Annotated in this window: 49 protein-coding genes and 1 pseudogene (2 of these 50 only partly in view); 26 read left to right on the top strand and 24 right to left on the bottom strand. The window is 69.9% G+C overall.

All coding sequences use genetic code 11. The annotated features are described in order from the left end of the window. Nucleotides 1-274 carry the 3' portion of an NAD(P)-dependent alcohol dehydrogenase gene (locus tag ACFSJG_RS16580; protein WP_378486320.1) on the top strand. The gene continues 842 nt to the left of window position 1, outside the view, so 274 of the gene's 1,116 nt are visible here — the last part of the coding sequence; its start codon lies off the left edge, out of view; its stop codon occupies nucleotides 272-274. Between the two features lie 2 nt (nucleotides 275-276). Continuing rightward, on the top strand, nucleotides 277-738 hold the full coding sequence (locus ACFSJG_RS16575) for a DUF4334 domain-containing protein (protein ID WP_378486319.1): 462 nt from the start codon (nucleotides 277-279) through the stop codon (nucleotides 736-738). Nucleotides 739-831: 93 nt separating this feature from the next. Here ACFSJG_RS16575 and ku read toward each other — a convergent pair whose 3' ends face one another. Continuing rightward, nucleotides 832-1,641: a non-homologous end joining protein Ku gene (gene ku, locus ACFSJG_RS16570; RefSeq protein ID WP_378486318.1), complete on the bottom strand. Its 810-nt coding sequence runs from the start codon at nucleotides 1,639-1,641 to the stop codon at nucleotides 832-834. 58 nt (nucleotides 1,642-1,699) lie between these two features. On the opposite strand from ku, the pseudogene ligD reads away from it, so the two are divergent. Next, a pseudogene (gene ligD, locus ACFSJG_RS16565) lies at nucleotides 1,700-3,562 on the top strand (non-homologous end-joining DNA ligase); the annotation flags it as partial. Between the two features lie 158 nt (nucleotides 3,563-3,720). Then, nucleotides 3,721-4,530, top strand: a complete 810-nt coding sequence (locus ACFSJG_RS16560) for a metal-dependent hydrolase (RefSeq protein WP_378486316.1) — start codon at nucleotides 3,721-3,723, stop codon at nucleotides 4,528-4,530. On the opposite strand, the gene ACFSJG_RS16555 is transcribed toward ACFSJG_RS16560, so the two are convergent. Beyond that, on the bottom strand, nucleotides 4,493-5,545 hold the full coding sequence (locus ACFSJG_RS16555; RefSeq protein ID WP_378486315.1) for a TIGR03617 family F420-dependent LLM class oxidoreductase: 1,053 nt from the start codon (nucleotides 5,543-5,545) through the stop codon (nucleotides 4,493-4,495). The genes ACFSJG_RS16560 and ACFSJG_RS16555 overlap by 38 nt on opposite strands. Beyond that, nucleotides 5,542-6,690 carry a lycopene cyclase family protein gene (locus ACFSJG_RS16550; RefSeq protein WP_378486459.1) on the bottom strand — a complete coding sequence of 383 codons (1,149 nt, stop codon included), beginning with the start codon at nucleotides 6,688-6,690 and terminating at the stop codon, nucleotides 5,542-5,544. Before ACFSJG_RS16550 ends, ACFSJG_RS16555 begins: the two co-directional genes overlap by 4 nt. A gap of 97 nt (nucleotides 6,691-6,787) precedes the next feature. Between ACFSJG_RS16550 and ACFSJG_RS16545 the strand changes: the two genes are divergently transcribed. The 3 genes from ACFSJG_RS16545 to ACFSJG_RS16535 all read left to right on the top strand — a co-directional run bounded on the left by ACFSJG_RS16545 (nucleotide 6,788) and on the right by ACFSJG_RS16535 (nucleotide 9,125). Further along, a complete protein-coding gene (locus ACFSJG_RS16545; protein ID WP_378486314.1) occupies nucleotides 6,788-7,165 on the top strand; it encodes a DUF1622 domain-containing protein in 378 nt (125 codons plus the stop codon). A 6-nt stretch (nucleotides 7,166-7,171) separates the two neighbouring features. After that, the gene (locus ACFSJG_RS16540; protein ID WP_378486313.1) at nucleotides 7,172-8,803 is read left to right on the top strand and encodes an ABC-F family ATP-binding cassette domain-containing protein; all 1,632 of its coding nucleotides are present in this window, start codon (nucleotides 7,172-7,174) and stop codon (nucleotides 8,801-8,803) included. Between the two features lie 94 nt (nucleotides 8,804-8,897). Next, complete coding sequence (locus ACFSJG_RS16535; RefSeq protein ID WP_378486312.1) at nucleotides 8,898-9,125, top strand: helix-turn-helix domain-containing protein; 228 nt, start codon at nucleotides 8,898-8,900, stop codon at nucleotides 9,123-9,125. Here the strand turns inward: ACFSJG_RS16535 and ACFSJG_RS16530 are convergent, their stop codons facing one another. From ACFSJG_RS16530 to acnA, 3 genes are all read right to left on the bottom strand, one after another. Continuing rightward, entirely contained in the window at nucleotides 9,126-10,721 is a 1,596-nt protein-coding gene (locus ACFSJG_RS16530) for a GMC oxidoreductase (protein WP_378486311.1), read from the bottom strand. A gap of 138 nt (nucleotides 10,722-10,859) precedes the next feature. Then, entirely contained in the window at nucleotides 10,860-11,435 is a 576-nt protein-coding gene (locus ACFSJG_RS16525) for a TetR/AcrR family transcriptional regulator (protein ID WP_378486310.1), read from the bottom strand. Nucleotides 11,436-11,711: 276 nt separating this feature from the next. Then, nucleotides 11,712-14,534, bottom strand: coding sequence for an aconitate hydratase AcnA (gene acnA, locus ACFSJG_RS16520; protein WP_378486309.1), 2,823 nt, complete (start codon nucleotides 14,532-14,534; stop codon nucleotides 11,712-11,714). A 333-nt stretch (nucleotides 14,535-14,867) separates the two neighbouring features. Here acnA and ACFSJG_RS16515 point away from each other — a divergent pair, with 333 nt between their 5' ends. The 9 genes from ACFSJG_RS16515 to ACFSJG_RS16475 all read left to right on the top strand — a co-directional run bounded on the left by ACFSJG_RS16515 (nucleotide 14,868) and on the right by ACFSJG_RS16475 (nucleotide 23,534). Then, complete coding sequence (locus tag ACFSJG_RS16515; protein WP_378486308.1) at nucleotides 14,868-15,386, top strand: Rv1476 family membrane protein; 519 nt, start codon at nucleotides 14,868-14,870, stop codon at nucleotides 15,384-15,386. A 307-nt stretch (nucleotides 15,387-15,693) separates the two neighbouring features. Continuing rightward, entirely contained in the window at nucleotides 15,694-17,226 is a 1,533-nt protein-coding gene (locus ACFSJG_RS16510; RefSeq protein WP_378486307.1) for an NlpC/P60 family protein, read from the top strand. Between the two features lie 117 nt (nucleotides 17,227-17,343). Further along, entirely contained in the window at nucleotides 17,344-18,411 is a 1,068-nt protein-coding gene (locus ACFSJG_RS16505) for a chaperone MoxR1 (protein WP_378486458.1), read from the top strand. Nucleotides 18,412-18,491: 80 nt separating this feature from the next. After that, nucleotides 18,492-19,427, top strand: coding sequence for a DUF58 domain-containing protein (locus ACFSJG_RS16500; RefSeq protein ID WP_378486457.1), 936 nt, complete (start codon nucleotides 18,492-18,494; stop codon nucleotides 19,425-19,427). Next, complete coding sequence (locus ACFSJG_RS16495; RefSeq protein ID WP_378486306.1) at nucleotides 19,424-20,404, top strand: VWA domain-containing protein; 981 nt, start codon at nucleotides 19,424-19,426, stop codon at nucleotides 20,402-20,404. The genes ACFSJG_RS16500 and ACFSJG_RS16495 overlap by 4 nt, the downstream gene beginning before the upstream one ends. Nucleotides 20,405-20,466: 62 nt before the next feature. After that, on the top strand, nucleotides 20,467-21,189 hold the full coding sequence (gene fabG1 / locus ACFSJG_RS16490) for a 3-oxoacyl-ACP reductase FabG1 (protein ID WP_378486305.1): 723 nt from the start codon (nucleotides 20,467-20,469) through the stop codon (nucleotides 21,187-21,189). 54 nt (nucleotides 21,190-21,243) lie between these two features. After that, nucleotides 21,244-22,077 (top strand): NADH-dependent enoyl-ACP reductase InhA, encoded by an 834-nt coding sequence (inhA, locus tag ACFSJG_RS16485; protein WP_378486304.1) that lies wholly within the window; start codon nucleotides 21,244-21,246, stop codon nucleotides 22,075-22,077. Between the two features lie 4 nt (nucleotides 22,078-22,081). Beyond that, complete coding sequence (locus ACFSJG_RS16480; RefSeq protein ID WP_378486303.1) at nucleotides 22,082-23,134, top strand: ferrochelatase; 1,053 nt, start codon at nucleotides 22,082-22,084, stop codon at nucleotides 23,132-23,134. 91 nt (nucleotides 23,135-23,225) lie between these two features. Further along, nucleotides 23,226-23,534: a hypothetical protein gene (locus ACFSJG_RS16475; protein WP_378486302.1), complete on the top strand. Its 309-nt coding sequence runs from the start codon at nucleotides 23,226-23,228 to the stop codon at nucleotides 23,532-23,534. A gap of 18 nt (nucleotides 23,535-23,552) precedes the next feature. On the opposite strand, the gene ACFSJG_RS16470 is transcribed toward ACFSJG_RS16475, so the two are convergent. Further along, nucleotides 23,553-24,878 carry a type I glutamate--ammonia ligase gene (locus tag ACFSJG_RS16470; RefSeq protein WP_378486301.1) on the bottom strand — a complete coding sequence of 442 codons (1,326 nt, stop codon included), beginning with the start codon at nucleotides 24,876-24,878 and terminating at the stop codon, nucleotides 23,553-23,555. 73 nt (nucleotides 24,879-24,951) lie between these two features. Continuing rightward, on the bottom strand, nucleotides 24,952-25,506 hold the full coding sequence (locus ACFSJG_RS16465) for a TetR/AcrR family transcriptional regulator (protein ID WP_378486300.1): 555 nt from the start codon (nucleotides 25,504-25,506) through the stop codon (nucleotides 24,952-24,954). Nucleotides 25,507-25,577: 71 nt separating this feature from the next. On the opposite strand from ACFSJG_RS16465, the gene ACFSJG_RS16460 reads away from it, so the two are divergent. Together ACFSJG_RS16460 and ACFSJG_RS16455 are read left to right on the top strand one after the other, a co-directional pair. Next, a complete protein-coding gene (locus ACFSJG_RS16460) occupies nucleotides 25,578-27,026 on the top strand; it encodes a carotenoid oxygenase family protein (protein ID WP_378486299.1) in 1,449 nt (482 codons plus the stop codon). Nucleotides 27,027-27,124: 98 nt separating this feature from the next. Further along, nucleotides 27,125-27,583, top strand: coding sequence for an SRPBCC family protein (locus ACFSJG_RS16455; protein WP_378486298.1), 459 nt, complete (start codon nucleotides 27,125-27,127; stop codon nucleotides 27,581-27,583). Between the two features lie 36 nt (nucleotides 27,584-27,619). On the opposite strand, the gene ACFSJG_RS16450 is transcribed toward ACFSJG_RS16455, so the two are convergent. Continuing rightward, a complete protein-coding gene (locus ACFSJG_RS16450) occupies nucleotides 27,620-28,432 on the bottom strand; it encodes a hypothetical protein (RefSeq protein ID WP_378486297.1) in 813 nt (270 codons plus the stop codon). 52 nt (nucleotides 28,433-28,484) lie between these two features. On the opposite strand from ACFSJG_RS16450, the gene ACFSJG_RS16445 reads away from it, so the two are divergent. The 4 genes from ACFSJG_RS16445 (at nucleotide 28,485) to ACFSJG_RS16430 (ending at nucleotide 31,849) form a co-directional block, all read left to right on the top strand. Next, nucleotides 28,485-29,309 (top strand): DUF3097 domain-containing protein, encoded by an 825-nt coding sequence (locus ACFSJG_RS16445; RefSeq protein ID WP_378486296.1) that lies wholly within the window; start codon nucleotides 28,485-28,487, stop codon nucleotides 29,307-29,309. Nucleotides 29,310-29,374: 65 nt separating this feature from the next. After that, nucleotides 29,375-29,806, top strand: coding sequence for an NfeD family protein (locus ACFSJG_RS16440; RefSeq protein ID WP_050064250.1), 432 nt, complete (start codon nucleotides 29,375-29,377; stop codon nucleotides 29,804-29,806). 21 nt (nucleotides 29,807-29,827) lie between these two features. Further along, nucleotides 29,828-31,015, top strand: coding sequence for an SPFH domain-containing protein (locus tag ACFSJG_RS16435; protein ID WP_378486295.1), 1,188 nt, complete (start codon nucleotides 29,828-29,830; stop codon nucleotides 31,013-31,015). A 21-nt stretch (nucleotides 31,016-31,036) separates the two neighbouring features. Next, nucleotides 31,037-31,849 carry an HAD family hydrolase gene (locus tag ACFSJG_RS16430; protein WP_378486294.1) on the top strand — a complete coding sequence of 271 codons (813 nt, stop codon included), beginning with the start codon at nucleotides 31,037-31,039 and terminating at the stop codon, nucleotides 31,847-31,849. A 1-nt stretch (nucleotide 31,850) separates the two neighbouring features. Here ACFSJG_RS16430 and otsB read toward each other — a convergent pair whose 3' ends face one another. From otsB to ACFSJG_RS16405, 5 genes are all read right to left on the bottom strand, one after another. Further along, nucleotides 31,851-35,549: a trehalose-phosphatase gene (otsB, locus tag ACFSJG_RS16425; protein ID WP_378486293.1), complete on the bottom strand. Its 3,699-nt coding sequence runs from the start codon at nucleotides 35,547-35,549 to the stop codon at nucleotides 31,851-31,853. A gap of 157 nt (nucleotides 35,550-35,706) precedes the next feature. After that, a complete protein-coding gene (locus ACFSJG_RS16420) occupies nucleotides 35,707-36,216 on the bottom strand; it encodes a hypothetical protein (RefSeq protein WP_378486292.1) in 510 nt (169 codons plus the stop codon). Next, a complete protein-coding gene (locus tag ACFSJG_RS16415) occupies nucleotides 36,213-36,779 on the bottom strand; it encodes a hypothetical protein (RefSeq protein ID WP_378486291.1) in 567 nt (188 codons plus the stop codon). Before ACFSJG_RS16415 ends, ACFSJG_RS16420 begins: the two co-directional genes overlap by 4 nt. A 38-nt stretch (nucleotides 36,780-36,817) precedes the next feature. Further along, entirely contained in the window at nucleotides 36,818-37,573 is a 756-nt protein-coding gene (locus ACFSJG_RS16410; protein ID WP_378486290.1) for a TVP38/TMEM64 family protein, read from the bottom strand. Then, nucleotides 37,567-38,364 carry a PaaI family thioesterase gene (locus tag ACFSJG_RS16405; protein WP_378486289.1) on the bottom strand — a complete coding sequence of 266 codons (798 nt, stop codon included), beginning with the start codon at nucleotides 38,362-38,364 and terminating at the stop codon, nucleotides 37,567-37,569. The genes ACFSJG_RS16410 and ACFSJG_RS16405 overlap by 7 nt, the downstream gene beginning before the upstream one ends. Nucleotides 38,365-38,480: 116 nt before the next feature. Here ACFSJG_RS16405 and mutA point away from each other — a divergent pair, with 116 nt between their 5' ends. The 3 genes from mutA to meaB are packed head-to-tail and all read left to right on the top strand — an operon-like array spanning nucleotide 38,481 to nucleotide 43,592. After that, nucleotides 38,481-40,361, top strand: coding sequence for a methylmalonyl-CoA mutase small subunit (gene mutA, locus ACFSJG_RS16400; RefSeq protein ID WP_378486456.1), 1,881 nt, complete (start codon nucleotides 38,481-38,483; stop codon nucleotides 40,359-40,361). Next, nucleotides 40,358-42,610: a methylmalonyl-CoA mutase gene (gene scpA, locus ACFSJG_RS16395; RefSeq protein ID WP_378486288.1), complete on the top strand. Its 2,253-nt coding sequence runs from the start codon at nucleotides 40,358-40,360 to the stop codon at nucleotides 42,608-42,610. Before mutA ends, scpA begins: the two co-directional genes overlap by 4 nt. A 10-nt stretch (nucleotides 42,611-42,620) precedes the next feature. Further along, nucleotides 42,621-43,592 carry a methylmalonyl Co-A mutase-associated GTPase MeaB gene (meaB, locus tag ACFSJG_RS16390; RefSeq protein WP_378486455.1) on the top strand — a complete coding sequence of 324 codons (972 nt, stop codon included), beginning with the start codon at nucleotides 42,621-42,623 and terminating at the stop codon, nucleotides 43,590-43,592. A 52-nt stretch (nucleotides 43,593-43,644) separates the two neighbouring features. Here the strand turns inward: meaB and ACFSJG_RS16385 are convergent, their stop codons facing one another. The 7 genes from ACFSJG_RS16385 to ACFSJG_RS16355 form a co-directional block, all read right to left on the bottom strand. Then, a complete protein-coding gene (locus ACFSJG_RS16385) occupies nucleotides 43,645-44,418 on the bottom strand; it encodes a BPL-N domain-containing protein (protein WP_378486287.1) in 774 nt (257 codons plus the stop codon). Then, nucleotides 44,415-45,656, bottom strand: a complete 1,242-nt coding sequence (locus tag ACFSJG_RS16380) for a heparan-alpha-glucosaminide N-acetyltransferase domain-containing protein (protein ID WP_378486286.1) — start codon at nucleotides 45,654-45,656, stop codon at nucleotides 44,415-44,417. Before ACFSJG_RS16380 ends, ACFSJG_RS16385 begins: the two co-directional genes overlap by 4 nt. After that, nucleotides 45,653-46,330 carry a BPL-N domain-containing protein gene (locus tag ACFSJG_RS16375; protein WP_378486285.1) on the bottom strand — a complete coding sequence of 226 codons (678 nt, stop codon included), beginning with the start codon at nucleotides 46,328-46,330 and terminating at the stop codon, nucleotides 45,653-45,655. Before ACFSJG_RS16375 ends, ACFSJG_RS16380 begins: the two co-directional genes overlap by 4 nt. Further along, entirely contained in the window at nucleotides 46,327-50,337 is a 4,011-nt protein-coding gene (locus ACFSJG_RS16370) for a Pls/PosA family non-ribosomal peptide synthetase (protein ID WP_378486284.1), read from the bottom strand. Before ACFSJG_RS16370 ends, ACFSJG_RS16375 begins: the two co-directional genes overlap by 4 nt. A 274-nt stretch (nucleotides 50,338-50,611) precedes the next feature. Beyond that, complete coding sequence (locus tag ACFSJG_RS16365; RefSeq protein ID WP_378486283.1) at nucleotides 50,612-51,340, bottom strand: BPL-N domain-containing protein; 729 nt, start codon at nucleotides 51,338-51,340, stop codon at nucleotides 50,612-50,614. Between the two features lie 95 nt (nucleotides 51,341-51,435). Continuing rightward, the gene (locus ACFSJG_RS16360) at nucleotides 51,436-52,461 is read right to left on the bottom strand and encodes a nucleoside hydrolase (RefSeq protein WP_378486282.1); all 1,026 of its coding nucleotides are present in this window, start codon (nucleotides 52,459-52,461) and stop codon (nucleotides 51,436-51,438) included. Between the two features lie 28 nt (nucleotides 52,462-52,489). Beyond that, nucleotides 52,490-53,824 (bottom strand): CoA transferase, encoded by a 1,335-nt coding sequence (locus ACFSJG_RS16355; protein ID WP_378486281.1) that lies wholly within the window; start codon nucleotides 53,822-53,824, stop codon nucleotides 52,490-52,492. 34 nt (nucleotides 53,825-53,858) lie between these two features. Between ACFSJG_RS16355 and ACFSJG_RS16350 the strand changes: the two genes are divergently transcribed. Next, nucleotides 53,859-54,557: a lysoplasmalogenase family protein gene (locus ACFSJG_RS16350; RefSeq protein WP_378486280.1), complete on the top strand. Its 699-nt coding sequence runs from the start codon at nucleotides 53,859-53,861 to the stop codon at nucleotides 54,555-54,557. Here ACFSJG_RS16350 and ACFSJG_RS16345 read toward each other — a convergent pair. The 3 genes from ACFSJG_RS16345 to ACFSJG_RS16335 form a co-directional block, all read right to left on the bottom strand. Then, entirely contained in the window at nucleotides 54,538-55,776 is a 1,239-nt protein-coding gene (locus tag ACFSJG_RS16345; protein ID WP_378486279.1) for a saccharopine dehydrogenase family protein, read from the bottom strand. The genes ACFSJG_RS16350 and ACFSJG_RS16345 overlap by 20 nt on opposite strands. A gap of 11 nt (nucleotides 55,777-55,787) precedes the next feature. Continuing rightward, nucleotides 55,788-57,308 carry a glutamate-cysteine ligase family protein gene (locus ACFSJG_RS16340; RefSeq protein WP_378486278.1) on the bottom strand — a complete coding sequence of 507 codons (1,521 nt, stop codon included), beginning with the start codon at nucleotides 57,306-57,308 and terminating at the stop codon, nucleotides 55,788-55,790. A gap of 77 nt (nucleotides 57,309-57,385) precedes the next feature. Beyond that, on the bottom strand, nucleotides 57,386-57,671 hold the final stretch of the coding sequence (locus ACFSJG_RS16335) for an SDR family NAD(P)-dependent oxidoreductase (RefSeq protein WP_378486277.1). It continues 1,181 nt past the right edge of the window; 286 of the gene's 1,467 nt are visible here — the last part of the coding sequence; its start codon lies off the right edge, out of view; it ends in the stop codon at nucleotides 57,386-57,388.

The following is a 57,671-nucleotide window of genomic DNA, read 5'->3' as shown; positions in this document are numbered from 1 at the left end:
CTGCGCCACCCTGGGCCTGCGGGGTCAGAAGAACCCCGTGACCCTCGACCAGTCCGCACTGCTGATGGGTCGCACGGTGACCGGAGTCATCGAGGGTGATGCCGATCCGCGGCAGTTCGTGCCGGAACTCGTCGAACTGTGGCGCGCAGGCCGGTTCCCGTTCGACAAGCTCGTCACCACGTTCGCGTTCGACGATCTCGACAAGGCACTCGAGGCCACCCGCTCCGGCGCCGTGGTCAAGCCGGTGCTGACGTTCACAACCACGGAAGGATGATCATGACCACTCGTGACCAGGTGGAGAAGCTGCTCGCCGCGGAGAAGGTCGACCCGCGCGACCTCGACGAGCTGTGGGCTCGGCTCGACGTCGTGAACATCGACGAGCTGAGCGGCCAGTGGCGTGGACGCGGCTTCGACACGGGCCACCGCACCAACCCGCTGCTCGCGGCGTCGCGCTGGTACGGCAAGACCTTCACCTCGCGCTTCTCGGTGCAGCCGCTGGTGTGCCGGGGTGAGGACGGCGAACTGTTCTCCGACGTCAAGACCGGAAAGGGTGAGGCCAGCCTCTGGATGGTCGAGTTCCGCGGGGAGTCCACCGCGACGATGGTCTACGACGGCATGCCCGTCTTCGACCACTTCAAGCGCGTCGACGAGACGATGCTCGTGGGTGTCATGAACGGCAAGGGCGTCCTCGACGACGGCGAGCACTACTGGTTCGTGCTGGAGCTCGACGAGGTCTAGCGCCTACGGGCCACGCGGTCGGGCCGGGAATCGGATTCACCCAGTTCGGGATGGGCAGATCCCGGCCCTGTCGCGATTCGCAGGACCCTGCTGTCAGCCGGTCGCCTTCTTCCCGCCGTCGGCCTTCTTGGCCTCGTCGACACTGCGTTGCAGGGCCGCGACCAGGTCGACGACCTCGGCGTCGGCCTCGTGACCGCCACCGGACGGGAGGGTGACCTTCTCGCCGCCGTTCGCGATCGTCTCGTCGAGGAGCTTCTGCAGCTGGATCTGGTAGTCGTCGGTGTACGACGCGGGATCGAAGTCCTCGGACATCGAGTCCACCAGCATCGTCGCCATCGTCAGTTCCTTCTTCGACGGCGACGACTCCTCGTCGAGGGACCCGAAGTCGGCGGTGCGGACCTCGTCCGGCCAGAGGAGGGTCTGGACGACCAGCACGCCGTCGCGCACGCGCAGCGCGGCGAGCCGGGTCCGTTGCCGGAGGGTGAAGTGCACCAGGGCGGTGCGTTCGCTGTCGTCGAGGGTGGACGCGAGCAGCTGATACGCCTTCGGTGACGCCGAGTCCGGTTCGAGGAAGTAGCTCTTCTCGAACAGGATCGGGTCGATCTGGTCGGAGGGTACGAACTGCAGGACCGGGATCTCGTGTTTCTCGGCAGCGGGAAGCTTCTCGAAGTCCTCGTCGGTCAGCACGACCTGCGCGCCGTCGTCGGAGATGTACGCCCTGTCGATGTCGGCGTACTGCACCACCTGGCCGCATTCGCTGCACACACGGCTGTACTTGATGCGTCCACCGTCCTTGCCGTGGACCTGGTGGAACCGGATGTCGTGGTCCTCGGTCGCCGAGTACACCTTGACCGGGACGTTCACGAGCCCGAACGCGATGGAACCTTTCCATATCGAGCGCATCTCCCCACTATGGTCCATAGTGTGGGATCAGGCCAGGTGGGAGAGAACCGGTGGGCTGATGGCAACGACGCACAACACTGCGGTCCGGGTGGGGGGGCGGCTGCTGTCGCTGACCAACCTGGACAAGGTGCTGTACCCGGAAACGGGGACGACTAAGGCCGAGGTGCTGCAGTACGTCACCGAGGTCGGGCCGTGGCTGCTGCCCCTGTTGCAGGGGCGCGCCCTGACCAGGAAGCGGTGGCCGAACGGCACGGCCGCGGAACCGTTCTTCCAGAAGAACACGGAGTCGGCCACACCGGACTGGATTCCCAGGCACACACTCACGCAACGGTCGCGGACCGTCGACTACCCGGAGGTCACGGAACTCGCGGCGCTGGTGTACTTCGCGCAGTCGGGGGCGCTCGAGTTCCACGTGCCGCAGTGGCGCTTCGACCCGGACGGCCGGCCCGGCGACCCGGATCGCCTGGTGATCGACCTCGACCCCGGACCCGGTGTCGGTCTCGACGAGTGTGCGGACGTCGCGCTGCGGGTCCGCGATCGGCTCGCGGAACGTGGGCTGGACGCGCTGCCGGTGTCGAGCGGCAGCAAGGGGATCCACCTGTACGCCGGCCTCGACCCCGGATGGACCTCGCACCGGTGCTCCGAGGTCGCGAAGGCGATCGCCGAGGAACTGGAACGGGAGACGCCCACGTCGGTGACGTCCACGATGACCCGTGCCCTGCGCGCGGGAAAGGTGTTCGTGGACTGGAGTCAGAACTCGGCGTCGAAGACCACCGTCTCGCCGCTGTCGTTGCGCGGGACGCCCGCACCCATGGTCGCGGCGCCGCGGACCTGGGACGAACTCGCGCAGCCCGGGTTGCGGCAACTCGACTTCAGCGAGGTGCGCGACCGACTGCGAGCCGGGACCGCGCCGCCGGTGGTGCCGCGTCCGTCGCACACGAGTCGGGGCGCGGTGCGGCAGCGTACGGTCGGCCGGCGCGCCGGGCCCGGCCCGATGCTGGCGACCGCGACGACACCCGACGAGTTCGCCCGGCGGGCCGACCCGCAGGTGTGGGTCCTCGAGCGCAAGTTCGACGGCATCCGTGCCCGCGTCGACTTCGGTGCCACCGACGAGGTGCGGCTGACCAGTCGCAACGGCCTCGACATCGGGGTCGGCTATCCGGAGTTGACGGTGCTGCCCACCGGTCTGCACGGGCACACCGGCGTCCTCGACGGCGAGATCGTCGCCTTCGGGGACGACGGCGCGCCCAGCTTCGGTCGTCTCCAACAGCGGATGGGCCGATCGCGCGCGCCGTCCGCGGCCGAGCGCCGCGCGAATCCGGTCGCACTGCTGCTGTTCGACGTGCTCGAGTTGGACGGTGTGTCGTTGCGGGACAAGCCGTTACGAGACCGACGGCGGGTGCTCGACGCGATCCCCGTCGACGCGGACGGTACCTGGACGGTGCCCGCGCTGCTGCCCGGCGACCTGGAGTCGGCCCTGGAGCAGAGCCGACACGAACGGATGGAGGGCCTGGTCGCGAAGCGGTGGGACAGCACCTACCGCCCGGGCCGGTCCTCGGAATGGCTGAAGATCAAGCACTTCCGGACCGGCGAGGTGGTCGTCGGAGGCTGGCAACCGGGAGAGGGTGGGCGCGCAGGCGGCATCGGCTCGGTCCTCGTCGGCGTGCCGGAGCCGGCGGGTTCGCTGCGCTACCTCGGCAAGGTCGGCAGTGGACTGTCCGAATCCGCGGTCGCGGGTCTCGCCGAGCGTCTCGAGGCGGTCTCGGAGTCCCCGTTCGGGGGGACGGTCCCGGACGGGGAAGCGAGGGCGGCGCACTGGGTGCGTCCGGAGGTGGTCGCCGAGGTGAGGTTCTCCGAGGTGACGGAGGACGGACGGTTGCGGCACCCGGTGTGGCGCGGGGTGCGTCCGGACAAGGACCCCGCCGACGTCCGGCCGTCGGAGTGGCCCGAATCCTGACGGGCCGAACACCGTGTGTACGCCCGTCCGGCGTGTCGGTGGCGGTTGGTACAGTCGGCGCACAATGCGCGGCTCGTCTCGGGCAGTGCTCTGATCCTCACTGTCCGAAAGGGTTTCGCCACATGGTGATGGGTGCCACCCATGCTGTATCCGGTGCGGTTGCCGGGCTGATCGCGGCGCAGGTGCTGCCGCCCGAATGGGGTGGTCCCACCTCCACCGCCGAGGTGTTCACCTTCGCCGGAGTCTGCGCGGGGGCGGCTCTGCTGCCGGATCTGGACACCACCCAGTCGACGGTGGCCCGCTCCTTCGGGCCGCTCAGCTGGGTTCTCGCGAAGGTCGTCGACGAGGTGTCGCTCTGGTACTACCGGCTCACGCGGGGCAAGCGCGATCCGAAACGCAATGGTGGACACCGAACCCTCACCCACACGGCGCTGTTCGCCGTCGCGATCAGTGTCGGGGTGTCGGCGCTGGTGACGGCGTTCGGCCGCGGCGCCGTGATCGGAACCCTGTTCCTCACGCTCGGACTGGCACTACGCGGTCTGGCGGGCGGCTGGGCCAAGCGCAGCGGGTGGATCGCCGTCACCCTGGTCGCTGGCGTCCTGGCGGCGCTGACGTGGACGTGGTACCCGGACGAAATCGGTTCGCGGGCACTGGGAGTCGCGGTCGGACTCGGATGTGCCGTGCACTGCCTTGGTGATGCGATCACCAAGGAGGGGGTTCCGTTCCTGGCGCCGTTCGTGCCGTGGCGCCGGCAGCGGTGGTGGGAGCTGCAGCTGCCGTCCTGGCTGTCGATCCGGGCCGGCGGGACGTTCGAGCGCGCCTTCCTCGGGCCCGCACTGACCCTGGTCGCGGGTGCGCTCGCGTTCTGGTCGCTCGACGGTGTCCCCGAGGCCGTCAACGACGCGCTGGTGCAGTTCGGGGCGCTGAGCTGACGGTGCCGGATGCCGGGGCGTCGAGCGCTGTCACGAGGTCGCGCACGTGCGCGAGATCGACGTCGTAGCCCGGGAAGTAGCAGCAGACGCGGTCGGCATGGGCTCCGAAGCGGCGCAGGATCTCTGCGGCGCAGTCCTCGGGGGTGCCGCGCACCGCCAGCGTCTCGAGCATCGTGTCGTCGACCAGCGCGATCATCTCGCCGATCGCGCCGCGCTTGGACAGCGCGTTCAGCTGCTCTTGCAGAGGTGCCCACCCCTCCACCTCGAGCACCGGCCGGTAGGCGGGGGTCGAACCGTAGAACGCGAGAAGCGCCCGGACACCGGCCCCGGCTGATGCCAACTCGGCGTCGGTGCGGCCGGTCGCGACGATCACCTGCGGGACGATCTCCAACTCGCCGCATTCCCGGCGGGCGAGTCCCGCCTCGACGGCGGGCAACGTGCGCTCGTGGAAGTGTCGCTCGCTGTGGAAGGGCATGACGAGCAGCCCGTCCGCGACCTCGGCCGCGGTCCGCGTCATCACCGGGCCCAGCGCGCCGAGCAGGATCGGCGGCAGTCCGTGCGGATTGGGACCGGGAACGAACGTCGGCGGCATCAGGGTGTGGGTGTGGAACTCGCCCCGGTAGTCGAGCCTGGTTCCGTCCTGCCAGGCATCGAGGATCGCCCGGACCGCGAGGACGGTGTCGCGCATCCGTGCGGCCGGCCGTGACCACTCGGACGAGTACCGCTTCTCGATGTGCGGACGGATCTGGGACCCGAGCCCGAGCCGGAACCGGCCGCCGCTCATCGACTGCAGGTCCCACGCGGAATGGGCGAGGTGCATCGGGCTGCGCGGCAACGCGATCGCGACGTTCGTCGCCAGGTCGACGTCGACGACCGGTGCGGCCGCGACGAGGGGGAAGAACACGTCGTGTGGGCCTTCGAAGGTGAACAGTCCGGCGACGCCGGTGTCGGCGAGTTCGACGGCGCGCCGCGCGGCGTCGGCGGGTGCTGCGTCGAGCTGGATCTCGACCTTCATCGGCGTGTGCTCCTTCGCTGACCGGGCCGCGGCAGGGCGGCGCCGACCAGTGTGCGCCGGACCGGTGACGGCGCGTGGCGAAACAGCGTCCACATCGCCGCCGCCGTGGCCCGCGGATCGTCGCGGCGTGACAGGTACGCGCGCTGCACGTCGGGGGGCAGCGCGAAGAACCCGTCGAAGAACCCGGCGACGTGCTCGGGGGGCAGTGCGAGCAGGGCCCGGAGCCCGACCACACGCAGGGACCGCACCACGCGCGCGGTGCGCGGCCACAATGCCTTTTCCGGATCGGTCCCCGCGACGAGGGCCGCCACGACGTCGTCGACCGCCGCGAGGGACGCCGCGACGCTGTAGCCCGTGCCCGGATGCATCAGGCCCCCGCGCGCACCGAACCCGAACACCCCGCCGCCCGGGGTCGGTGCCTCGACGGGAAACCGGACCCGTTCCACACCTGCGTCGTCGGGAACGACGACTCCCCGACCGCGCAGGCGCGTCAGCAGCCGCTCGCGCAACGCGGACAGGGGGAGAGCCGGCCTGCCGACCAGGCAGGTTTCCTCCAACAGGACCACGCCGGGACGGACCGGAACCGCGTAGAGGAACGAGGGCGGCTCGCCGGTGCCGGTGCCGTTGTCGCGCCGCCAGTCCATGAACAGCGCGGCCGCGTCGCCGAGCGCGGGCGCCGCGATCGCGTCCGGCACGACGAGTCCGTACGCCGTCTGTTCGGCAGCGCCGGACCCGGGCCGCGGACCGCGCGCATCGACGACCCGGCCGGCGCGCAGCGTCGTGCCGTCGTCCAGGACGACCTCGCGTCGCCCGAGACGACGTGCCTTTCCGGTGACGACGCGGGCGGCGCCGGTGCCGAGCGCGGACCGGAGCGCGGGATTGTCGAAGACGACGTAGTCGCGGTCCACGACGTGCTCACGGACGGCGACCACCCGAGGCGCCGTGATCGTGGCCGCCACCCCGGCCGTGCTCAGCCAGGCCGGCAGCTCGTCCGACCATGCTGCGTAGGTCGGTGTCCACGTCCGGTCCGGTGCCGGGTCCACCGCGACGACGTCGAGTCCCGCGGCAGCGGCGCGATGCGTCAGCGCCCGCCCCGCCGGGCCGAGTCCCACCACGATCAGGTCCGCCGTGCCGTCGTCGCCCACGAGCGCCCACGGTAGTCGCGGGCTCTGCCTGCGCGCCGGACCGGCGTCGAACTGCGACGATGGTGCCACCAGAACCGGATGCAGGGGGTTGCCGCCAATGCACGTGGAATCCGTCATCTCCGCGGTCGGGTCGGCCGTCGACGTCGTCGGTGTGGCGGTCATCGTGATCGGGGCGGCCGTCGCGAGCTGGATCGCGCTCTCGGCGATCAGGTCCGGGGCCGGCGCACCGGTCTACACGCGATACCGGCGAAATCTGGGCCGCTCGATCCTGCTCGGTCTGGAGTTCCTCGTCGCTGCGGACATCATCAAGACGGTCGCCGTCACGCCCACTTTCGAGTCGGTCGGTGTGCTCGCGCTGATCGTGCTGATCCGGACGTTCCTGAGCTGGTCGCTTCAGCTCGAGATCAGCGGGCGCTGGCCCTGGCAGGGGAGCGCGCACCCTGGCGAAGCGGCCTCCGAAAGTCCGGTAAGCTGAACCGTCGTGATTACCGCCACCGACCTCGAAGTTCGTGCCGGTGTGCGAACCCTCCTCTCCGCTCCCGGATCCGCCCTGCGTGTGCAGGCAGGCGACCGTATCGGACTCGTCGGTCGCAACGGCGCGGGCAAGACGACGACCCTCCGCATTCTGGCGGGTGAGGGCGAGCCGTACGCAGGTTCCGTCGTCCGCAGCGGTGAGCTCGGTTACCTTCCGCAGGATCCGAAGGAGGGCAACCTCGACGTCCTCGCGAAGGACCGGGTGCTCTCCGCCCGTGGCCTCGACGAGATCCTCCGCAGCATGGAGAAGCAGCAGACGATCATGGCTGAGGCCGTGGACGATGCCGCTCGCGACAAGGCGGTCCGCAAGTACGGGTCCCTCGAGGACCGATTCGGAGCGCTCGGCGGCTACGAGGCCGAGTCGGAGGCCGCGCGGATCTGCAGCAGCCTCGGGCTCCCGGACCGGGTGCTCGCGCAGCCGCTGCGGACGCTCTCCGGTGGTCAGCGTCGCCGCGTGGAACTGGCCCGGATCCTGTTCGCGGCCTCCGACTCGTCCGGCGGCAAGTCGACGACCACCCTGCTGCTCGACGAGCCGACCAACCACCTCGACGCCGACTCGATCACCTGGCTGCGTGGGTTCCTGCAGAACCACGAGGGCGGCCTCATCGTCATCAGTCACGACGTGGACCTGCTCAACGACGTGGTCAACAAGGTGTGGTTCCTCGACGCGGTGCGCGGCGAGGCCGACATCTACAACATGGGCTGGAAGAAGTACCTCGACGCCCGTGCGACCGACGAGCAGCGGCGGCGCCGCGAGCGCGCGAACGCGGAGAAGAAGGCGTCCGCGCTGCGTCAGCAGGCCGCGAAGCTCGGGGCGAAGGCCACGAAGGCGACGGCCGCACAGAACATGGCCAAGCGCGCCGACAAGCTGATCGCCGAACTCGACGACGTGCGCGTCGCCGACAAGGTCGCGCACATCCGCTTCCCCGAGCCGGCGCCCTGCGGCAAGACTCCGCTGATGGCGAAGGACCTGACGAAGGTGTACGGATCTCTGGAGATCTTCACCGGCGTCGATCTCGCGATCGACCGGGGTAGTCGCGTCGTGATCCTCGGTCTCAACGGTGCCGGCAAGACGACGCTGCTGAGACTGCTCGCGGGGGCCGAGAAGCCGGACCTCGGCGAGTTGATCCCCGGTCACGGTCTCAAGACCGGCTACTTCGCGCAGGAGCACGACACCCTCGACGACGAGGCCAGTGTGTGGGAGAACATCCGGCACGCCGCGCCCGACGCGGGGGAGCAGGATCTGCGGGGCCTGCTCGGCGCGTTCATGTTCACGGGCCCCCAGCTCGACCAGCCGGCGGGCACCCTGTCCGGCGGTGAGAAGACGCGTCTCGCACTGGCCGGTCTGGTGTCCTCGGCGGCGAACGTGCTGCTGCTCGACGAGCCGACCAACAACCTCGACCCGATTTCCCGGGAGCAGGTGCTGGAGGCGCTGCGCAGCTACACCGGCGCCGTCGTCCTGGTCACGCACGATCCGGGTGCGGCCGAGGCCCTCAACCCGGAGCGGGTCATCCTGCTTCCGGACGGGACCGAGGACCACTGGTCGCAGGACTACCTGGATCTCATCTCGCTGGCCTGACGCGCAGCGCGCCGCACCCGGCGGGGCGATCTGTACTAGCCTGGTTCCGTCTAGTGACGTGCATCACAGTCGGCGTTACCGAGGGGGCCTGGTGATGGCAGAGCTGAAGCCGGTGAGCAAGGGCACGCGGATCTCGGGCGGCGCGCGGGACGCGCTGCAGACCGAGATCCGCGCCCGGTACGTCGGTGGCGCCAGCATCCGGTCCCTCGCCGACGCCACCGGCCGTTCCTACGGCTTCATTCGAACCCTGCTCACCGAATCCGGTGTGGAGCTGCGGGGGCGCGGCGGCCCGAACCGCCGCCGCGCCGTCCACGGGCCGTGATCAGCGCCGCGCCACGAAGCGCGCCATCGTGCGCTCGGCGAGCGCGGTGATGGTGAGCGAGGGGTTCACCAGGCCCACCGCGCCGGGCGCGAACGCGCCGTCCACGACGTACAGGTTGTCGTAGCCGAGCACCGCGCCGTCCATCGTCGCCGCCTGGTTCATCACGACGCCGCCGAGGCCGTGATACGTGCTCGCGGAGCCGAATCCGACTGCCCGGGAGTAGATCGGGATGCCACTCGCGAGGCGGCCGTGGCGGACCTCGGCCTGCTGACGGAAGTGCTCGGCGAACGCCGCGCCGCGGCGGTCGAGGTCGTTGCCCTCGGGGAACGGGTAGTTGATGACCGCGTTGCCGGTGGCGTGGTCGAAGTCGACCGTGCCTCGCTCGTCCGAGTGCACCTGGATGAGGTTCGTGGTCGCGAGCTTGCCGAGCGGCGAGGGCAGAGGCGTCGAGTGGTACACGATCGACACCGGCCCGCCGGGAAGGTCGTCCTCGTAGAGGCGCCCGAACCCGGGGCCGCCCTGGACGTCGCCGTAGTCGTCGGACAGCGCGGTGCGGGCGGTGAGGAAGTCGCCGTTGGCTCCGAAGCCCTCGCCGATGCGCGGCGAGAGGTTGGGCAGCGTGCCCTTCGCGCGGGCCTCGACCAGCATCCGTGTGGTGTGGAACGACCCTGCCGCCATGAACAGGTAGTCGGCCTCGGCGGTGACGATCCGGACGGTGTTGTGCTGGTCGTCGATCACGCGGGCGGACACCACGAAGCCGGGCCGGCGGTCGCGGGGCCGGATCTCGAAGACCTCGTGCATCGCATTGATCGTGACGTTTCCGGTGCGTTCCGCGGCGGGCAGGTAGTTCCGGTCCACGGAGTTCTTCGCGCCACTGTTGACGCCGAATCCCAACTCGCCGTTGATGATCGAGGCAGGTGCCCGGCCGTCGAGCTCGGCGCGCACGATGTCCCAGTCGATCGCGTAGTCGAAGGAGACCAGTTCCTTGCCGTATCGCCGGACGGTGTCCTGCCATGCTCGGGTGCCGACGTAGCGAGGGTGAGCCATGATGTCCGCCGGAAGGGGCGAGGCACCGAGCATCGCCTTCGCGCGCGGGTAGTAGGTCGCGGCGAGTTCGTCGTAGCCGGCGCCGCCGGGGAAGACGTGTTCGAAGTCCTGCTTGCGTGGGACAGGGGTGAACGATCCGAAGGCGAGCGAGCCGCCGCCCACGCCGACGCCGTACACGGAGTCGATTCCGTTGCCCTTCACGCGGTCGAGGATGCCGGGGTACCGGTTCACCGGGATTCCGACCGTCGCGGTCGCGCCGACGGTGTCGCTGAACCAGGCGGCACGGCCGTCGGGCTTCATCAGCGTCGCAAAGGTGTTGCCGTCCGGCTGGATCGGCCAGTGGCGACCGCGTTCGAACACGGTGGTCGCGATGCCCGCCTCGCCGAGGCGCAGCGCGGCCACGGCGCCGCCGAAGCCGGTGCCGATGACGATGGCGGTTTCCTGGCTCGCCTGCGCCCCCGCGATGCCCGGCCGGGCGAGGGCTGCGCTGCCGAGGGCGCCCAGAGCGCCCGCGCCGACTGCTGCCCGCAGCAGTGTCCGCCTCGACATCGGGGTGGCAGGTGTAGTTGAAGATGTGATCACGGTCGCGAACCCTAGCCCATAGGATTTAGGCTAGGTTTACCTACGATTGTGATTCATCTCATTCATTCGCACATCGAACGAACGGCGGAATCGAGTGTCGATGTGCTACTCGGCCGAATGCTGAGCTCGCACCGACTCCTCCACGAGATCCAGTACCGCGGAAAGGTTCTCGCCGCCGTGGCCCGAGGCGATCCGCGCGATCAGGCCGTCCAGCACGAGGTCCAGGTAGCCCACCAGGACATCGGTCGGCAGGTCGTCGCGAAGCCGCCCGGCTTCCTTCTGGCGCTCCAGACGGGCGACGGTGGCCTCGGTCAGCTCGGCTCCCCGTCTGCTCCATTCCCTCGCGAACGCCGGGTCCGTGCGCAGCCGCCGTGAGATCTCGACACGCGTTGCCAGCCAGTCGAACTGGTCCGGCTGCGCGAGCATGTCGCGCATCACCTGGACGAGACCCTGCTCGGCGGCGACGTCCGCCATCCGCGTCGCATCCTCCTGGGCGAGTGCGAGGAACAGTCCGTCCTTGTCCTTGAAGTGGTGGAAGATCGCGCCGCGGGACAACGCAGTCGCGTCCTCGAGCCTGCGAACCGTCGCACCCTCGTAGCCGAACTCGGCGAAACAGCGGCGGGCCCCGTCGAGAATCTGCCGCCGGCGGGCAACCAGATGGTCCTCACTGACCTTCGGCACAGGCAACCTCCTTGTCGTCCTGCGTGTCTGTGTGGCCGCGGCCTCCTGCGTCGGCCGTTGCCACACGGACACGCGTCCTCCGCGTCGGGTGCTTGTGCGCGTTTTCGGCCTTCGCGACGTACCTCGCCGATGCACAAAGCGCGCACGACCACATCCGATCGAAGCTGCCGGAACTGCACGAGTGGTCGTGCGCGCTTTGTGCGCCTTGGTGCCGAAAACGCGCACAAGTGGGCACGTGGCTGCGAACGCCGAAGGCGCGCGCAGCCACGTGGCCGCCTAGCCCCGGATCATGTTGCGGAGCACGTACTGCAGGATGCCGCCGTTGCGGTAGTAGTCGGCCTCGCCGGGGGTGTCGATGCGGACGACCGCGTCGAACTCGACCTTGGTGCCGTCTTCCTTGGTCGCGGTGACCTTGACCGTCTTCGGGGTGACACCCTCGTTGAGCTTCTCGATGCCCGCGATGTCGAAAACCTCGGTGCCGGTCAGGCCCAGGGACTTCGCCGACTCGCCGGCCGGGAACTGCAGCGGGATGACGCCCATGCCGATGAGGTTCGAGCGGTGGATGCGCTCGAAGGACTCGACGATGACGGCCTTGACGCCGAGCAGGCTGGTGCCCTTGGCGGCCCAGTCACGCGACGAGCCGGAGCCGTACTCCTTGCCGCCCAGGACGACCAGCGGAATGCCGGCGGCCTGGTAGTTGACCGAGGCGTCGTAGATGAACGACTGCGGTGCGCCCTCGAGGGTGAAGTCGCGGGTGTAGCCACCCGAGACGCCGTCCAGGAGCTGGTTCTGCAGACGGATGTTCGCGAACGTGCCGCGGATCATCACCTCGTGGTTACCGCGACGCGAACCCAGGGAGTTGTAGTCCTTGCGCTCGACGCCGTGCGCGTCCAGGTACTGCGCGGCCGGGGTGCCGGGCTTGATCGGACCGGCCGGGCTGATGTGGTCGGTGGTGACCGAGTCGCCGAGCAGTGCGAGAACGCGTGCGCCGCTGATGTCGGTGACCGGGGTGGTCTCCATCGTCATGCCGTCGAAGTACGGAGCCTTGCGGACGTAGGTGGAGTTCTCGTCCCACGCGAAGGTGTCGCCCTCGGGGGTGTCGAGGCCCTGCCAGCGGTGGTCACCCTTGAAGACGTCGGCGTAGGACTTGCGGAACATGTCCTGGTTGATCGCCGACTTGATGGTGTCGTCGATCTCCTGCGCGGACGGCCAGATGTCCTTGAGGAAGACGTCGTTGCCGTCCTGGTCCTGACCCAGGGCGTCGGTCTCGAAGTCGAAGTCCATCGTGCCGGCGATCGCGTACGCGATGACCAGCGGCGGGGACGCCAGGTAGTTCATCTTCACGTCGGGGGAGATGCGGCCCTCGAAGTTGCGGTTGCCGGAGAGCACCGCGGTGACCGAGAGGTCGTTCTCGTTGACGGCCTTGGAGATCTCCTCCGGCAGCGGACCGGTGTTGCCGATGCAGGTGGTGCAGCCGAAACCGCCGAGGTAGAAGCCGAGCTTCTCGAGGTACGGCCACAGGCCGGCCTTCTCGTAGTAGTCGTTGACGACCTGCGAGCCGGGAGCCATGTTGGTCTTCACCCACGGCTTGCTGGTCAGGCCCTTCTCGACCGCGTTGCGGGCGAGCAGGCCGGCGCCGAGCATGACCGACGGGTTCGAGGTGTTGGTGCAGGAGGTGATGCCCGCGACCGCGACGGCGCCGTGGTCGAGGATGAACTCGCCGCGGGTCTCGGAGACGACCTTCACCGGCTTGGACGGACGGCCCGCGGCACCGTTGGCTGCGGACTCGACGCGGACGGCGTCGTCCTCGGCGAAGGACAGCACGGCGGGATCGGAAGCCGGGAAGGACTCCTCGACGGCCTCGTCGAGCTTGGTGTGCTCGACCGGGAGGTTCTCCTCGACGTAGTTGTGGATGTCCTTGCGGAACGCGACCTTCGACTCCGACAGCAGGATGCGGTCCTGCGGGCGCTTCGGGCCGGCGATCGACGGCACGACGGTGCCGAGGTCCAGCTCGAGGTACTCGGAGTAGGCGGGCTCCTTGGCCGGGTCGTGCCACATGCCCTGCTCCTTGGCGTACGCCTCGACGAGCGCGAGCTGCTCGTCGCTGCGGCCGGTCAGGCGCAGGTAGTTCACGGTCTCCTCGTCGATCGGGAAGATCGCGGCGGTGGAACCGAACTCGGGGCTCATGTTGCCGAGGGTGGCGCGGTTCGCGAGGGGGACCTCGGAGACGCCGGCGCCGTAGAACTCGACGAACTTGCCGACCACGCCGTGCTTGCGCAGCATGTCGGTCACGGTGAGCACGACGTCGGTCGCGGTGACGCCCGGCTTGATCTCACCGGTCAGCTTGAAGCCGACGACGCGCGGGATGAGCATGGAGACCGGCTGGCCGAGCATCGCGGCCTCGGCCTCGATGCCGCCGACGCCCCAGCCGAGCACGCCCAGGCCGTTGACCATCGTGGTGTGCGAGTCGGTGCCGACGCAGGTGTCGGGGTACGCCTGGCCCTTGCGGACCATGACGGTCGGGGCGAGGTACTCGATGTTGACCTGGTGGACGATGCCCATGCCCGGCGGGACGACCTTGAAGTCGTCGAACGCGCCCTGGCCCCAGCGGAGGAACTGGTAACGCTCGCCGTTGCGCTCGTACTCGAGGTCGACGTTGCGCTCGAGGGCGTCGGCCTGGCCGAAGACGTCGAGGATGACGGAGTGGTCGATGACCATGTCGGCGGGGGAGAGCGGGTTGACCTTGTTCGGGTCGCCGCCGAGGGTGGTGACGGCCTCACGCATGGTGGCGAGGTCGACGACACAGGGGACACCCGTGAAGTCCTGCATGATCACGCGGGCGGGCGTGAACTGGATCTCGGTGTCGGGCTCGGCGCTCGGATCCCAGTTGGCGATGGCGCGGATGTGGTCCGCGGTGATGTTGGCGCCGTCCTCGGTGCGCAGCAGGTTCTCTGCCAGCACCTTCAGCGCGTAGGGCAACTTCTCGGTGCCGGGGACCGCGTTGAGGCGGAAGATCTCGTAGGAGTTCTCACCGACCTCGAGGGTTCCCTTGGCGCCGAACGAATCAATACTGGTGCTCACGGCAGCTCCACTCGTCATTGAGGTTCGCCGTCGACGGGGCTGTGCCGACGGCAAGCGAGGCTCGTCGCGGCGACATGGAGCCGTTCGATCGACTCGAGTCGCATCCGACCGGGCGGTCGCGCCGAAGTACCTCGCAACAACTCTAACAGTACGCTTGTCCTGTTGAAACTCGCGGGCGGGGTCCACCCCGAGTCCCACGTCGTGATCCTCGTCCGCGCCGTCGCTGTCCGCAACGTGGGACGCCCCGCGCCGGACTGCGTCGCTCTGGCCGATTCCCCGGCAACAGTCCCGTAATGTGCGTGGCGGTCCCGCGGCGATCGCCGCACCCGCTCTCGACGCTCCGGAAGAAAGATGCCTGTCTCCCACACCATCGCGTTCCTCCCGGCTCCCGCCGACATTCCGGCCGGCGTCGACATCGACACCGTCGTCGCCGACGTCCAGGACGACGGGGTCTCGGCGCCCGCCGACGACGTCGCCGGGCTGCAGGCCGTGGTCGCCCGAGCGGAGACCGAGGGGATCACGCTCCGGATCGTGGTGCTCGAGGAGAACCCGGGGCGCGATTCGCAGTTGCGCGACATCGCGACCGACGTGGGCACACAGGAGGGTGGGACCGTCCTGGTTCTCAGTCCCAGCTGGGTGGGCACCTACAGCGACTCGCTGCCCCGCGTCGCCGTCGAGGACGCTCAGGATCATGCGTACACCGGTGACGCGGTCGATTCCGCGAACCAGTTCCTCGACGCGGTGATCGAGCCCGACGCGCCGTACGGTCTGATCACCGCCGGAATCGTGCTGGTGGTCGGTGCCGCCGCCGCGGTCGTGTGGAGCCTGCGGTCCCGACGCTCGGCCGACGTGGGTCCCGCGCAGGACTGAGCTCACCGCCGAACGGCCGGCGTACCGAAAACTCAAGCCGGAAAATATCTTTCACCTCCCGCGAGTCGTCCCCAGTACAGGTGGGGTGCGTGCTGTGTAATTACGCGTGTGTCGTTTGTGACTGGAGTTTCGCTAGTTCGCGAAGTGTCGTACGGTGCCAGTGGCACTCTTGGGGAAGAAGTGTCGCTGTGGGCAAGGTCGCCACGGAAGTGGCGTCTGTCCACTGGAGTCCACGGGTGAACGCACCCGGGACGTCCTCGGGCGTGCACGCCTTCCCCGGGCGGTGGCGCGACCGAGGGAGACGATCGTGAAACGAAGGGCACCAAGCGGGTCCCGCGGATTCACACGGACGCGGCTTCGCCGCGCGCGGTCCGTACTGGGACTGGGTATCGCCGTGACCCTGCTCGTCGGAGCCCCCGGACTCGTCGGTGCAGTCCCGCCGCCCCCGCCCAACCCGAGCGACGGCCAACTCCAGCAGGCCGACGCCGACGTGGCGGACCGGATCGGTCAGGTCGGTTCCCTCATCAACGAGGTGGCGAACGCGAACCAGCAGCTGCGCGCGCTCGACGACGCCGTCGCGGTCAAACGTGAAGCGGTGAACAAGGCGCTCGTCGACCTCCAGTCGGCACGGGACGTCGCGGTCGCCGCCGCCGACGCCGTCGCCGGAACGCTCCAGGCGCTGCACGACGCGGGGGCACAGATCGAGGCCGCGCAGGTCCGGTTCGACGAGTACGCCGCCAGCACCTACCGGCAGGGCACGGGAGTCTCGGCGCTGTCGTCGTTCATCGGCTCCCAGGGCCCGGACGACGTCCTCGACCGCGCGCAGGTGATCCGGGTGCTCGCGGCGAACAAGAACGCGGTACTCGACGCGTTGCAACGCGCCCGCACCGCCGAGGCGAACAAGAACTCCGCGGCCCGCGAGGCCAAGCAGCAGGCCGACGAGGCCGCCTCGGCAGCCGAGGCGCGCAAGGCCGACGCGGAGAACGCCATCGCGGAGGCACGCGCCGCGCTCGCCGACCAGCAGGCGAAGAAGGCGGCCGTCGAAGCCGAGAAGTCCGCCGCCGAATCCCAACTGGCGACGGCCCGCGAGAACGTCGCGGGTCTGCAGAACCAGCGGCAGGCGTTCGAAACCTGGGACACCCAGCGCGCAGCGGAAGAGCAGGCCGCTGCGGCCGCCGCCGCGGCGGCCCGGGAAGCCGCGGCGGAAGCGGCCGCCCGCGTCGCAGCCGACCAGGCGGCCCGAACCCGGGCGGAGGCGCTGGCCGAGGGCAGGCGAAGCCACGTCCAGGTCGAGGACGACGACGCCACCGACGTCGAGTCCGAGGTCGCCGAGACCGAGGACGCCGACGGCGCCGCGCCGACGACCACCCCGAAGCCGAAACCGAGGTCGACGAAGCCCAAGCCGTCGGTCACGGGTAGCGCCGCCGTCGAAACGGTCATCGACCGCGCGATGTCACAGCTCGGCGTCCCCTACGCGTGGGGTGGCGGCGACGAGACCGGCCCCACGCTGGGTATCCGCGACGGGGGCGTCGCCGACAGCTACGGAGATTTCAACAAGATCGGGTTCGACTGCTCGGGCCTGATGATCTATGCATTCGCCGGCATCGGGATCTCGTTGCCGCACTACACCGGATACCAGTACACCGCGGGCGAACAGGTTCCGAGTTCGCAGATGAAACGCGGCGACATGGTGTTCTACGGGCCCAATGCCAGCCAGCACGTCGGGCTGTACCTTGGCAACGGGGAGATGATCGAAGCTCCGCAGTCGGGATCGGTGGTCAAGGTCTCGCCGCTGCGCTGGGACGGCATGACCCCGTACGTGGTCCGGTTGGTGTCCTGATCCGCTCCGTCGAGGGGTCGGGGGAGTGAAAGTGGTGGATTGTTGGTGACCTCACAGGACGCGGGCCGTGATCTCGCAGCCGCGGCGACGACCGACGGCACGGCGAAGGCGGACACGGTGTCCACGACCGCGGCAGACGTCCAGTCCGAAGCGCAACTGCTGGAGAAGGTGATCTTCGAGGTCAAACGAGTCATCGTCGGTCAGGACCGGCTCGTCGAACGCATCCTCGTCGGCCTCCTCGCCAAGGGCCACGTCCTGCTCGAAGGTGTCCCGGGCGTCGCGAAGACGCTCGCCGTCGAAACCTTCGCGACAGTGGTCGGCGGCAGCTTCTCCCGTGTGCAGTTCACCCCGGACCTGGTGCCCACCGACCTCGTCGGAACCCGGATCTACCGCCAGGGCCGCGAGGAGTTCGACACCGAACTCGGTCCCGTCGTCGCGAACTTCCTGCTCGCCGACGAGATCAACCGCGCCCCGGCGAAGGTGCAGTCGGCGCTCCTCGAGGTGATGGCCGAGCGACACGTGACCATCGGCGGGAAGACCTTCCCGATGCCCGAACCGTTCCTCGTCATGGCAACCCAGAACCCGATCGAGAACGAGGGTGTGTACCCGCTGCCCGAGGCGCAGCGTGACCGATTCCTGTTCAAGGTTCTCGTCGACTACCCGTCCGTCGAGGAGGAGCGGGAGATCGTCTACCGCATGGGCGTCGCGGCGCCCGAACCTCGCCGGGTCCTCGGTCCCGACGACCTGATCCGGCTGCAGAAGACGGCGTCCGGTGTGTTCGTGCACCACGCACTCGTCGACTACGTGGTTCGCGTGATCGCCGCAACGCGCACCCCCGAGCAGTTCGGCCTGACCGACGTCGCCGGGTGGATCTCGTACGGCGCGTCGCCGCGTGCGACCCTCGGCATCATCTCCGCGTCGAGGGCACTGGCCATGCTGCGCGGTCGGGACTACGTGGTCCCGCAGGACGTCCTCGACGTCATCCCCGACGTCCTGCGGCACCGGCTCGTCCTGTCCTACGACGCGCTCGCCGACGAGGTCAGCCCCGACGACGTGATCACCCGGGTGCTGCAGACTGTCGGCCTCCCACAGGTCGCGGCGCAGCCCGTCGCGCCGGTTCCCGCTGCCCCGGCGCCGACAGCCGTGCCGGGACCGTCCGCACCCGTCGGAGGCGCACAGCGGTGACGGTGCCCGGCTCGCCGCAGGACCAGTCGAGCGGCTCGCCGCAGGGTCGTTCGAGCGGCTCGCCGCAGGGTCACTCGCCGCTGCCCTCCCTGCGGTCGGGGCAGCTGCGCGACCCCGAACTGTCGGCGGCGTTGCGGACCCTGGAACTGACGGTTCGGCGGCGCCTCGACGGTGTCCTCCACGGTGAGCATCTCGGTCTGATCCCCGGCCCCGGCACCGAACCCGGTGACGCCCGCATGTATCAGCCGGGCGACGACGTCCGGCAGATGGACTGGTCGGTCACCGCCCGGACCACCCACCCTCACGTCCGGCAGTCCGTTGCCGACCGGGAGCTGGAGACCTGGCTGGTCGTCGACCTGTCGGCGAGTCTCGACTTCGGTACGACAGGCGCCGAGAAGCGGGATCTCGCCGTCGCCGCCGCGGCCGCGGTCACCCACCTGACGAGCGGTGGCGGCAACCGGATCGGCGCCATCGTCACCACCGGCCACCGGGTGGTGCGGATCCCTGCGCGCGGTGGGCAGCTCCACGCCCGGGCCATGCTCCGGACCATCGCCACCACGCCGCACGCGCCCGACGGCGTGCGCGGCGACCTCAAGGGTGCGATCGAGTCGCTGCGCAGGCCGCAGCGCCGGCGTGGTCTCGCAGTGGTGATCAGCGACTTCCTCGGGCCACTCGACTGGGAGCGGTCACTGCGCGCGGTGTCCGGTCGGCACGACCTGCTCGGGGTCGAGGTGCTCGATCCGCGTGATCTGGAGCTGCCGGACCTCGGCGACGTCGTCCTGCACGACCCGGAGACCGGGCGTACCCGTGAGTTCTCGACGACCCCGCGACTGCGGGCCGACTTCGCAGCGGCCGCGCAGGAGCACCGTCTCGACGTCGAGCAGGCGCTGCGCCGATGCGGCGCGCCGGTACTGGGCCTGCGCACCGATCGGGACTGGATCGCCGACGTCGTTCGCTTCGTCGCGGCGCGGCGGCACAGCTATGGTTCCCGGGTGAATCGAGCGGCGCGCCAGTGAGCCTGAACCAGTTCGCATCGCCCTGGTGGCTGGCGTTCCTCCTCGTCGTCGCGGCACTCGCCGCGGCATACGTCGTCGCACAGCGGCGCCGCCAGCGCAACATGCTGCGCTTCTCGAATCTGGAGCTGCTGGAGAAGGTGGCGCCCGCGCGGCCCGGCCGGCTGCGGCACCTGCCGACCGCGCTCGTCCTCGTCGGACTGACGCTGCTCACCGTCGCGCTCGCCGGCCCGACCTCCGACCAGAAGGTGCCACGCAACCGGGCGACCGTGATGCTGGTGATCGACGTCTCGTTGTCGATGAAATCCACCGACGTCGCCCCGACCCGGCTCGCTGCTGCCCAGGAGGCCGCGAAACAGTTCGCCGACGGCCTGACACCCGGCATCAACCTCGGGCTGGTCGCCTTCGCGGGTACCGCCTCGGTGCTGGTCTCGCCGACCGTCAACCGCGAGGAGACGAAGGCCGCGATCGACCACCTCACCCTGGCCGAACGCACCGCGACCGGAGAGGCGATCTTCACGTCGCTGCAGTCGATCGAGACGCTCGGCGCGGTGCTCGGCGGCGGCGACCAGGTCCCTCCCGCTCGGATCGTGCTGCTCTCCGACGGCAAGCAGACCGTGCCCGACAGCCCCGACGACGAACGGGGCGGGTACACGGCAGCGCGTGAGGCGAAGGAGCGCGGCGTCCCGATCTCCACGATCTCGTTCGGCACCTCGTACGGCACAGTCGACATCGGCGACGAACGGATCGCCGTCCCCGTCGACGACCCGTCGCTGCGGGAGATCGCGAACCTGTCCGGAGGGTCGTTCTTCACCGCGTCGAGCCTCGAGGAGCTCAACAAGGTGTACGACACCCTCGAGGAGCAGATCGGCTTCGAGATCACCCGTGGTGACGCGAGTCGAACCTGGCTCGTTCTCGGTGTGCTGTTCACCGCCGCCGGCCTCGCCGCCGCGCTGGTTATGCGCCAACGGCTGCCGTGACGTCGGGGCGCCTGACAGAATGTGCTGCCGGCTGACTCTCCCACAACAGATAGGTTGATCGAATGTCGAACGCGTCCACCCCGTCCCGCTCCGTACTCGTGACGGGAGGCAACCGGGGCATCGGTCTCGCGGTCGCCCAGCGTCTCGCGGCGGACGGTCACAAGGTGGCGGTCACCCACCGGGGGTCCGGTGCGCCGGACGGGCTGTTCGCCGTCCAGTGCGACGTCACCGACGCCGATTCCGTGGACCGTGCGTTCAGTGAGGTCGAGGCCCACCAGGGTCCGGTCGAGGTGCTCGTCGCGAACGCGGGCATCACCGACGACACCCTCCTGATGCGCATGACCGAGGACCAGTTCACGAACGTCATCGACGCCAACCTGACCGGCGCCTTCCGCTGCGCCAAGCGGGCCAACCGGGCCATGCTGCGCGGCAAGTGGGGCCGGATGATCTTCCTCGGTTCCGTCGTCGGCATGGCCGGGCAGGCCGGCCAGATCAACTACGCGTCCTCCAAGGCCGGTGTCATCGGTCTCGCCCGCTCCGTCACCCGTGAACTCGGCTCGCGCAACATCACCGCGAACGTCGTCGCCCCCGGCTTCATCGAGACCGACATGACCGCGGACCTCTCGGACGACCTGCGCGAGACCGCGAAGAAGTTCATCCCGCTGCAGCGCCTCGGCAAGGCCGAGGATGTGGCCGCGGTGGTCTCCTTCCTCGCCTCCGAGGACTCGGCCTACGTGTCCGGTGCCGTCATCCCCGTCGACGGCGGCATGGGCATGGGTCACTGACCTCCGCCGAACCTTCTCGTACAGAACGACTTTCACCTCAAGAGGAGCACAACCATGGGCGGACTGCTCGAAGGCAAGACAATTCTCGTGACCGGCATCATCACAGATGCCTCCATCGCGTTCCACACCGCGAAGGTCGCTCAGGAGCAGGGCGCGAAGGTGATCATCACCGGCATCCCGGAGCGGTTGCGCCTGATCGACCGGATCGCCCAGCGCCTGCCGCAGCCGGTTCCGCCCGCGATCCCGCTCGACGTCACCGACGAGGAGTACCTCGGAGTGCTCGCCGACAAGGTTCGTGAGCTGGCACCCGACGGGCTCGACGGTGTCGTCCACTCGATCGCGTTCGCACCCAAGACCCTGATGGGCCCGGACGCCGTGCCCTTCCTGGAGGGTCCCGGACCGGACGTCTCGAAGGCGTTCGAGATCTCCGCGTGGAGCTACGCGTCCCTAGCCCGCGCCGTGCTGCCCGTCATGAACGAGGGTGGCTCGATCGTCGGCATGGACTTCGATCCGCGCACCGCGATGCCCGACTACAACTGGATGGGCGTGGCGAAGGCCGCCCTCGAGTCCGTCAACCGCTACGTCGCCCGCGAGGTCGGCTACGCCAAGAGGGTCCGCTCCAACCTGGTCGCGGCCGGCCCGATCAAGACCCTTGCCGCCAAGGCGATCTCGGGTACGGCCACCGACGACGCCAAGAAGCTGAACATGCTCAACGACTACTGGGACGGTGCCTCGCCCATCGGCTGGAACGTCGACGACCCGAGTGTTGTCGGCACCAGCGTCTGCGCCGTGCTGTCGGACTTCCTGCCCGCCACCACCGGCTCGATCATCTACGTCGACGGCGGCGCCAGCCACAACACCTGGTTCCCCGACAACTTCATGGGCTGAGATCGTGTACGACGCCCTCCTGCTGCTGTCCTTCGGTGGACCCGAACAGCCCGCCGACGTCCGACCGTTCCTCGAGAACGTGACCCGTGGCAGGGGGGTGCCGCCCGAGCGCCTCGACGAGGTGGTCGAGCACTACCTGCATTTCGGGGGGGTGTCGCCGATCAATCGCCTCAACCGCGACATCATCGCCGCGATCGAGGCCGAGTTCGCTTCTGCGGGAACAGATCTGCCGGTCTACTTCGGTAACCGCAACTGGCACCCGATGATCGAGGACACCGTCGCTCGCATGCGCGACGACGGTGTCCGGTCGGCGCTCGTGTTCCCCACCTCGGCCTGGGGCGGCTACTCGGGGTGCAGGCAGTACCACGAGGACGTCGCCCGGGCGCGGGAGGCCGTGGAGGGAGCACCGGAGCTGACCAAGCTGCGGCAGTACTACGACCATCCACTGATGATCGCCGCGTTCGCGGACGCGGTCACCGCCGCCCGCGACGAGTTGTCCGAGTCCCAGCGCGACGGTGCGCGGCTCGTTTTCACCGCACATTCGGTGCCGATCGCCGCGGACTCGACGGGCGGCCCTCGCGCAGACGGCGGCCGGCTGTACAGCCGTCAGGTCGCCGAGGCCGCGAGGTTGGTCGCGGCGGCCGTCGGGGCGGCGGAGTACGACCTGGTCTGGCAGTCGCGGTCCGGGCCGCCCCAGGTGCCGTGGCTCGACCCCGACATCTGCGATCACCTCGACACGGTCGCCGCCGCCGGCGCGCCCGCCGTCGTCGTATGCCCGATCGGCTTCGTGTCCGACCACCTCGAGGTCATCTGGGACCTGGACACCGAGGCCCGCGACCGGGCCGCCGACTTGGGACTCGGGTTCGCCCGTGCGGGTACGCCCGGTACCGATCCGCGGTTCGCGGCGATGATCGCGGAACTGGTCGCCGAGCGCATCGACGGTGTTCCGGCGCGCAGGCTCGGCAGCGAACCGTTGTACGGCGTCGGAACGAACGGTGCACTGTGCGCCGTCGAATGCTGTGTCCCGCCCGTTCGGCCGGGCCGCCCTACGGCCTGACAGGGTGGCGCGCCCCGCCGCCCTGGTGTCATGGGGTGTCACGGGGCAGGATGGGACGTGTCGTGAACGCTCCTACCGAGAGGAGTCGTCGATGACTCTCCTCAACACAGAACCGGTCCGCCCTTCGCGATCGCGGTTCGCTCCCGCCGTTCGTCGCGTTGCCGTCGTCGCCGCCGGCATCTGCGCGGTCTTCGTGCTCACCCCGCTGGGTGCGAGCGCGGCAACCGGCGACATGTACGTGAGCAATCCGCCGGAGGACAGGGACCTCATCGGCTACTGCCAGGACCAGGCACGGTTGGCGAACAACCTCGTTGAGAAGGGCGATTCCGATCGCGCTGTCGACGTGGTCGGTGCTGCGAACATCCGTGGTTGTCGGATCTACACCTTCGGCATGATGTGACGCGGGCGAGGTTCGCGGTCAGTTCGTCCAGGCGAATCTCAGCCGGGACGTCGACTCGTCCGCGGGCAGATCCCGGTAGCGTTCGAGCTCGTGGGACCGGACCCGGTGCACGGCCTCGCGCAGGAGCGGGGGGAACAGTTCCCGCGCCAGCGGTGAGCAGGCGAAACGCTCGAGCATCACGGACGGATCGGTGGGCAGCAGCCTGACCGCAGCCGCGGCGCGGTCCTGCGGGCTCAGGTCGGCCGGGTTGACCGTCACCTCCGGGGGCGGCGGCAGCCCGCGAGCGATGCCCGCGTGCGCCGCACCCAGCACCGCAGCGGACGCCAGATAGGGGTTGGCTGCCGGGTCGACGGGCTTGACCTCGATGTTCGCGCCCGCGGGATTGCCTGCGGTGTCGGTGCACAGGCGCACCGCGGCCTCCCTGTTCTCCAGCCCCCAGCAGCAGTGCACGCCTGCCCAGTTGTCGGGACGCATCCGCAGGTGGGACACCGCCGAACCGGTCAGGATCAGCGGGAGGTCGGGGAGCGCGGTGACCAGTCCGGCGATCGCGCCCGCGCCCGCGTCGGTGAGCCCGTGCGGCCCGAGACCGCCGGAGAACAGGGGAGATCCTCCCCGCCGCAGCGAGATGTGCAGGTGGGCGCCGTTCCCGGCACCGTCGGCGGTGGGTTGCGGGGAGAACGACGCGAGCATGCCGTTGGTGCGTGCGGCGGCGCACACCAGCGTCCGTGCCAGCACCGCGCGGTCCGCGGCCGCGACGGGGTCCGCCGGGCCGATCGAGAGTTCGAACTGATTCGGCCCGTACTCCGCATGAACCTGGTCGACGGGGAGTTCGGCGCGCTTGGCGGCCGTGAGCAGATTCCCGACGAACTTCCCCTGGCGCAGAATCGATTCGAGTCCGTACGCGGCCCAGTTGCCGTCGTCGAGGTTCCCGGCTGCGCCCGGAGACGGGAAGAGCGTGAACTCGAGTTCGTGGCCGATCCGCGCTGTCACACCGTCGGCGCGCAGTCTCGAGGCGGCGGTGCGCAGCGCGTGACGCGGGCACCCCGCGGAGGGTGTTCCGTCCTGATCGGTGAGATCGGCCGGAGCCCAGAGCGTTCCGTCTCCGAGGTCTCGCACCGTCTCCGCCGCGATCCGTAGCCGCAGATCGCCCACCACGGACAGGCTCGGCGTGAACGCCAGGTGGTCGTCGACACAGAACACCAGCCACGACGGCGAGACGCCCGCTCCCGCCGCGACGAAGACGTCGAGGCGGTCCGCGGGCATTGCCTTGGCGCGGGCCACCCCGGCCATGTCGACGAACGATCCGACGACCAGGCGGGGCCCGATGGGAGTCGATGCGGTCATGGACACTCGATCCGTGGGTCGCGTGCGGCGTGCGGATCCAGTGTCCCACCGCGGTGGTGGTGGGCGCGGGGTGTCAGGCGGTGGCGCGGGGGTGTAGCGCCTCCGCGACATACGACGCGACCTGGGCGTGCGAGACGTACCGGGCGGGGGAGAGCAGCTCGGCGAAGACGACGCTGACCAGGAACTCGACCGCGGAGGCGGGGTCCGGTGACAGGTGGGGAGCGAGGGGTGACTCCTTCACGAACACGAGCGTCCGCTCGGTCACGACGTCGACGAGGGTGGGCTGGTCGCCGCCGCGGACGAGCCACGGAGTCAGTGTCGATCCGTCGATCCGTAGTGCGGCCTGGAGCGGGGCGTTGTCGGTGAGGTGGTCGAGGACGGCGCGGACCAGCATTCGCGTCGTCTCCCGGGGCTCGTCCGCGAACTTCACGCGGCTCCGGACGAGGGTTTCGAGGTCGCGCAGCTCGGCGTGGACGAGGGCGTCCACCAGCTGCTCCTTGGAGGAGAACCGCCGGTACACGGTGGCCCGGCTGATGCCCGCTTCGCGTGCGACCGCGGTGAGATTCAGCGCGGTCAGTCCATTGCGTTGTACGAGCGATCTGGCGGCGGTGAGAACCTCGTCGGACATTGCGTCATCCTAGCGTGTCATTGATGAGACTCTATTGACTAAACAGTCTCACAGGTGCAACATCCTCGACCATGACCGTCTCGCAACATTCTGGGTCCGGATCGGTTGCCGACCTCGGCTCATCGCCCTGGGACTCCCAGCACTCGGAACACGACTACCGCGTCACCGACATCGAGGGCCGCATCCCCGAGCAGTTGCGGGGCGTCCTGTACCGCATCGGCCCCGGGCGCCTCGACGTCGCGGGTCATCCCGTCGACCACATCTTCGACGGCGACGGCATGATCTCCCGCGTCGAGTTCTCCGACGAGGGCGTCCGCTTCCGCAATCGCTATGTGCGGACCCGCAGCTTCGACACCGGCAACCGGGTGGGCAGGCCGCCGCGAGGGTTCGGCACGCAGCGTCCGGGCGGCGCTCTCGCCAACGTGCTCCGCTTCCCCGCGAACATGTCGAACACCAACGTGCTCCGGCACGGAGACCATCTGTACTCGCTGTGGGAGGGCGGGCGGCCCTACCGGCTCGACCCCGACACCCTCGAGACGCTGGGGTGTGAGAGCTTCGGTGGAGCGCTCACCCGACTCGGCGCGTTCTCCGCCCACCCGAAGACCGATCCCCGCACCCGTGAGGTGTTCAACTTCGGGCTGGACTTCTTTCCCCGCCCGATGATCCGCTGCTACCGCATATCGGCGGCCAGCGCGTTCTCCGAGGTGCGCACCTTCCCGATTCCGCGGCTTGCGTTCGTGCACGACTTCGCCCTCACCGAACGGCATCTGGTGTTCGTGATCGACCCGATCGTCGTGCGGCGTCCCGTTCCCGTGATACTCGGGCTGCGGCCCTTCGACCGGGCCCTGTCGTACGTCCCGGAGCTCGGTACGACGGTCGTGCTGGTTCCGCGGGACGGCGGCGAACCGGTGCGGATCGAGCACGACGCGCTGTTCCACTTCCACGTCAACAACGCCTACGAGGACGGCGGCGACACCGTCGTCGACCTGGTCGCGCATGATTCGAGCGCAGGCTGGGACGGCTGGAACGGGCACCTGCACGACTACCGGGGAACCCCCGGGCCCGCGTTCGGCGGACAGCTGAGACGGCTGCGCGTCACCTCCCGCCGCGGGCGGGTGACCGAGGAAACCCTCGCGGACGCCGGCTGCGAGTTCCCGCAGCTCGACCAGCGTCGGGCCACCACCGCGCACCGTCACAGCTATGTCGCGTCCGCATCGGTCACCGGTGGCAACCCGGATTCGGTCGCCACGATCGACCACGAGACCGGTGCGATCCGCTCGTTCGTCGTCGGGGACGGGAACACCGTCTGCGAACCGCTGTTCGCGGCGTCGTCGCCGACGGCGGCCGAGGGCGACGGCTGGCTGCTGACTATCGAACACCAAGCGGAGCAGCGCCGATCGAGGGTGCTGGTGCTACCGGCGGACCGGCCCGATCTCGGCCCGGTCGCCGCGATCGGCCTGCGACACCACGTCCCGATGACCTTCCACGGCGCGTTCGAGGCGCGTGCGCAGGGCCGATGACGGGCGACGCTCCGACGAGGGACGCCGGGCGCCGGTCCGATCACGAGTCGCGCATACTCTGGCGAACGTTCGGTCGGTGCAGGAGTGGAGGAGTTCGCATGGGAGTGAGACTCGAAGTGTCGCGCGACATCGCCGCGTCGCCGGCGGCGGTGTATGCGGTGATCTCCGACGTCACCCGGATGGGGGAGTGGTCGCAGGAGTGCCACACCTGCCACTGGCACGACGGCGTCGACGGTCCGTCGGTCGGCGCGACGTTCGACGGGCACAACCGCAACGGCGACCACGAGTGGACCACCCAGGGCACGGTCGTCGAGGCCGAGCCGGGCATCGGGTTCGCCTTCGACTGCTCGATGCACGGCGTCCACTACGCCACCTGGGGCTATCGCATCGAGCCTGTCGAGGGTGGATGCCGGGTCACGGAATGGACCGACGATCTACGGACCGAGCAGGCGCGGGCGTACGGCGCACGAGTGTCCGGCGTCGAGGACCGCGCGGCCCGGAACCGCCAGACCATGAGCGACACCCTGGACAGGATCGCGGCGGCAGTCGAAGCCTGATCGCCCGCGTGAACACGAAGTGGGCAGGTCAACCGATCAGGCGCGTGGCTGGTAACAGTACACACCGGCCGCGACGGCGGCGGTCCGGGCGCTGCGCACCGCTGCCCACAACGGGCGCAGAGTGTCGTCCCGGGCCGCCGTGCCCGCCGCGGTCTGGGCGCGTCCCGACGACTCGCCCGCAACGGTGAGGATCGCGGCGACCTGGTCGGCGGTGTCCAGGATCCGCAGCACCCGCGGTGGCGTGCCGTCCGGAGTGGTGCGATGAGCGACGTCCGCGAGTGCCGCCGCGATCCGGATGCGCGGGTCGCCGTCGTCCGCCGAGAATCCGCCCCGCATCGACGACAGCGCGTCCGCGGCGTCGCGGACAGCCTCCCGAAGTGCGAACTCGGCCTCACCCAGCCCGGTGGACCCGGTGGGCAGGGGCAGCGCAGGTACCCCGAACACGGTCCAGCGCAACACGTCCGGACCCTCCACCGTCGGGACGATGCCGATCCCGGGCTCACCGGGAGCGCCGACGAGGACTCCCTGCCCGGCGTCGAGCGCCGCCGACGCGAACGAGGTACCCACGGGCAGCCCCCGGACGTCACCTGCCGCGGGCAGCACGAGGGCCGGCGCCGCGCCGGGGGTCGCGGCGGTCACCGCGCGCACCGCCTGCAACAGCGTCACCGGTCCGGCATCGGTGGGGTCGGGCCACGGCAGGTCCCAGCGCAGCGCGACCTCGGCGTCGGCGGCCGACACGAGATGCATCGGCGCCCACGCCCGGACGGCGTCGATCACGTCGTCCGGCGACGTGGCGCCGGCGAGCCACGACGCCGACCACAGGGTGAGGGTGATGCTGGGGCAGGACACGGTATCCAAGCTTAGGACCCGCGGGCGGCGGTGAACACTAGCCTGGTTCACCGTGAGTGGACGCGACATGTACGCAGGAAACATCTTCGACGGGCACACCAGGAGGCGGGCCCGGGAGTACCCGAAGGTGCCCGCCGATCGGGGTCTCGTCGTCGAGGACGCCGCGACCGGATGGTGCGGTGCGGTCGTCGGGATGGAGAAGACCTACGACGGCGACTACGTGCGCCTGGAGGACGCCCGGAAGCAGACGAGGCTGTTCGCGATGCGCGAGGCCGCGTTCCTCGTGGACGGCAAGCCCGTCACCCTCGTCCGGCCCACGGTGACGAAGCCCGCCGCACCGACCCGTTCCGCGTCCGGTTCGACTCGTGTCGAGGGGGTGCAGGCCCGTGTCGCGCTGCCGAGCCGGATCTGGGTCGAGGGCGTGCACGACGCGGCGATCGTCGAACGGGTGTGGGGGCACGACCTGAGGGTGGAGGGCGTCGTCGTCGAGCAGCTGGAGGGCCTCGACAATCTCGCCGAGCGACTCGCGGATTTCGGGCCCGGTCCGGGCCGGAAGGTGGGTGTGCTCGCCGACCATCTCGTCGAGGGGTCGAAGGAGACCGCCATGACGCAGGGGCTCGGGCCGTACGTGATGGTGACGGGACATCCCTACATCGACGTCTGGCAGGCGGTGCGACCGAAGTCCGTCGGGATCGCGGCGTGGCCGACGATTCCGCGCGGACAGGACTGGAAGACGGGAATCTGCCGCGAACTCGGTTGGGGCACACCGCAGGACGGATGGCGTCGGGTGTACGGCGCGGTGTCGAGCTTCCGTGACCTCGAGGCTCCGCTGATCGGGGCGGTCGAACGGCTCGTGGATTTCGTGACCGTCGACTGACGCCTGCGGACACCGGGGGAGTCGGGCCCGCCCGTTCGCCGCTCGCCGTGGCTAGAGTGGGTGATGTGGCAGCGGTGATCTGGTTGGTGGGCGGCGTACTGCTCGCGGCGGCGGAGGCGGCCACGGGTGACTTCTTCCTGCTCATGCTCGCGGGAGGCGCCCTGTCGGCAGCCGGTTTCAGCGCGCTGACGGATCTGCCGGTCTGGGTCGACGCGCTGGTCTTCGCGCTGGTGTCTGCGGCGCTGATCGTCGGCGTCCGGCCCGCGCTGCTGCGTCGCTACGCCCAGCCGCCCGTGCTCCCTACGAACACTGCCGCGCTGCCCGGCAAACACGCGCTCGTGCTCGAAGAGGTGTCCGAGCATCAGGGTCAGGTCAAGCTCGCCGGTGAGGTCTGGACCGCCCGTCCGCTCGACCACACCGAGGTCTATCCGCAGGGAACCACCGTCACCGTGATGGAGATCGACGGTGCGACCGCCGTCGTGTGGCGGGGTCCGTAGAACCCAAGGGGGAATGAACACATGGCCGCACTGATCGTGCTGGCGGTGATCGTCGTACTCGTGGTGATCGTCGTGGCGAAGTCCGTCGCGTTGGTCCCGCAGGCCGAGGCCGCTGTGATCGAACGACTCGGTCGCTACCAGCGCACCGTGTCGGGACAGCTGACGCTGCTGGTGCCGTTCGTCGACAAGATTCGCGCCAAGGTGGACCTGCGCGAGCGGGTCGTCTCGTTCCCGCCGCAGCCGGTGATCACCCAGGACAACCTGACCCTGAACATCGACACCGTCGTCTACTTCCAGGTGACGAACCCGCAGGCCGCGGTGTACGAGATCAACAACTACATCGTCGGCGTCGAGCAGCTGACCACCACCACGCTGCGCAACGTGGTCGGCGGCATGACCCTCGAGGAGACGCTGACCTCTCGCGACTCGATCAACGGGCAACTGCGCGGCGTCCTCGACGAGGCGACCGGGCGATGGGGTCTGCGTGTCGCCCGCGTCGAGCTCAAGAGCATCGATCCGCCGCCGTCGATCCAGGAGTCGATGGAGAAGCAGATGAAGGCGGACCGCGAGAAGCGCGCGATGATCCTCACCGCCGAGGGCACCCGCGAGTCCGCGATCAAGACCGCCGAGGGCGCCAAGCAGAGTCAGATCCTCGCGGCCGAGGGCGCCAAGCAGGCCGCCATCCTCGACGCCGAGGGCGAGCGGCAGTCGCGAATCCTGCGCGCGCAGGGTGAGCGGGCCGCGAAGTACCTGCAGGCGCAGGGGCAGGCCAAGGCCATCGAGAAGGTGTTCGCCGCCATCAAGGCCGGGAAGCCGACGCCGGAACTGCTTGCGTACCAATACCTTCAGACGCTGCCGCAGATGGCGCAGGGCGACGCGAACAAGGTGTGGCTGGTGCCCAGCGACTTCGGTGACGCACTCAAGGGCTTCGCGAAGACTCTCGGTGCGCCGGGTGACGACGGGGTGTTCCGCTACGAGCCGAGCAGCGAGGAGGCCGCTTCGGGGCCGGTCGACGACTCCGAGGAGGTGGCCGACTGGTTCGAGGTCAAGTCCGACCCGGCGGTCGCGAAGGCTGTTGCCGCGGCCGAAGCGGTCGCGAACAAGCCGGTGGCGTCGTCTCTGCTGCCCGAGCACGAACTGCCGACGACACCGGGACAGCACGCGTTGCCGTCGCAGGAGCAGTCGGAGGGCGAGCAACTCCAGGGTTGATCGGAAGTCGGAGGTCCCGTCGTGACACCACCGGTCGAGGACGAGCCGGGGCGAGGCCCCGGAGTGATCCTCCGTGGCCGGGAATTCTCGGCGGTGATCTTCGACCTGGACGGCGTGATCACCGATACCGCGGCGGTACACCGGCGGGCCTGGGCCGCCGTCTTCGACGAGTTCCTGGCCCGACACCACCGCGAGCAATCGGGGTTCAGCGAACAGGACTACCTGGCCTACGTGGACGGGAGGAATCGCGCGGACGGGGTCCGGTCCTTCCTCGACTCCCGGTCGATCACCCTGCCGGAAACGACTGCGGAAGACGAACCGGCCGCCGCGAGCGTGGCCGCGCTCGCGGAGCGGAAGGACAGGTTGTTCCACGAGTTGCTCGACGCGGAGGGGCCCCACCCCATCGCACCCACCGTTGACCTCATCCGGCGACTCCGGTCCGCCGGGGTGCCGGTCGCAGTGGTCAGCGCGAGCCGCAACGCCGCGACCGTACTCAGCCGGGCCGAAGTCGCTGTCGACGTGCGCGTCGACGGCATCGACGCCGACCGCCTCGGCCTGCCGGGGAAACCGGATCCGGCGCTGTTCCTCGAGGCCGCCCGACGGCTGCGGCTCGATCCGACCGACGCGGTCGTGGTCGAGGACGCCGAATCCGGTGTCGCGGCCGCGAAGAGGGGTGGGTTCGGTCAGGTCGTCGGGATCGCGACCGCTGGGCACGCCTCGGCTCTCGAGCGAAGCGGCGCAGACGTGGTGGTACCGGACGTCGCCGCGCTGACCTGGTCCACCACGCCCGCGGTCGAGCGCAGGCGTCGTCCGGATCGCATCCAGGGCGGGTGAGTCAGTCCAGGGTGACCGTCTCGCCGGGCCGCAACTCTCTCACCTGGCCGTGACACATGATCGTGATCGGTCGTTGATGGCCGGCCCCGGACTGCACAGTGACCTTGCGTCCGCTCACGGTGAGCCACAGCTGGTGCCCCCGATACTTGATCGGAAACTCCAGATCGCCGAGGTTCTCCGGCCAGTAGGGTGCGAAAACCAGCATGTCGCCACGGGTTTCGAGTCCGGTGAAGCATCGCTGCAGCAGATCGACACTGCCCGCCATCGCCGCGAGATGGATACCCTCGGCCGTCGTGCCGCCCTGGATGTCGGTGATGTCGGAAGCGAGGACACTCTCGAAGTACTCCAGTGCCTGGTCGCGGTTGAGGCGGGCCAGGACCCAGGACAGCACCACCGCACTCAGGGTCGAACCGTGTGAGGTCCGGGCGACGTAGTACTCGACGGTGCGCGTGATGTCGTCGGGTTCGAACCGATATCCGAGCCGCCCGAACAGATCTCGCAGTTCGTCGGCCGAGAGCAGGTAGTACAGCATCAACACGTCCGCCTGTTTGGACGCGCGGTAGCGGTTGACGTCGTCGCCCTCGGCCTCGAGGATGCGGTCGAGTCGTCGAATGTCTCCGTAACGCTGCCGGTAGCCGTCCCAGTCGAGTTCGATCAGATCGCCATAGCCTTCGAACTGGCTGATGACCCCATCATGGAACGGTACGAACATGGAACGGGAGATCTCCTCCCACCGGGCCAGCTCCGGCGCGTTCAGGTGCAGGCTGTCGAGAAGCTCGGTTCGGCGAGGATCGGCGACGGCATCGAGTGAATCGAGGGCACGCAGAATCACCCATACCGCCATGACATTCGTGTACGCGTTGTTGTCGACCCCGTCGTACGGCGCCTCCGGATAGCCGGAGTGGAATTCGTCCGGGCCCATCACGGCGCGGATGACGAACCGGGACCGCGACCGGTCGAAGGACGCGAGGCCGGCGAAGAACCGGGCGATCTGGAGTAACATCTCGGCGCCGTAGTTGGCGAGGAACTCGAGGTCGTCGGTCATCTGGTAGTACTGCCACACGTTGTACGCGACCGCGACACCGATGTGGTGCTGTCGCCAGCTCGCGTCCGGAAGCCACCGCCCCGAGCTGGGATTCAGGTGCAGTTGCTGGCTCTCCTCCCGGCCGTCGCTGCCCGACTGCCACGGGAACATCGCGCCCCGGTGTCCGGCGGCGCGCGCCGCGCGACGGGCCTCGGGCAGCCGGCGATACCGGTAGCGCAGCAGTGACCGGGTGAGCTCCGGCGCCCGCAGCGTCAACACCGGGAACACGAACAGCTCGTCCCAGAAGATGTGGCCGCGATATGCCTCCCCGTGCAAGCCGCGGGCCGGGATACCCACGTCCAGGTCGGCGGTGTTCCGCGAGACCGTCTGCACCAGGTGCACGAGGTGGAACCGGAGGAGTCGCGACGCCTCCGGCCGGCCCGCGATGTCGATGCCGATCCTGTCCCACAGGTGCTCCCAGGCCAGGGCATGACCTGCCAGGAGATCCTCGAATCCCTCCACCCCTGACAGCAGACGTTGCGCCTCGTCATCGGGATCGGACACGGCGTGGTCGCGTCCGGTGAACAGGGTTGCCGTCTTGTCGACCGTGACGGATCGCCCGGCCTCGAGTTCGAGCGAGATGTCGTGGCCGGCGACACCGTCGGTGTCGAACCATCGGCGCCGGGACGTGCACGGCGCGCCGTCACGGAGCACCACGGTCCGCGCCGCGACCGCGATCGGTATGCGGGACTGATTGGTCTCCACTGTCAGCAGGACCGAGTCCGGCGGCAACTCGGTCGCCCGGATGCGGCTCAGGTGATCGGAGGCCAGGTCGCGGTATCGGTCGACGAGGGTGTTGCGCACCGAACCGTCCACCGCCGAGCGGAACTCGATGGTTCCCGACCAGTCCTCGGCCACGACAGTCGTCTGCAGCGCGCAGACGTGGGGGCGATGCATCGCGACGAACCGCCGCTGGAGAACCGCCGTCGTCCGGCCCTCAGCATCGCGGAATCGGAGGCGACGGGTGAGAACCGCCCGGCGCAGGTTGAGATTCTGGTGGTGCTCGAGCAGTTCGACCTCGTCGACGTCGAACCACGGCCCGCCGTCGATACGGAACGTGATCGGCAGCCAGTTCGGTACGTTGACCATGCTCTCGTTCGAGATGAGGACGCCCTGTCGTTCGTCGCGCAGGCGGTTGAAGAGTCCGGCCACGTAGGTGCCCGGATAGTGCCTGGGCCCCGCTGCCGCCTCGGGTGCGCAACCGCGGGTTGCGAAGTAGCCGTTGCCCACGGTGCACAGTGCCTCGCGCAACTTCTCGGTCTCCGGATCGTAGCCGTCGAAGTGCAGGATCCAGCCCCCGTCCCGGGATGCGGTCGGCGAGTCCCGTTCCACGTTGTCGGCGAGCCGGTGCAGCAGTTCGCGCACCTGGTCCGGGCCGTCGACCGCGAACAGCGCAGCCGACCGCCGATTCGCGGCCTCCGCGCTGCGCACCACGATGCCGAAGCCCTTGGCGGGTAGTGAATCGAACGCGTCCTCGTCGGTGAGATCGTCACCGGCATGGATCGGGAGGAGCGCGTCGACATCGACCGGTGGGCAGAGTGGATCGGCGGTGCCGTCGCTCGACGCGTTGATGCGATCGAGGATCCACCGCAGGGCCCGGCCCTTGTCCCAGCGGACGTCGGGACGCAGCTCGATCACCTTGCGGCCGAATGTGATCCGGAGTGCGTCTTCGCCGGTACCGACTTCGTGCACGGTGCTCGCGACCTCGTCGACACGATCGGCGGGCACGTTCCGGTAGTGGACGGCGACGGTGAACCGCTTGGGCTCCACCAGCACACCCTGGACGTGACGGAGACGTTCCTCGAGCATCCGCGTGACCCGCTCGAGCGCGGGCCTGGCGGCCAGCGCCACCGGATTCTCGTACCTCTCGCCGGTGGGGCCGAGGAGGTCGAGGCCGTGGCTTCCCCCGTACCAGATTCCGGGAACACCCACTCGGGTCCGGATATCGGTCAGGTCGCGACCGCTGATCACCGCGACAGGACAGTGGGCCGCCAGCCGGGTCAGAGCGTCGGCGGCGCCGTCGACGAGCACGGCCGCCGCCGGGTCGCCCACGATGTCGGCCAGTGTGCCGTCGAAGTCGAGGAAGACAACAGGCCGGCGGACACAGAGCGGTGCCGCCAGCTCGTTGCGGGCCGTCAGGGCGGGCGGAATGTCGGACAGTCGACGGTCGCCGGCTCGGAGTTCGACGTCCGAGACGTCCGCGACGACCACGTCGGCGCCCCGGTGCAGTAGTTCGTCCACGCGGCACAGGTCGGGGTCGACGCCGATCACCAGTGCGAAGCCGTTGCGGTGCGCCTGTGCGATGACATCCGGGGCGGAAGCGATGAGGACCGCGTCCGCGACGGAAGCGCCGAGTCCGGCCACGGTGTCCTCCGGTGCCGCCTCGACCACACGGACCGGAGTACGGCGCGCGACCTCCGCAGGGGGACCGCCTGCGGCGGCATTGCTCGCAGACACGGCGCAGGGGAGACCGCAGCGCTGGACCCGATCGACCATGACGATGGTTGATTCCACGCTGCGCGCCCCGTCGACGGAATCGAGGTCGAGGGCGACGGCGCGATGCCGTCGCAGATCTATCACAGGTCGAACCGAGCCCCGGGTGTGCGCATCCGGCATGCGTATCGCCTGCTCTCCGAACGGATCACGGCCTGAGGTCAGGGTACGTCGGCCCGGGTCTCGTTGGGAAGGACACCGCTCTGCACTGTCGGTGGCCGATCGGCAGGCCGGGTCCGGCAGCGGCGCGTGACCGACCGTTCGAATCAGGTGACTCGGATCAGGTGATGAGGGCGTGCGCGACCCCGGTGACGGCGACCGCCCACAGCACCGAGGTGAACGTGCCGATGATGAACTGTTCCGACGCGTGCGGCTCGCGTAGTTCGGGATAGCGGGCCAGTCCCTTGACCGCGAGGACGATCGCCAGGCCCTCCGGCCAGCCGGCGAGGATCGCGACGGCGACCGCGACGCGTTCGAGGACGCCGATGGTGCGCCCGCCGCGGAGCGGCCCCTCGTCGGGTCGGGCGCCGGATTCGGAGCGGCGGCGCGCGATCCGGAAGGCCGCGAGCACCAGGGGAGCGCCGCCGGTCGCGGCCGCCGCCACCGCGATGACGAGGGTCGCGCCGAGGGCGAAGCCGGTGACGGGACGCGTTGCCGTCGTGGCGAGCGCGCTGCCTCCGAGTGCGAGCGTGGTCACGACGGGTGCGATCCAGGTGGGGATCCGCTTGGCGGACAGGACGAGCGGTGCGATCGCTGCGACGGCGAGCAGGATCAGTGCCAGTGCTGTCATCGGTCGGCGGCCTCCAGCAGTTGCGTCGCGAGCCGGCGGCCCGCTTCCTCGGCCTGCCAGCCTGCCACCGACAGTCGTTGTGACATGGCTTGTTTGCTGATGCCCAGGTGGTCGGCCGCGTCGGACTGCGTCATTCCGGCGCGCATCGCAGCGACAGCGGCGTGGCCGGCGGCGGAGCGTCGGGACACGGTCACCGACAGGAGCATGAGTGCGGCCTCGGCGTTCGGCGCGCCGTCGACGGCGATCGATCCGGGTAGGTTCTTGGCTCGCTCGACCGCGCGACGGGCCGCCTCGAATGCCGGTCCACGTCCGGCCCGGGTGCTGGCGGGCAGCGGCTGCTCAACGGGCCCGACACCGATGCCGACGCTCCAGTGGCCGGTTGCGGCGGTTGCCAGGGCGATGTCGACGACGAGTTCGGCGTCGTCGGTGACCGCTTGCGCCTCGTCGCCCGCGGTGCGCTCGAACGGCCTGAGCAGGGCGCGGCCCGAATACTGTTCGAGCAGGTCGGGGACGCGGTCCACGTCGCGTCGGCTGCGGCGCTGGTCGATCGTCAGCACGAACATGCATCAAGGTTAGAAACTTGATTTGATCAAGTCAAGGATTAAGGCTTGATTGTGGCCGATCCAGTCTCCAGCCCTGCCGCCGCCCGCGCCTCCTCGAGCGTCAGGTCGGGTTCGGCGGGCACCCCGAGACGCGCGTCGACGACCAGTCCCACCATCCCGAGCAGCAGGCACGCACCCGACAACGCGAGCAGGGCGGGGGACGTGTCGCCGCCGATGGCGTCGCCGAGCACGACCACCCCGACGGTCCCGGGCACGATGCCCACGATCGTCGCCAGGATGTACGGCAGGAATCGGATGGACGACAACGCGGCGCAGTAGTTCGTGATCGAGAACGGCACCGGTGCGATCAGTCTCAGCGACCCGACCGCCAGCCAACCCCGCCGTGCCAGCCGATCGTCGATCCGCTGCACCGCGGGATGCGTCAGATACCCAGCCACCACGTCCCGGCCCAGTGCCCGGACCAGCACCAGCGCGATCGCCGCGCTGACAGTGGTCGCACCCGCCGCCAGCGAGATGCCGACCACGGGCCCGAACAGCAGGCCTGCCGCGAGGGTGAACACCGTTCGCGGCACCGGCGCGACCGTCACGATCGCGTGCACCACGAAGAAGGCGACCGGAAACGCCGGGCCGAGGGAATCCGACCACTCCCGCATCCGATCGATCGTCGGCAGCGGGACGAACAGTGCGACCGCGACGAGTGCGAGAAGAAGTACCGCGAGACCCAGCACCTTCGGGTTGCGCAGCAGTCGGGACAGCTCCAGGTTGCGCAGCAGTCGGGCCGCGGACCTCAGCACGACGCGGCGTCGTCGGGGTTCCGCCGCAGCGTGACGGTCGCGGTCGAGCACTCTCGGCCCGAGGACGACAGTGCGGAGACCCGGACCACGCACACCCGGTGTCCCGCCCGCAGAACGGTTGCGTCGAACACGGTCGCGGCGTCGACGAGCACGGGTGTGAAGAAGTTCACGGTCAGCGAGGCCGTCCGCATCGAGCTGCCGGCCGCCGCGGTGGCCGCCACGTCGTGGGCGCAGGTCAGGATGCCGCCGTGCATGCTTCCGATGGCGTTCGCGAGCACGGGGTTGGGTGGAACGGTCAGCCGTGCCCCGGCCTCGGTCGACTCGAGAGTGCCGCAGAGCGCCTCGATCGGGCCGGCCACGCCCGCAGGCAGGGGAGCGGGTGTGATCTCCGTCGCAATGGGACGGGTCTGTGTGACCCCGTCCACGAACGACCCCCACAGAGTCGCGCGGGCGATCAGTGCACCCGCGCCGTCCACGATTCGAGCGGAGGCGAGGCCACCGTCCCGGTCGAGCGTCTCGACCGTGCCGTCGGCCGTCAGGTGCGGACCGTGCCATCCGGTCGGCCGGGCGTAGTCGACAGACAGGGTGGCGCTGACCAGGCCGTCCCGGTCGCCGCGGCGGTGGTAGAGGGTGAACCCGAGGATGTCGTCGACCAGCACCCCGAGTGCGGCCGTGCTCGCCTCGCCCTCGCCCAGGGTCATCGTCATCCGATTGACGTCACCGATGCGGACCGCCCGGCTCACCCCGAACAGCGACTGGGGGGTGGCGCCCAGGTCGGTGGCAATGCTCATACCCGTGAGGTTACCGAACGTTAGATCGAGCCCAGGGACGGCGCCCGACGGCACGGGGTTAGCATCACACCGCAATGACCATGTCCGAAAACCGAGAGGAAGCAGACACCGTGCCAGTGTCACCCGCTTCACAGACCGAGGAGGCTGCCCGCGACCACGCGGCGTGGCAGCAGGCGGTGGCTGCGGTGCTCGCGAAGGCCCGCAAGGTCGACGTGTCCGAGCTGCCCGCAGACCCGGAGCACCTCCTCGACACCGTCACCTACGACGGCGTCACCGTCACACCGCTGTACACCCGCCGCGACGAGACCGCCGAGGCGCCGCTGCCCGGTGTCTTCCCGTTCGTGCGTGGTCGCGACGCGCACCGCGACGTCAACCGTGGCTGGCTGGTCAGCGCCGCGTTCGGCGCCGACGAGAGCGACGCGAAGAAGATCAACGAGGCCGTCCTGGACGGGCTCGACAACGGCGTCAGCGCCATCTGGTTGAGTGTCGGCGGCAACGGGCTGTCCGCCGACGCTCTCGATGTCGCTCTCGGCGGAGTCCTGCTCGACCTCGCGCCCCTCACCCTCGACGCCGGCGCGGACACCGCGGCCGCGGCCGAGAGCCTCTACGCGCTGATCGACGCGCGCGCTGCCGCAGGGGACGGCGTCACGGACCGGGCGGCGATCACCGTCGCGCTCGGCGCCTCGCCGCTGACCGACCGCTTCTCCGGCGCCGCAGGCGTCGACGCGGCCACAGCGGTCGCGCTCGCCGGCGCCGCCGCAGGTCGCGCCGAGACGGTGCGTGCCGTCACCGTCGACGGCACCGCGTTCCACAACGCAGGCGCGTCGGACGCCGAGGAACTGGGTGCGGCCGTCGCGGCCGGACTCGAGTACCTCCGCGCCCTCGCCGATTCCGGTGTGGCCGTCGCCGATGCGCTGGGACAGATCGAGTTCCGCTTCGCCGCGACCGACGACCAGTTCCAGACGATCGCCAAGTTCCGTGCGGGAAGGCAGCTGTGGGCACGCGTCGCACAGGTGCTCGGTGCTCCCGAGGCGGGCGGTGCCCCGCAGCACGCGGTCACGTCGGCCGCGATGATGTCGCAGCGTGATCCGTGGGTGAACATGCTCCGCACGACCCTCGCCGCGTTCGGCGCCGGTGTCGGCGGCGCGGACTCGGTCACCGTGCTGCCGTTCGACGCCGCACTGCCCGAGGGCAGCGTGGAGACGTCGAAGTCGTTCGCCGCCCGCATCGCCCGCAACACCCAGCTGTTGCTGCTCGAGGAGTCGAACCTCGGGCGCGTGCTCGATCCGGGTGCCGGTTCCTGGTACGTCGAGGACCTCACCGAGCAGGTCGCGGCCAAGGCGTGGGAGTTCGTGCAGCAGATCGAGACCGCGGGCGGCTACACCGCCGCGCTCGACTCCGGTGTCGTCGCGGACCGCATCGCGGCCACGCGTGCCCAGCGCGACTCCGACATCGCGCACCGCACGACCGCCGTCACCGGTGTCAACGAGTTCCCGAACCTCGGCGAGGCGCCCCTCGCCGACGGTCCGTCGCCGCTCGAGGGTGTCGCCCGCTACGGCGCCGCGTTCGAGGCGCTGCGCGACCGTTCGGACCGCTTCCTCGCGGAGCGGGGGCACCGGCCGAAGGTGCTGCTCGCGGCACTGGGTCCGGTCGCGGAGCACAACGGCCGCACCACCTTCGCGGCCAACCTGCTCGCCTCCGGCGGCATCGAGGCCGTCAACCCGGGCACGCTGGACCTCGCCACCGTCACCGAGATCGTGCGCGAGTCGGAGACGACCATCGCGGTCCTGTGCGGCACCGACAAGCGGTACGGCACCGACGGAGTGCCCGCGGTCGACGCGCTGCGCGCCGCAGGCATCGAGACCGTCCTCCTCGCGGGACCGGAGAAGACGTTCGCGGACGCGCAGGGCGCGGACCGTCCGGACGGCTTCCTGACCGCTCGTATTGACGCAGTGTCGGCGCTGACCGGTCTGCTCGACACCCTGGGAGCGAAATGAGCATCACGCACGACATCGGCAGCTTCGCCGACGTGCCGCTGACCGACCCGGAGCAGCCGGCGCCCGCCGCGCCCACCGAGGCCGAGACCACCGCGCACATCGAGAAGGCCGCCGAGGCGAACAACTACTCCGCCGAGGAGGTCGTCTGGTCGACCCCCGAGGGCATCGACGTCAAGCCGGTGTACACGAAGGCCGACCGGGACGCCGCCGAGGCGGCCGGCTACCCGCTGGACAGCTTCCCGGGTGCCGCGCCGTTCCTGCGTGGCCCGTACCCGACGATGTACGTCAACCAGCCGTGGACCATCCGCCAGTACGCGGGCTTCTCCACCGCGGCCGAGTCCAATGCCTTCTACCGCCGCAACCTCGCGTCCGGTCAGAAGGGCCTGTCGGTCGCGTTCGACCTCGCCACCCACCGCGGCTACGACTCCGATCACCCGCGCGTGCAGGGTGACGTCGGCATGGCCGGTGTGGCGATCGACTCGATCCTCGACATGCGTCAGCTCTTCGACGGGATCGACCTCTCGCAGGTGTCGGTGTCGATGACGATGAACGGTGCGGTGCTGCCGATCCTGGCGCTGTACGTCGTCGCCGCCGAGGAGCAGGGCGTCACCCCCGAGCAGCTGGCCGGAACCATTCAGAACGACATTCTGAAGGAGTTCATGGTCCGCAACACCTACATCTACCCGCCGAAGCCGTCGATGCGGATCATCTCCGACATCTTCGCGTACACCAGCGCGAAGATGCCGAAGTTCAACTCCATCTCGATCTCCGGCTACCACATCCAGGAAGCCGGTGCGACGGCCGATCTGGAGCTGGCGTACACCCTCGCCGACGGCGTCGAGTACATCCGCGCCGGTCTCGACGCGGGCATGGACATCGACAAGTTCGCGCCGCGCCTGTCCTTCTTCTGGGCCATCGGCATGAACTTCTTCATGGAGGTCGCGAAGCTGCGCGCCGGTCGCCTCCTGTGGAGCGAGCTGGTCGCGAAGTTCGAGCCGAAGTCCAGCAAGTCGCTGTCGCTGCGTACCCACTCGCAGACCTCCGGCTGGTCGCTCACCGCGCAGGACGTGTTCAACAACGTCGCGCGCACCTGCGTGGAGGCGATGGCCGCGACCCAGGGGCACACCCAGTCGCTGCACACCAACGCCCTCGACGAGGCGATCGCGCTGCCGACAGACTTCTCGGCCCGCATCGCCCGCAACACCCAGCTGCTGCTGCAGCAGGAGTCGGGGACCACCCGCCCGATCGACCCGTGGGGCGGCTCGCACTACGTCGAGTGGCTCACCAACGAACTCGCGAACCGCGCCCGCGCGCACATCGCCGAGGTCGAGGAGGCCGGCGGCATGGCGCAGGCCATCAACGAGGGCATCCCGAAGCTCCGCATCGAGGAGGCCGCGGCCCGCACCCAGGCCCGCATCGACTCCGGCCGTCAGCCGCTGGTCGGCGTCAACAAGTACGTGCCGGACGAGCCGGACAGCATCGAGGTGCTCAAGGTCGACAACACGAAGGTGCGTGCCGAGCAGCTCGCGAAGCTGGAGAAGCTGCGCGCCGAGCGCGACGAGGCCGCCACCCAGGCAGCCCTCGCCGAGCTGACCCGCGCCGCCTCCGCGACCGAGGGCGGCATGGAGAACAACCTGCTCGCCCTGGCCGTGAACGCGGCCCGCGCCAAGGCCACAGTCGGTGAGATCTCCGACGCGCTGGAGAAGGTGTACGGGCGTCACCAGGCCGAGATCCGGACCATCAGCGGTGTGTACCGGGACGAGGCCGGAAAGTCGGAGAACATCAGCACCGCAACGGAACTCGTCGAGAAGTTCGCGGAGGCCGAAGGTCGTCGCCCGCGTATCCTCGTCGCGAAGATGGGTCAGGACGGTCACGACCGAGGCCAGAAGGTGATCTCCACCGGCTTCGCGGACCTCGGATTCGACGTCGACGTGGGGCCGCTGTTCCAGACCCCCGAGGAGGTCGCCCAGCAGGCGGCCGACGCCGACGTCCACATCGTCGGTGTGTCCTCCCTCGCCGCCGGCCATCTCACCCTGGTGCCTGCGCTGCGGGAGGCCCTCGCCTCGGTCGGTCGCCCCGACATCATGGTCGTGGTCGGCGGTGTCATTCCGCCCGGCGACTTCGACGAGCTGTACGAGGCGGGCGCCGCGGCGATCTTCCCGCCCGGCACCGTGCTCGCGGACGCCGCGATCGGACTGCTGCAGAAGCTGGCCGACCAGTTGGGACACGATTCGGTTGTCGCCGACTAGTCGTCCCCGTCTGGACCTGACCGCTCTCGGGGACGCGGTCCTCGCCGGGCGGCGCGGGGAGATCGCGAAGGCGATCACCCTCGTCGAGTCCACCCGGTCGGATCATCGGGAGCAGGCGCAGCAGTTGCTGCTGCGCCTGCTCCCGCATGCCGGTGGTGCCATCAGGGTCGGCATCACCGGTGTCCCCGGCGTCGGCAAGTCCACGACCATCGAGGCCCTCGGGATGTACCTGATCTCGTTGGGGCACAAGGTTGCCGTGCTCGCGGTCGACCCGTCGTCCACGCGGACCGGCGGCTCGATCCTCGGCGACAAGACCCGGATGCAGAACCTGTCGGTCGAGCCGAACGCGTTCATCCGGCCGTCCCCGACCTCGGGCACCCTCGGTGGTGTCGCGAAGGCGACCCGCGAGACGATGGTCCTGATCGAGGCCGCCGGCTACGACGTGATCCTCGTCGAGACCGTCGGCGTCGGGCAGTCCGAGGTGACCGTCGCGAACATGGTCGACACCTTCACGTTCCTGACCCTGGCCCGCACCGGTGACCAGCTGCAGGGCATCAAGAAGGGTGTCCTGGAACTCGCCGACATCGTCACCGTCAACAAGGCCGACGGCAAGCACGCGACCGAGGCCAAGGCCGCGGCCCGCGAGCTCGCCGGTGCGCTGCGGCTGATCTACCCGCACGACGCGTTGTGGAAGCCGCCGGTACTGACGATGAGCGCGTTGGAGAACGTCGGCGTCGACAAGTTCTGGGACGAGGTGCTGCGGCACCGCAAGGTCCTGGGCGACGCGGGTGAACTCGAACGCAAACGCCATCAGCAGCAGGTGGACTGGACGTGGTCGATGGTCCACGACCAGTTGCTGCGCCGCCTCGACTCGGACCCGGCCGTCAGGGCGATCCGCGGGGACGTCGAGCAGCAGGTGCGCGACGGATCACTGACCGCGGCCCTGGCCGCGAAGACCATCCTCGACACCTTCGACAAGTAGGATCTGTGCGCACTTCTGGTAGTTCGAGCTACCAGAAGTGCGCACAGGCGCGTCAGCGCATCAGGGCAGTTTCGATCAGGTCGTGGCCGAGGTCGAATCGGATGCCGTCCGGGTTCGTCAGGTTCGGGGCGTACCAGCTCTCGTCGGCTTCCGGGTGCGGCCCGACCAGGCCGACGCGACCGGTGCCGTACGGCGCAACGACCGCCGCGACCGTCTCGTTCGGGTAGCGGGCGAGCACCGTCGCGCCGAGAGCGTTCCAGTCGTCGTCGCGGGCGCGGAACACCGTCCCGTCCTGGAAGTACATGTGACGCGGCTGATCTCGCCAGGTGACCGCGACGACGGTTTCCGACTCGTCGTGCACTGTCGCGTCGTCGGTGGAGATGTACTGCCGCACACGGGCGCCGGGCAGGAGCCCGTAGCCGGGGTCGTCGCCTGCGAGATACGCGCCGAGGCAGAATCCCAGATACGTTCCGCCCGCGCCGACCCACTCCCGCAGGACGGGTGCGTACCTTCGGGTGTGACGCCAGGCGGGCGCGAGACTGCCGCCGCCCGGCTGCGCGTACAGGACCGCACCGGCGAGCGAATCGGCGTCGACGTCGGTGTCCTCGTCCGGTCCGACGTAGACCGCGCGCAGCGGGGTCGGCGACGATTCGAGCAGCCGTGCCACCGCTTCCGGGCAACCCGGCGACGCCGCCGGCCCACGGTAGACGAGTGCGACCGGACGGTCGTCGCTCGTGAGCCGGGGGAGACCGACTGCGGCGGCGACACCGGCAGCGCCGATGGCTGCCGCGCCGACCAGCAGTCGGCGGCGACCGAGCGGGCTCACGCGGACCGGACCGGGTGCCGAACGGACTCGTCCCGCCGCTCGGTCACGAAGGCCTCGGTGTGCCGACGCACCCGGGTGGTGATCGACCGGACCAGGCCCTCCAGCGGTCCGCGACCGGCGGTCGCGCGCCACGCCACCGCCACTACCGCCATCACCACCAGCTGACGGATGTACCCGTCCCACGGGCCGTACACGTCGAAATCCGAGTTCACGAACATGATGTGGCCAACATAGACCGTCAGCGACAACGTGCCGATCGCGACCAGCGGTGACGTGACGACGCGCAGCACCCGCCCCGCCCCGCCGCGGACGTGGAAGACGAGCAGGCACAGGCCGAGCACCGCCAGCGAGCTCCCGACCGTGGCCGCGAGGTCGAGGGGGGTGCCGGTGTGCGGTGTCGCGACGCCGAGCCACCACCAGCTGTCGGTGGGCACCCAGCCGTCCGCGCCGAACCGCAGTATCTCGTCCACCGTCTCCACCCCCGACACCTCGACGAGCAGATTCAGTCCGCCCATCGGGTGCAGGATCGTCCACGAGATCACCGAGGACACCGTCGTGAGGACGGCGCCCGCCGCGACGAGGATCCCTGCGGTGCGGGGTGAGCGCAGCTCACATCGTCCGACGACGACCCCGACGCAGATGTACGTCATCCACACCAGTACCGGGAACTCGCCGGTGAAGAGGATCTCGCCGACGGTCGCCAGTGGGTCGTGCAGCAGTGTGCCCCAGGACAACTGGTGGTCGAAACCGGCGCCCAGGTGGGGCCGCACGAGCTGGCTGACGACCGGTGCGGCGACCGCGCCCGCGGCCGCGAGCGCCGCGACCGTGCGCGTGCCCAGGAAGATCAGTGGAATCGCCAGCACGAACATCACGGCGTAGTAGGGGAGGATCACCACCCCGTAGTCGACGTCGGTGTAGCCGAGGGACAGGCCGATCACGCCGATGACGATCGCGCGGGCGACCAGACCGGTCGCGATGCCAGCGGACCTCGCGTCCGGACGTTGCCGGGCCCGACCGGACAGCAGGGCGATGGACACCCCGGCGAGCACGGCGAACATGGCGGACGCGTGGCCCGCGGAGATCCGGTAGGAGAGGGTGGGCAGCCCGTCGTCGCCGTACGCGTACAGCGAGTGCACCGCCACCATCCCGACGACGGCGAGCCCGCGGGCGAGGTCGATGCCGGTCAGACGGCTCCGCATAGGCCGTTTCGTCGGGGCCGGGTCGGCGGTGACACTCATCGGTCCATCACCGCGTCGATCAGGTCGAGCCCGGCGGCGGGGTCGAGGCCGTCGGGAATCGCCACCCCGGAGTCCGCGAACCACTCGTGGTCGGCCTCCGGGTGCGGGCCGACGACGGCGACCTGGCCGGCGCCGAACGGGGCGGCGAGCGCGGCGATCTCGCCGTTGCCGTACACGGCGAGAACCCGCGTGGCGCGGGGATACGACTGCGTGAGCGTGAACACGGGACCGTCCTGGAAGTACATCGGGCGGACGCGGCCGAGCCAGCGCACGTCCACCGTTGTCGGGTCGGGGCCGACCACCCCGGACCCCGGGGTGGTGAAGTAGCGGTCGGTGTCGCCCGGCAGCAGGCCGAAGCCCGGCGTGGCGCCTGCCAGATAGGCGCCCAGGCAGAACCCGAGATACCGGCCGCCCCCGGAGACGAACTCCCGCACGGTGCTCCGGTGCCGGCGCATCCGCCACCACGCCGGGCGCAGACCGTCGCCGCCGGGCTGCGCGTAGAGCGTCGCGCCGCGCAGTGCCTCCGGAGTGAGCCGCCGTTCCTCGCGAGGGCCGACGTACCGGACGTCGAAGTCCCATCGGCTGCGCGCGAGAAGCGCCGCCACCGACTCGGCGCAGCCGGGCAGGCTCGCCCCACCCCGGTACACGAGAGCCAGCGGGCGAGTCCCCGTCACGGGCCGACCGCCTGGGCCGGGATCCCCTGCCAGCGGGTGTCCGAGGGCAGCACGTCGCCCTTCATCAGCAGCGACAGCGCGGCGAGTTCGGCGCCGTCGCCGACCACGGCGTCGTACAGGACGACGGCGCGGGTGCCGACCGTCGCGCCCGCCCCGACCGTCACCGTCGACATCTTCATCACGCGGTCCTCGAAGAGATGCGTCTGCAGCGAGACCCCGGGACCGACCGCGGCGTCGTCGCCGACGTGGACGAGGTCGAACTCGGTGAGGAAGGTGGTCGCCATCCACACCCGGCGCCCCATACGGACGCCGAACCAGCGCAACATCATCGGCAGGTACGGAGTGCCGACGAGCCGACCGAGGAGCACCGGAACCGCAGCGGACTCGTACAGTCCGGTGGCGAACTCGGAGCGGCGCACGAAACGCGCCCACAACGGTTCGACCCGGGGCCGGTAGGTGCCGACCAGGTTCTGCTTCACCGCGGCGGCGAACAACACCACCCCGAGTGCCGTCGCGAGCGCGAACGCCGGGGCCGACAGCACCGTCCACGTCAGGCTCGTGGCACGCGCGACGAGCGACAGCCCGAGCAGGTAGAAGTACAGGCTGACGCCGACGAGGGTGGGCGGCAGGACGACCCGGAAGAACTCCACCCACAGGCGGTGCGAGACGGTGCCGCGATCCGGTGTGTAGGTCACGCGTTCGTCGTAGTCGCCGCTGTCCTGCCGGGCGGGCAGCGGGAACGCAGGATTGCCCAGCCACGACGTGTCGGCAGGCACCCCGGACGTGGGCGGCACGGTCAGCACTCCGATCAGTGAGCCGTCGCCGGTGACGGTACCGCTGGGCAGCACCGCCGCGTTGCCGACGAACGCCCGTGTTCCGATGATCGTGGGCGCGAACGCCATCCGGCCGTTGCAGTATGTGGTGCCGCCCAGAGAGGCCATGTCGGCGACGAAGCTGCCGTCGCCGATCGTGAGCAGGTCCGGGTCGATGTGGGAGGCCGTCGACACCTCGGCGCCGCGACCGACCTTCACTCCGAGCATGCGCAGCCACGGCGCCGTGTACAGCGTCGCGTACAGGGTGTTCGTGTACAGCAGGCTCATCTCGAGCAGCGAGTCGGCGATCCACTTGCGGACGCCGAGCCCGGATGCGGCCTCGAACGTTCCGACGGGCAGGGAGGGCAGCACGAGGCGCTTGCCGACGGCGACGGCGAGGCAGACGCTGACGACGTAGACGAAACCCGAGGCGAGCGTCGCGAGGAACGAGGCGATCATTCCGAACTCGAGCAGCACGGTCCACACCAGCACCAGGCTCGGAACGAGGGTGAGGACGGCGATGGTCTCCAGCGTCACGACACCGGCCGCGGTGAGCATCAGCAGGCCCGCGGTCCACCGCCGCGCCGGGCCTGCGGCCGCCATGGTCTCGACCCGCGGATCGAGCGAGGTGACCGGGGCAGGCGGAGACCCGGCCCACCGCTGCCCCGCGGGGACGGTGTGGCCGTCGGTCAGCACGGACTGGTCGCCGAGCATTGCGCCGTCGCCCACTGTGGTGCCCGGCTCGAGTGCACAGTTCGTCGCGACGTGCGCGCCGTCGCCGACCACGACCGGTCCCACGACCACCTCGCGGCCGTCGACCCGCCACCCACGGAGATCGGTGTTGTACCCGATCGACGCTCCGGACCCGATGGTGAGCATCTTCGGGAACGAGATGCTCGACGTGCCGATGTGGGTGTCGGAACCGACCCGAGCGCCGAGCGCCCGCAGGAACGCAGGCAGCAACGCGGACCCGCTCAGCACCGGCGTCGGGGCCAACGCCATCAACTGGTCGATCATCCAGAGCCGCACGTACACCGCACCCCAGAGCCGGTACCGCCCCGGCTCGATCCCCGCCGAGAGCGGCCGGATCAACAGCACCGGCAGCACCCAGCGCACCCCGAGATACGCCGGCACGGTGGCGATGAGCAGGTCGACGAGCGCATCGAACGACGGCTGTCCGCCGTGCATGTCGTACACGATCGAGACCGGGAAGGTGACGACCAGCAACACGGTGAGGACGAACAACGCCTGGACGGCGCCGGCGCGGCGCACCGGCAGATCACCGACCGGACCGGGTCCGTCCGGTCGAGGTCCCTCCGGTCGGGCGGGTGGCAGACCGGGCGGGGGCGTGGTGCCACCCGCACCGGGGAGGGCCGCTGCCATCGTGCGAACGGTGGGGTGCGCGTAGACGTCGCGGATGCCGGCTCCGGTGTGCAACCCGGTCTCCCGTAGCCGTGTCACGAGCTGCGCCGCGGCCAGCGAGTGTCCACCGAGATCGGTGAAGAAGTTGGCGTCGACGGACACCTGCTCCTCGGCTTGTCCGAGGAGGGCTGCCCACAGCGCTCGCAGTCGGTGCTCGGCGGGGCCGACCGGGTCGACGATCGCTCCGGTTGGTGCCGCGAGCCGGCGTCCGGTCGGCGCGGGAAGCTGTGCCCGGGCGACCTTGCCGCTCGGCATCGTCGGCAGCTCGTCGACGACGTCGAGAAAGGTCGGAATCATGTAGGTGGGCAGCCGCATTCCGGTCTCGTGCCGCAGCCGGGCCACGGCGGCGTCGACCTCGGCGGGGTCGGTCCCGGGCATCGGCACCACCCAGGCGGCGAGCTGCTGCACCCCTCCGACGTCGACCAGCGCCACGACCGCGCTCGCGATCGCGACGTCGACGAGCAGCACGCTCTCGATCTCGCCGAGATCGACGCGGTGGCCGCGGATCTTCACCTCGTCGTCTGCGCGGCCGAGATACTCGATCTGCCGGTCGGGGGTGGTCCGGCCGAGGTCGCCGGTGCGGTAGATCCGCTCGCGGCGGCCCCACACCTCGCGTTCGACGAAACGGTCGGCGGTCAGGTCGGGCCTGCCGACGTAGCCCCGGGCGACTCCAGGTCCGCCGATGCAGATTTCGCCGACCCCGCCGTCGGGGACCGGACGGCGCTGCTCGTCGAGGATCACGACGGAGTACGTCGGCAGGGGAATGCCGATGGTCACGGGACGTCCCGGCAGCAGTTCGCACCAGGTGGCGGTGACCGTGGCCTCCGTGGGTCCGTACGTGTTCAGGATGCGGCGGCCCGCCCGACCCCAGCGGTCGACCAGCTCCCGGGGGCATGCCTCGCCGCCGACGAGGATGCTGCGCAGCTGCGGGAGGTCGCGGGGGATGGTGGCCAACAGGGTGGGGACGCAGTACAGCATCGACACCGCGTTGTCGTCGAGGAAGTCGGCGAGCTCGCCGCCCAGCCTGCCTGCGTCGGTCGGTCCGGCGACGATGGTCGCGCCGACCGCCCAGGTCGGCCAGATCTCCTCGATCGAGAAGTCGAACGAGATCGTCATCCCCTGGTACACACGGTCGGTGGGGCGCACGTCGTAGACCGACGGCACCACGTCGAGGAAGTTGCAGATGCTGGACTGGGAGACCTCGACGCCCTTGGGACGGCCCGTGGAACCGGACGTGTAGATGATGTACGCGGCGGGGTCACGATGGGCGATGTGCAGTCGTGGCCGGGTGGACGGCTGTTCCGCGATGGCGCGTGTCTCGGTGTCGAGCGGAAGCCACGGCACCTCGGTGCCGACGAGCCGGTCGGCGAACGAGCTCGTCGTGACGAGGAGGTCCACCGACGCGTCGCCGAGGATGTACTCGATCCGGTCGGCCGGCGCGCCCGGGTCGATGGGGACGAACGCAGCACCCGCCTTGAGCGCGGCAAGCAGGGTGACATAGGTGTGCGGCGATCGGTCGAGCAGGATCGCCACCCGCGATCCGACACCGGCGCCGAGGTGGATCAGATGGTGCGCAAGCTGATTGGCGTGCCATTCCAGGTCGGCGTACGTGTAGCGGGCGCCCTCGCATTCGAGTGCGGTGGCGTCGGGTGTGCGGGCGTAGCTCGCCTCGAAGACGTGCTCCATACGCCGACGCGTGTCCTGCTCGACGACACGCCGGATCGTCGAGACGTCGAACGGCGCAGTTGGCGCAGTATCGTCCCAGTGGACCACCGTGATTCCTCCCCGACAGAGTGTGTGGCCGAAACGCCGTACAGTGTCGCCCACCGAAACCGCGCGACTTCCGGCGCCTCCGTGGTCGCGTCGAACGCGAACCCCCGCACCGCAGCTGGCTAATATCCGGCTAATCCGCGAGGTGGCAACGAGAAGTGAAGCACATTCCGTCGAGGACGGCACATCGACTGGTCAGGCGTCCAGGTTTGCTCCGTTCGGCGGGCGTGTCGCTGCCTCGCGGGTGCGCATTCGCGGCCCTCGGCAACAACTCCCGTCAGGGCAGGCGGTGCACCGTCGTCTCGATGAGGTCGTGCGCGAGATCCGGGCGCACGGCGCCGAACGGGATCAGCCCGTCGTCGACGAACCAGCTGTTGTCCGCCTCCGCGTGCGGGCCGGTGACGCCGACCCGGCCACGGCCGAAATCGACAGCCAAGGCGGCGATCTGCCCTCCGACGTAGGTCGCGAGGACGGTCGCGCGGTGGTCGGGGACGAGATCGAAGGCCGGGGGATCCTGGAAGTAGAGCTCGGCGGTAAGTCCTCGCCACAGCAGCGGCGAGCGGGCGGCGCGGGTGTCGGGCACGGATGCTCCGGGTGTGGCGCTGTATTGGTAGGTGTCGCCCGGTAGCAGGTTGTATCCCGGTGTGGCACCGGCGAGGTAGCCGCCGACGCAGAAGCCGAGATAGTTGCCGCCGGCGGCAACCCAGTCGCGGATCATCCCCGCATTGGGCTTCATCGCCTCCCAGGCGCGGCGCAGGGACGGCCCTCCGGGCTGCGCGAACACGGTTGCGCGGGACAACGTCTCAGGAGTGATCGGGGTGTCGGTCGGGCCGACGTACTCGATTCGGAACCGGCTGGGGGAGGTGCGCAGGACCTCGGCCACGGATTCGGCGGTCCCGGGAACGGTGGCCGGGCCCCGGTACACCAGCGCGAGCGGTGGTGGGGCCGCCGAGGCGGCGGGGAGGCCGCCGAGCGCGGCGAGCACCGTCAGGATCACCACTGCCATCGCTCGACCGGCCACGACCCTCCGTTCCGTACTGCTGTGTACGTCGGACGCCGAAAAGCTGCGTTGGCGTAGAGGTTACCGCACTGTGATTGCAATCACAGGCATAGATGCGCTCCGACACGCTCGATCAGCAGGTCGAAGAAGGCGTCCGGATCGGTCGACACGGCCACGTCCGCATTCGCCGGCCGCCCCCACATTCCGCTCCAGTCCGCGACGGTGCACCCTCGGGTGAGAGTGCCGGTCAGTTCGACGTCCACCGTCGCGCGCCGGGTTCGGGCCAGTGTCGGATCCAGCGCCACGGCCGCGGCGAACGGATCGTGCATGTGGGCGATGTAGCCGTGACCGTGCTCCCGGTGGAACTCCATGTAGAAGCGGATGGCGTCCACCAGCACCCGAAGCACCGGATTGCCGGTGCGCGAACGACGTCCGACCGGGTCGTCCTCCGACAACAGTTCTGCGGGCAGGCTTCCCGCCGCCTCCGCCAGCCTGCGCACGTGCTCCGGGGTCATCTCGAGCGTTTCGGTGACGTCCAGTGGGCACACGAGCGGCCTGCGCTCCGGCGGCGCCGCGGAGAATGCGTCGAACACGGCCTTCGCCGCCTCCGGGTCCACCGAGACGTTCCACTCCGACTTCGGTGTCGTGTTGCCCGGGTGGTTGAACGCGCCGCCCATCACCACGAGTCGACGCAGCAGCGTCGGGAGTTCGGGTTCGAGTCGCAGTGCCAGGGCGAGATTGGTGAGCGGGCCGGTGACCAGTCCCACCACCTCGCCGGGACGGGCGCGAGCGACCTCCACCCAGGCGGTCGCCGAATCACGGTGAGCGAGGGACCGCGTCGACGGCGCCAGTTCCGCGTACCCGAGTCCCTGTGGGCCGTGGGTGTCCTCGGTCGTGCGCAGTTCGCCGACGAGGGGAACCTCCGAGCCGAGCGTCACCTCGACGTCGGGACGCCCACACAGGTCGAGCCACGCGAGGTTGTTCGCCGCGACCTGCGCGGTAGGGACGTTGCCGCCGGTGCTGGCGACCGTGAGGATCTCCGCCTCGGGGCTCGAGACCAGGTACAGGAGCGCGAGGGCGTCGTCGATGCCGGTGTCGACGTCGAGGATCAGCGGCACGGTGGACATGCTGAGATCCTCCCAGATCGCCCCGTTCTCACACCCAGTGCGGCGCGTCGGCGCCCCAGTCGTGCGCGGGGAACGGGTACTCCGCGTAACCCGGCAGGGCGGGTCGCGCGGTGGTGACCGCGCCGTGTGTGACGGTGGTCGCGGGCCCGGGCGTGAGCGGTTCGGGTGGTGCCGCGACACGGCCGGGCAGGGTGAGCAGCGTGTGGGCCGTCCGGGCGAGCGACACCGACACGTCGCGGCCGCGGCCGTCGTGCCCGCGCTGCGTCACCGCGTCCACGATGCCCGCCGCAAGGAGGTAGCCGGACGCGTGGTCGAGCGCCTGGGCGGGCAGCGTCCCCGGATGGTCCCCGCCCTCGATCAGCGCGATCCCCGACGCGGCCTGCACGATGCTGTCGAATCCGCGGCGCTCCGACCAGGGGCCGCGGTCGCCCCACGCGCTGACCGACGCCCGCACGATTCCCGGTGTGTCTCTCGTCAACTCGAAACGGTCCAGGCTGCCCGGGCGGTAACCGGTGACGATCACATCTGCGGTTGCGACGAGACTCCGCATGGTTCCCAGATCGTCCGCGGTGGTCAGATCGAGCAGTGTCGAGCGTTTGCCCTGCCCCGTGTCGCGGTGCTGCCAGTCGATCTCGTGCAGCTGCGGTGGATCCACTCGCAGGACCTGGGCACCGAGCAGCGCCAGTGCGCGAGCGGCCACCGGGCCGGCGAGGACCCGAGTCAGGTCCAGCACCCGTAGGCCTGCCAGCGGGTGCACAGGGTCCGCGCCGGACAATGCGGGGCCGGAGAATTCGCCCGTCGGTGCCATCGTCACGAGCGGGCCTGCGGCGGCAGCGACCGCTTGCGCATGCGCTGCCCACTCCTGCTCGGTGCGGACCCGCGCCGCCACCGCGCCTGCCTCGGCACACAGGTTCTCGACGTCGCTCGCGAGGAGTTCGCCGATTCGAGCCGAGAGCGTCCCGGGATCGGCGTCGTCCGGGAGGTCGAGCGCGGTGAGGAGCCGCATCCGATGGTGCGGGTAGTTCGCGTGCGTTCGGACCCACCCGTCAGCGGCGGCGAAGAACCCGGACATGGGCGCGAAACCGGAGACCGGCTCCCTGCCGATCCGCATCAGGCGGTCGGCCGTGAACGATGCGGCGATGCGTTCGGGGTCGAGCTGCCAGGTGTGGGGTGTTCGCCTGCGGGAGGCGAGCAGCCGGTTCACCGCCGACGTCAGCGCTCCAACGGAACCCGTGGCGAGCGCGGCCACCGGCACTCGCGCCGCGAGGTGTCCGGACGGCGCGGGGTACCGCACGGTCCCCGGGTCCGCGGAGATCCCGCACCCGTGTTCGTACTCGTCGTGGACCGATCGCGGTGACGCCACAGTCGAACGGTACCGCTCGACATACGATCGGCCGATGAAGCTCGATGTGCCGCCTCGTGGCGCGGTCCTGGTCATCGCGGTGTTCGCCCTGCTCGTCGTCGTGCACCTCGCGGCGCAACTCGCCGACGCGGATCGACTCGTCGACGTGACTCAATGGTTCCTGATGCCGGTGCTGGCCGCGATCCTGGTCGCCGTCACGTCGTCGCCGCATTCGCGACTGGTGCGGACAGCCCTGGTGGCACTGGCGTTCTCGTGGCTCGGCGACACCGCGCCGGACGCCTTCGACGGGGACACGGCGTTCCTGGTGATGATCGGCTTCTTCCTGCTGGCGCAGCTGGCCTACGTGGCCGCGTTCCTGCCGTACCGCGACAGGTCGGTGCTGCGGCGCCCGGCTGTCGCCGGCTACGTCCTCGCCGTCGCGCTCCTGGTCGCCGCCTGCGCTCCCGGAGCCGGCGCACTACTCGTTCCCGCCCTGGTCTACGGGCTGTGCCTCGGAACGATGGCGGTCCTGTCGACGGGTCTCGGCGTGATCGCCGGTGTCGGTGGGGCGCTCTTCCTGGCGTCCGACGCGATGATCGCGCTCGGTGCCTTCGCGGACTGGTTCACCCCACCGGTGGAGGGCTTCTGGGTGATGCTCACCTACATCGCCGGTCAGGCGCTACTGGCGTACGGCGTCGCGGCGACCGACCGGGCGGCCACCGCGACGCCGGACGTCAGTTCCGTCGCACGCTGATCTCGAACCCCGCCCCGCGGAGCCGGCGCACGAGCGCGTCGCCGATCCCGGACGCGGGGGTCAGCACGCCCGCCGCATCGGGAAGGCCGTCCCGGTCGACGGCCAGGGCCAGCGCCGACTCACCGAGCATCACCGCAGTTGCCTTGTACCCGGGATCGCCCTGCGCTCGCATCTGTGAGACGTAGCGGGCACCCGTGGTCGTCGTGGCGTACACGTCGGTCGTGAAATGTCCGGTGTTGCGGGTCTTCTCGCTGGGACCGTCACCCGGGTCGGGGAGGACGCGGTCGAGCAGCTTCCTCGTCGGTCCGAACGCGAAGCCCGCGAGCAGCCCGCCCAGTCCGGCCGTCACGCCTGCCGCGACCGCGGGGGAGAACCACGACTGGCCGACACTCATCACCTCCCGGTACCGGAAGGCGCGGCCGTACGCCCAGCCCCGCAGGGCGTTGCTCCGTCGCACCACCCGCGTGTTCACCGACGCCATCGGGTGAGGTGCCGTCACCCCGTGCAGGTTCGGGGCGATGTCCGAACCCTTGACGAGGCTGTTGTCGGACTGTCGACCGAGGTCCGGTTCGGCCGAGAAGTCCGGACTCAACGAGTACGGCTGCAGGAGGAGCGACCGCGTCCGCTTGTCCGACTTCGCGGCGTCGACCACGCCGCGCATCGAGTCGATGGTGCCGCCGCTGACGCCGCCGCGGAACGAGGAGAGGACCAGTGTGGTGTCGGCGAGCGTCCCCTCGCCGTCTGCGGCGACCTGCTCGTGCAGTACGTGCACGCCGATGTCCGACGGCACGGAATCGAAGCCGCACGAGTGCACGATCCGGGCGCCGCTCGCGGCGGCCACGTCGTGATAGCCGTCGATGGACGCGCGAGCGAACTGGACCTCGCCGGTGAGGTCGACGTAGTCGGTGCCTGCTTCCGCGCATGCCCGGACCAGATCGATTCCGTAGCGGGCGTACGGTCCGACCGTGGTCACGACGACGTGCGCGGCGTTCGCCAGCGCGGTCAGGGAGTCCGGGTCGTCGGCCGACGCGATCAGGACCGGCCAGTCGCTCGCACCGGGCAGCGACTCGCGGACCCGTTCGAGCTTCTCCCTGGACCGGCCGGCCAGTCCGATGCGGGTGCCCTCGGGAGCGTGGCGTGCGAGGTGGTCGGCGGTGAGGCGGCCGACGAAGCCGGTCGCGCCGTAGACGACGACGTCGAGGTCGCGGGTGCGTGTCATGGGCGCCAACGTTACTCGTTGGTCAGGACCTGTCCAGGCGCGTCCCAGGTGTGCACCGGCGCATCGGAGTGCATCCGGTCGAGATAGTCGGCGACCATGCCTGCCAGGGCGCGTTCGCGGTCCTCACCCGCAGCCTCCCGCGCCGCCACCGCGTCACGCTGCCAGCGTGCACCGTTGCGGCCGGTACGGCAGCGGTCCTCGATCACGCCCAGGTACGTGTCGCGGACGTGCGGGTCGACCCTCAGCGAGTCGAGCCCGGCGTGGGCGAGGGGGAGCAGCGTGCTCAGCACGAGGTCGGACGGCGACGTCCAGCCGCGGTCCGGCCAGTACAGGCGGGCGCCGAACCCGTGCCGGGCGCCTTCCTGCAGGTTTGCCGCGGCGGCCTCGAACGGCATACGCGACCACGCCGGCCGTTCCTCCGCCGCGAGGGCGCGCACCGCGCCGTAGTAGAACGCGGCATCGGCGACCGTGTCGCGAACTGTCGGGCCCGCAGGTAGGACCCGGTTCTCCAGCCGGAGGTGGTGGTCGGTGTCGGTGGTGTCGTAGATCGGCCGGTTCCAGCGGTAGATCGTGCCGTTGTGCATGCGCAGTTCGGCGAGCTCCGGTGTGCCGCCGCGGGCGATCACGGCGCGGGGATCCTCGTCGGTGCATTCCGGGAGCAGCGCCGGGAAGTAGCGCGAGTTCTCCTCGAACAGGTCGAAGATCGACGAGATCCAGCGTTCCCCGAACCACACCCGCGGCCGCACACCCTGATTGCGGAGTTCGAGGGGGCGGGTGTCGGTCGCCTGTTCGAAGAGCGGGAGCCGGGTTTCGTGCCAGAGGGCCCGGCCGGCGAAGAACGGTGAATTGGCCGCGATCGCCACCTGGACACCCGCCAGCATCTGCGCGGAGTTCCAGTGCGTGCCGAACTCGTGGGCCGAGACCTGCAGGTGCAGTTGGGTGGAGGTGCAGGCGGCCTCGGCGAGGATGGTGTCGGTGAGGACGGCGAGACGATCGCCGTCGTGGTGGCCCGGCATCGGGACTCCGGCGATGTCCAGCTCGATGTCCTCGCCGCGCGCCGCGAAGATCTGCTGGTCCAAAGCCGTGTACCGCGGGTCGGACGACATCCAGCGCTGCTGCAGGTGGCTCTTCCGCAGGGTCGGCAGGATGCCGATCATCGCGAGCCGACCACCCGCGGCCGCGGCCCGGCCGTCCGCCTGGTTCAGGGTTCGGCGGAGTTCGCCCTCGAGGATCGCGAGGTTGTCGCCGTCGAGTGTGCGGGGGTCGACGTTGACCTCGATGTTGAACTGACCCAGCTCGGTCTGATAGGCCGGGTCGGCGATCGCCTCGAGTGCCGAGGCGTTCACCATCGCCGGGTTGCATTCCGCGTCAACCAGATTGAGTTCGACCTCGAGGCCGACCGTCGGTTCGGTGTCCGATTCCCGCTCGTCCGCCAGCAGATCCGCGAGCGCGTCGAGACATGCGTGCACCTTCTCCCGGAACACCTGCCGGTCCCTGCGGGTGAACACGAGGCTGGTGACCTCACGGCCCATGGTGGGAACTCCCTCCCTCGGAGACGGGCGTCAGCCCAGTATCACCGAATCGGAGGCCGCCCGGGTCGTCCGCGGGCTCACCAGGGAGAGGGCTCGAAATCCTTGAGGAAGCAGCCGTGCAGGTCCACCCCGCCTTCGCCCTGGACGATCGGGTCGTAGACCCGTGCGGCACCGTCGACGAGGTCGAGCGGAGCGTGGAAGCCCTCCTCGGCGAGGCGGAGCTTCGTGTAGTGCGGTCGCTCGTCGGTGATCCAGCCGGTGTCGACGGCGGTCATCAGGATCCCGTCCTGCTCGAGCATCTCGGCGGCGCTGGTCCGGGTGAGCATGTTCAGGGCCGCCTTCGCCATGTTGGTGTGCGGGTGC

The organism is Rhodococcus gannanensis (assembly GCF_042681175.1).
Lineage (GTDB): Bacteria > Actinomycetota > Actinomycetes > Mycobacteriales > Mycobacteriaceae > Rhodococcus_G > Rhodococcus_G gannanensis.
Note: the sequence above shows the minus strand (reverse complement) of the source record. Positions and strands in the feature narration are given on the sequence as shown.

Bases quoted from the DNA above. Each gene is read 5' to 3' on its own strand.
- inhA (WP_378486304.1), top strand. From the start codon at position 21,244: ATGGGCGGACTGCTCGAAGGCAAGACAATTCTCGTGACCGGCATCATC.
- ACFSJG_RS16545 (WP_378486314.1), top strand. From the start codon at position 6,788: ATGCACGTGGAATCCGTCATCTCCGCGGTCGGGTCGGCCGTCGACGTC.
- ACFSJG_RS16360 (WP_378486282.1), bottom strand. From the start codon at position 52,461: ATGTCCACCGTGCCGCTGATCCTCGACGTCGACACCGGCATCGACGAC.
- ACFSJG_RS16350 (WP_378486280.1), top strand. From the start codon at position 53,859: ATGAAGCTCGATGTGCCGCCTCGTGGCGCGGTCCTGGTCATCGCGGTG.
- ACFSJG_RS16455 (WP_378486298.1), top strand. From the start codon at position 27,125: ATGGGAGTGAGACTCGAAGTGTCGCGCGACATCGCCGCGTCGCCGGCG.
- otsB (WP_378486293.1), bottom strand. From the start codon at position 35,549: ATGCCGGATGCGCACACCCGGGGCTCGGTTCGACCTGTGATAGATCTG.
- ACFSJG_RS16465 (WP_378486300.1), bottom strand. From the start codon at position 25,506: ATGTCCGACGAGGTTCTCACCGCCGCCAGATCGCTCGTACAACGCAAT.
- ACFSJG_RS16535 (WP_378486312.1), top strand. From the start codon at position 8,898: ATGGCAGAGCTGAAGCCGGTGAGCAAGGGCACGCGGATCTCGGGCGGC.
- ACFSJG_RS16365 (WP_378486283.1), bottom strand. From the start codon at position 51,340: ATGGCAGTGGTGATCCTGACGGTGCTCGCCGCGCTCGGCGGCCTCCCC.
- ACFSJG_RS16435 (WP_378486295.1), top strand. From the start codon at position 29,828: ATGGCCGCACTGATCGTGCTGGCGGTGATCGTCGTACTCGTGGTGATC.
- acnA (WP_378486309.1), bottom strand. From the start codon at position 14,534: ATGACGAGTGGAGCTGCCGTGAGCACCAGTATTGATTCGTTCGGCGCC.
- ACFSJG_RS16575 (WP_378486319.1), top strand. From the start codon at position 277: ATGACCACTCGTGACCAGGTGGAGAAGCTGCTCGCCGCGGAGAAGGTC.
- ACFSJG_RS16560 (WP_378486316.1), top strand. From the start codon at position 3,721: ATGGTGATGGGTGCCACCCATGCTGTATCCGGTGCGGTTGCCGGGCTG.
- ACFSJG_RS16555 (WP_378486315.1), bottom strand. From the start codon at position 5,545: ATGAAGGTCGAGATCCAGCTCGACGCAGCACCCGCCGACGCCGCGCGG.
- scpA (WP_378486288.1), top strand. From the start codon at position 40,358: ATGAGCATCACGCACGACATCGGCAGCTTCGCCGACGTGCCGCTGACC.
- ACFSJG_RS16420 (WP_378486292.1), bottom strand. From the start codon at position 36,216: ATGACAGCACTGGCACTGATCCTGCTCGCCGTCGCAGCGATCGCACCG.
- ACFSJG_RS16475 (WP_378486302.1), top strand. From the start codon at position 23,226: ATGACTCTCCTCAACACAGAACCGGTCCGCCCTTCGCGATCGCGGTTC.
- ACFSJG_RS16415 (WP_378486291.1), bottom strand. From the start codon at position 36,779: ATGTTCGTGCTGACGATCGACCAGCGCCGCAGCCGACGCGACGTGGAC.
- ACFSJG_RS16515 (WP_378486308.1), top strand. From the start codon at position 14,868: ATGCCTGTCTCCCACACCATCGCGTTCCTCCCGGCTCCCGCCGACATT.
- ku (WP_378486318.1), bottom strand. From the start codon at position 1,641: ATGCGCTCGATATGGAAAGGTTCCATCGCGTTCGGGCTCGTGAACGTC.
- ACFSJG_RS16470 (WP_378486301.1), bottom strand. From the start codon at position 24,878: ATGACCGCATCGACTCCCATCGGGCCCCGCCTGGTCGTCGGATCGTTC.
- ACFSJG_RS16530 (WP_378486311.1), bottom strand. From the start codon at position 10,721: ATGTCGAGGCGGACACTGCTGCGGGCAGCAGTCGGCGCGGGCGCTCTG.
- ACFSJG_RS16345 (WP_378486279.1), bottom strand. From the start codon at position 55,776: ATGACACGCACCCGCGACCTCGACGTCGTCGTCTACGGCGCGACCGGC.
- ACFSJG_RS16405 (WP_378486289.1), bottom strand. From the start codon at position 38,364: ATGAGCATTGCCACCGACCTGGGCGCCACCCCCCAGTCGCTGTTCGGG.
- ACFSJG_RS16460 (WP_378486299.1), top strand. From the start codon at position 25,578: ATGACCGTCTCGCAACATTCTGGGTCCGGATCGGTTGCCGACCTCGGC.
- fabG1 (WP_378486305.1), top strand. From the start codon at position 20,467: ATGTCGAACGCGTCCACCCCGTCCCGCTCCGTACTCGTGACGGGAGGC.
- ACFSJG_RS16340 (WP_378486278.1), bottom strand. From the start codon at position 57,308: ATGGGCCGTGAGGTCACCAGCCTCGTGTTCACCCGCAGGGACCGGCAG.
- ACFSJG_RS16380 (WP_378486286.1), bottom strand. From the start codon at position 45,656: ATGAGTGTCACCGCCGACCCGGCCCCGACGAAACGGCCTATGCGGAGC.